Below are 56,552 nucleotides of genomic sequence, written 5' to 3'. Positions count from 1 at the left end.
AGATCACAAACCGGCACGACGGCAAGATGCCGATGCCGATCGTGATTCGCGTGCCCTACGGCGGCAACGTCGGCGCGATCGAACACCACCAGGAGAGCCCCGAGGCGTACTTCGCCCACACGCCGGGCCTCCGGGTCGTGGCGCCGTCGACGCCGAACGATGCCTACTGGATGATTCAGCAGGCGATCCAGTCGCAAGACCCGGTGCTGTTCTTCGAGCCGAAGGCGAAATACTGGGCCAAGGGCGAGGTCGACCCGACGGCGCCCGAGGCCGCGCTTCACGAGAGCCGCGTCGCTCGCACCGGCACCGACTGCACGATCGTCGCGTTCGGTGCGATGGTCACCACCGCGCTGCAGGCCGCCGAGGTCGCCCAGCAGGAGGGCACGAGCGTCGAGGTCGTCGACCTCAGGAGCGTCTCGCCCGTCGACTACGCGCCGCTGCTCGAATCCGTGCGCAAGACCGGCCGGCTGGTCGTCGCGCAGGAGGCATCTGGCAACGTTTCGCTTGGCAGCGAGCTCGCGGCGCACGTCGCCGAGCACGCCTTCTACTCGCTGCAGGCCCCCGTGCTTCGGGTGTCTGGCTACGACGTGCCGTTCCCGCCCGCGCGCCTCGAGGGCATGTTCCTGCCCGACGCAGACCGCATTCTCGAGGCCGTCGACCGCACGATGCACTACTAAGCTGCCCAGCGGCGCACCAAACTTACACTTGAACGAAGCAACCCTAAGGAGCCTTCGATGAGCGATATGACGTTCCCACTCCCCGATGTCGGCGAGGGGTTGACCGAGGCCGAGATCGTCACCTGGCAGGTCGCGCCGGGAGACACGGTCGAGCTCAACCAGGTCATTTGCGAGATCGAGACGGCGAAATCACTCGTCGAGCTGCCCTCGCCGTTCACGGGCGTCGTCACCGAGCTGCTCGCCGAGGTGGGCGACACGGTGCCGGTCGGCTCGCCGATCATGCGGGTGCGCGCGGCCGGCGATGCGGACTCCGAACCGCAGGAGCCCGCAAGCTCCGAGCCGGCTGCCGCCCCCACACAGCCAAGCAACGCAGCGCCGAGCGACGCCGCGCCAAACACCGTGGATCCGAGCACCTTGGCGCCGAGCGATGCCGCGCCGACCACCGCCGCTGCGGCCGGGACTCCAGGGGCGCCCGAGCCGACCGAATCAGCCGACGCCGGCGGCGCCGTGCTCGTCGGCTACGGCGCCGCCGGCACGGTGCGCTCGCGCCGGCGCTCGGGCGGGGAACCGCTGCTGTCGGCCCCCGTTATTCCTGTGGCGGCTGCGAGCCCGGTGATTGCGAAGCCGCCGATCCGCAAACTCGCGAAAGACCTGGGGGTGAATCTCGCCGAGGTCACCGGCACCGGAATTGGCGGCGAAGTGCTGCGCGACGACGTCGTGCGGCACGGCTCGCAGGCGAGCCTATTTCGCAACATCACGACGCCCGAGGCGCCCGCGGTGCGCGAGGAGCGGATCCCGCTGAAGGGGATGCGCAAGCAGATCGCGAAGGCGATGGTGACAAGCGCGTTTGAGGCGCCGCACGTTGGCGTTTTTGTCGACGTCGACGCGACGCGCACCATGGAGTTCGTGAAACGGCTGAAGACCTCGACCGACTTCGCCGGCATCAAGGTCTCGCCGCTGCTAATTTTCGCGAAGGCGATGCTGTGGGCGATTCGCCGCAACCCCGAGATCAACTCGACGTTCACCGAAACTGAGATCATTCGGCACCACTTCGTGAACCTCGGCATCGCGGCGGCGACCCCGCGCGGGCTCGTCGTGCCGAACATCAAGGAGGCGCAGGAGCTCAGCCTGCGCGAGCTCGCGCAGGCGATCGAGCAGCTCACTCTCACCGCGCGCGAGGGGCGCACGAAGCCCGAGGAGATGCAGCGGGGCACGATCACGCTGACAAACATCGGCGTGTTCGGCATGGATTTTGGCACCCCGATCTTGAACCCTGGCGAGGTCGCGATCATGGCGATGGGCACGATCAAGGAGAAGCCGTGGGTCGTCGACGGCCAGGTGCGCCCGCGCATGGTGACGACGGTCGGTGGATCGTTCGACCACCGCGTCGTCGACGGCGACGTGATCTCGCGCTTCGTGGCCGACGTCGCCTCGGTGCTCGAGGAGCCAGCGCTGCTGCTCGACTGAGCAACCTGGGCGCGCAACACCCCGGGAAACGTGGCAGCCGGGGTGGCGATGCCCATAGGCTGGCGGTGACGTGCATTCACACTGGCGCGCCTCCCAAGGACGGCGAGGCGCTGACCCCGACGGTCAACGGGCCGAGAGATGAGGATCAATCATGCAGCTTGAAGGAACAACAGCGGTCGTCACCGGCGCGGCATCGGGTCTTGGCGCGGCAACCGCGACGCTGCTTGCGAGCCGCGGCGTGAATGTGGTCGGCCTCGATCTTGCGATGTCGATCGAGAAGGCGGGGGAGCCCGGCGCTGGTATCCGATACGTCGCGGCCGATGTCACGAGCGAGGACGAGGTCGCAGCGGCCCTCAAGCTGAGCGCTGGGGAGCCGCCGATTCGCCTCGTCGTGAACTGCGCTGGCATCGCGCCTGCGAAGCGCGTGCTCTCGGGCAAGGGTGTGCACGATCTCGAGACCTTCCAGCGCACGCTGAACATCAACGTCACGGGAACCTTCAATGTGCTGCGCCTCGCGGCGGAGATCATGGCCGAGCAGGAGCCGGTCGACGAGTCGGGCCAGCGCGGCCTCGTCGTGAACACCGCCTCGGTCGCCGCCTACGAGGGTCAGATTGGGCAGATCGCCTACGCGGCATCGAAGGGCGCGGTCGTCGGCATGGGCATCACGGCCGCTCGCGATCTCGCGCGCAATGGTATTCGCGTGAACACGATCGCTCCGGGTATCGTCGCGACCCCGCTGCTCGAGGCACTCGGCGAAGAGGTCAACGCCTCGCTGTCGGCGTCCGTGCCGTTCCCGGCACGCCTTGCCAGGCCCGACGAGTTCGCGCAGCTCGTCACGATGATCGCCGAGCACGACTACCTCAACGGCGAGACCATTCGCATGGACGGCGCCCTGCGCATGGGGCCCAAGTAGCGTTCACCCAGATTCATCTCTGTTTGTCGGGGGCGGATGCTAGGTTGGGGCACAGTTCCAGCCGGGGTGCGTACGCGCCCGACAATCCAGTGGAGATGGTAACGAGTGATTCGATTCGACGCAGTCACGAAGACCTACGCTGGTGGCGCCCGCGCCGTCGCTGAGTTCTCACTGACGATTCCCTCGCATCACACGACCGTCTTCGTCGGGTCGTCTGGCAGCGGTAAAACCACGCTGCTGCGTATGGTCAACCGCATGGTCGACCCGACGAGCGGGCGGGTGTGGATCGACGACCAAGACGTCGCCCAGGTCGACCCGGTGGGGCTCCGTCGCTCGATCGGGTACGTGCTGCAGCAGGGCGGCCTGCTGCCGCACCGCACCGTGCTCGATAACGTTGCGACCGTCGCGGTCTTGAACGGCACCCCGAAGCCGCGTGCCCGCGCCCTGGCGCTTGAGATGCTCGAGCGCGTCGGCCTCGACCCCGCGCTTTCCGGGCGTTACCCCGCCCAGCTCTCTGGCGGGCAGCAGCAGCGCGTCGGTGTGGCCCGCGCGCTCGCACCAGACCCGAACATTCTGCTCATGGACGAGCCGTTTGGCGCGGTCGACCCGATCGTTCGCCGCGAGCTCCAAGAAGAGCTCCTCAGGCTGCAGCGCGAGCTCGGCAAGACGATCTTGTTCGTCACGCACGACATCGACGAGGCGTTTCGGCTTGGCGACGAGGTCGTTGTGCTGCGCACGGGCGGCGAGGTCGCGCAGTGCGGCACACCCGAGGAAATTCTCGCGCACCCCGCCGATGACTTCGTGCGGCACTTCATCGGCATCGATGCCGCGCACGCGGGAAGCGCCGGCGGCGAGGCGGAGGCGCGGCTGCTCACCACGCGCGACGTTGACGGGCAGCGGATCGTGTTCGACGGCTCAGGCAGGCCGCTCGGGGTGCTCGAGCAGTGAACTGGCTCACGCAGAACTGGCCCCAGGTGATCGACCTCGCCTGGGCGCACCTGCGGCTGAGCCTCCCCGCGATCGCGCTCTCCGTGCTCATCGCGATCCCGATCGGCAGGCTCTCGTTTCGCCACGGCCGGCTCGGGGGAGCGCTCACGAGCGTCTCGACGCTGCTCTACGCTATCCCGGCGCTGCCGATGCTCATCATCATTCCCGCGATTGCGGGAGTGCCGCTGCGCTCCGACGCGAACATGGTGATCGCGCTCACGCTGTACGGCGTCGCACTGCTCGTGCGCAGCGCCGCCGACGGGTTCGCCTCGGTCGATGCGGGTGTGCGCGACTCGTCGATCGCGATGGGTTTTTCGAAGCTCGCGCTGTTCTGGCGCGTCGATCTGCCGCTCGCGTTGCCGGTCATGCTCGCAGGAATTCGCGTTGTCGCCGTTTCGACAATCAGCCTCGTCACTGTCGGGGCGCTCATCGGGGTCTCGAGCCTCGGGACGCTGCTCACCGACGGCTTCCAGCGCGGCATCTTCGGCGAGGTCGCCACGGGCGTCATCGCGACGATCGTGCTCGCGCTGGCGCTCGACGGCCTCCTTTTGTTGCTTGGCCGGCTGCTGACGCCGTGGCGAAGGGCGGCCGCGTGAACCTGTTCGCCGACGCGCTCACCTGGCTCACCGACCCCGCGAATTGGGGCGGGGCGAGCGGCATCCCCGCGCGCATTGGCGAGCACCTTTGGGTGTCTGGCCTCGCCGTCGCAATCGCGGCGGTCATCGCGCTCCCTGCCGGCGTGCTCATCGGGCACACCAGGCGCGGGGTCGGGGCGATCGGCGCATTCACCGGTGCCGCCCGCGCACTGCCGACGCTCGGCGTGCTGACAATCTGCGCGCTGTGGTTCGGGATCGGCCTTGGCGCCCCGCTCGTCGCGCTTGTCGTGCTCGCGATCCCGTCGCTGCTCGCCGGCGCCTACTCGGGCGTGCAGGCGGTGCCGCGGGAGACGGCGGAGGCCGCGCGGGCGATCGGGATGCGCCAGGCTCAGGTGATCTGGCAGGTCGAGGTGCCGCTCGCGCTGCCCGTTATCGTCGGCGGGATCCGCGCGGCGGTGTTGCAGGTCGTCGCCACCGCAACCCTTGCCGCCTACACCGCGAACCTCGGCCTCGGCCGCTACCTCTTCGCCGGCCTGAAGACCCGCGACTATGGCCAGATGCTGGGGGCCGCGATCCTCGTGATCCTGCTCGCGCTGGCGCTCGAGATCGCGCTCGCCGCGATTCAGCGAGCCGTGACCACCAGGCTGACGCCCCGCGCGGCGGCACAACCAACCACAACCGCAACAACCTAACTGGGAGACGAAGATGCACACACCATCACGCACACCACGGAGGATCGGGGCGCTCGCCGCGCTGGCGCTCGCGGGGGTGACGCTGCTCACCGCCTGCGGTTCGGCGGACCCGCTCGACGACGGGGGCGGATCGACAGAGGGCGCGAGCGAAACTATCGTCGTCGGCTCGCAGGCGTACTATTCGAACGAGATCGTCGCGGAGCTCTACGCACAGGCGCTTGAGGCCGGCGGCTTCACCGTCGACCGGCAGCTGCAGATCGGACAACGCGAGGTCTACATGCCCGAGCTCGAGGCCGGCAAGATCGACGTGTTCCCCGAATACACGGGCAACCTGCTGCAGTACTTCGACGCCGACACCACCGCGACAACGAGCGACGACGTCTACGCGGCGCTCGCAGAAGCTCTCCCCGAGGGGCTCCGCGTGCTCGACCAGTCGGAGGCTTCCGACCAAGATTCCTACGTCGTCACGAGCGAGTTCGCGAAGCAGCATAACTTGACTGAAATCGGCGACCTCGCGGGCGTCGACGGGCTCCTGCTTGGCGGAAACTCCGAACTCGAGACGCGGCCGTACGGGCCCGTGGGGCTCAAGGAGGCCTACGGCGTTGACGTCTCGTTCACGCCGATCGAGGATTCGGGTGGGCCGCTCACGGTGAAGGCGCTGCGCGACGGCCAGGTGCAGCTTGTGGATCTGTACTCGGCAGACCCGGTGTTCGCCGAGGGTGATCTCGTGGTGCTGAAGGACCCGAAGGGCCTCTTTCTCGCCTCACACGTCGTGCCTGTTGTGTCCGACCGCGTGACCGACGAGGCCGCCGAGATCATCAACAGGGTCTCCGCCGCGCTCACCGCAGAAGATCTGCAGCAGCTCGGCGCGCAGTCAGTGAACGACGAAGCCCCTGCCGCGAAGATCGCAGGGCAGTGGCTGAAGGAGCAGGGCCTGGCGGGCTGATCTCCACGCCACCCGCGGTCATCGCTCACTCCGGTGCGATGACCGCCAATCCGTGTGCGCGGGCAGCTTCGCCGAGCCTGATGTCGTAGGTCAGGATCGCGGAGGCCTCGATGCCGAGCGCGCCGGCGAGATGCAGCGCGTCGAGACTGCGCAAGCCCGCCTGCGGGAACAGTCCCGCCTCGCGAAACTGTTCCCGCGTCAGCGGGATCATGGTCACGCCGTCGAGAACGGCGGTGATCAGCACCTGATCGATTCCGTGGCGCACGCCGATCCGGCGCAACTCGGTCTCCAGGAGATCGCTGGAGACCACGGCCCGACCTTCGTCCAGGTAGCTGCGCAGTCCGTCCGTCTCCTGCTCGTCGCTGATGAGTTTCACCGCCGCCGAGGTGTCGAGATAGACCACCGGCGCAGGCACCGCCGCAGCCGTCACCGGCGATCCTCGCGCTCGTCGTCGATGATCTCGCTCACGGACCGATCGAGCGTGACCTTCGGGAGCTCCGACCAGCCGCCGCGTCGCCGCGCAGCCCGCGATATCGGAAACGGCAGCGGCTGAGTTGCAACAGGGGAGAGGTGTGCGACGACGACGCCGCGGTTGGTTACCTCCATCGCCTCTCCGGCCGCGACACGGCGCAGGACGTCTGCGGAGTTATTGCGGAGCTCGCGGTGCGTGATGGTGGCCATGAACCGAGTGTAGCACGTGGCGTAGCACATGTTGAAGCCCTCGTTATCGCCGAGGTGTCCGCCCCAGCCCGGCGGCGAAGATCGCAGGGGAGTGGCTGAAGAAGCTGGGCCTGGGGGCTGAATGTATGCACAGAGCGCGCAAGAAAGCGAGAAACCTCGCTTTTTGCTCGCATAGTGTATACACTGGGCTTGGGCGGCGGTGAAGCGCCCGAGACCGGAGGTGGATCGTGAGAGCAAGCGACAGGGCATACGCCACGCTGCTTGACGAGATTCAGCGCGGCGATCTCGCCCCGGGAGCGGTGCTCGGCGAGGTCGAGCAGGCAGCGCGCCTCGGCGTGAGCCGCACGCCGGCGCGCGAGGCGATCGGCAGGCTCATCTCGAACGGGCTCGCGGCCCAGCTGTCGCCGCGCGTGACCGTCGTGTCAGACTTTGAGGCCGGCGACATTCGTGCACTGTTCGAGGTGCGTCGGGCGCTCGAGGAGAACGCGGCGCGGCTCGCAGCCCTCAAGGGCGACCCGGCGGTGTTCACGGAGCTCGCGAACGCGTTCGCTGCGGCCCACCCCGAGAGCGGGGAGGTGGCGGCCGACTCGTACTACGAGCTCATCGCCCGCTTCGATGAGGCGCTCGATGCGGCCGTGAACAACCAGTACTTCACGAACTCGCTGCGCACGATCCGCACCCACCTCGCGCGCGCCAGGCGCCTCGCCCGTGACAACCGCGGCAGGCTGCACGCGTCGGTCGCCGAGCACCGGCTCATCGCCGAGGCGATCGCGGCCGGCGACGGCGAGCTCGCAGCCCACGCCACGCACGTGCACCTGCACAACGCGCTCACCGCGATCCTCACCTCGCTCGCGCAGGCCCCGACGACCGGCGCCGTGCCGGTTGTCGCCCCCGCGCTCCCCACAGATTTACTCAGCAACGAACCGACGTCGGAAGGAACACCATGACCGTCATTCACAATGTTCGCGTGTACAAGAGCGAAGAGACGCTCCCGCGCGAAGAGCAGCTCGCCTGGAAGATCGCGGAGGTCGCGACCGACCCCGTCGAGGTCGACGCAGACGTGCTCGACATGATCATCAACCGCATCATCGACAACGCGTCGGTCGCCGCGGCATCGCTCACGCGCGGCCCGATCGTCGCATCGCGCGCGCAGGCGCTCACTCACCCCGTCTCGACCGGCGGCAAGGGTGCCTCGATCTTCGGCCTGAACGCAGAGCGCACGAGCCCCGAGTGGGCTGCGTGGACGAACGGCGTTGCCGTGCGCGAGCTCGACTACCACGACACCTTCCTCGCTGCCGAGTACTCGCACCCCGGCGATAACATCCCGCCGATCCTCGCGGTCGCGCAGCACGTCGGCAAGGATGGCCGCGCGCTCGTTCGCGCGATCGCCACCGGCTACGAGATTCAGATGGATCTCGTGCGCGCGATCTGCCTGCACAAGCACAAGATCGACCACGTCGCGCACATCGGCCCGTCGGCAGCCGCCGGCATCGGCACGCTGCTCGGGCTCGACACCGAGACCATCTACCAGGCCGTCGGCCAGGGGCTGCACACCACGACCGCGACGCGCCAGTCGCGCAAGGGCGAGATCTCGACCTGGAAGGCGCACGCGCCCGCGTTCGCCGGCAAGATGGCGGTCGAGGCTGTGGATCGCGCGATGCGCGGCCAGACCTCGCCGAGCCCGATCTACGAAGGCGAAGACGGCGTGATCGCGTGGATGCTCGACGGGCCCGACGCGAAGTACCAGGTGCCGCTGCCCGCGAAGGGGGAGGCAAAGCGCGCGATCCTCGACAGCTACACGAAGGAGCACTCCGCCGAGTACCAGGCGCAGGCGTGGATCGATCTCGCCCGCAAGCTTCACGGCGAGCACCCCGAGCTGCTCGATGTCGCGAACGTGAAGAGCGTCGTGCTGCACACGAGCCACCACACGCACTACGTGATCGGCTCGGGCGCGAACGACCCGCAGAAGTACGACCCGAATGCTTCACGTGAAACACTCGACCACTCGATCCCGTACATCTTCGCGGTCGCGCTGCAAGACGGCGGGTGGCACCACGTCGACTCCTACACCCCGGAGCGCGCCGGCCGGGCCGACACCGTCGAGCTGTGGAACAAGATCACCACGGCAGAGGACGCTGAGTGGACCCGCCGCTACCACTCGGAAGACCCCGACGAGAAGGCGTTCGGCGGCCGCGTCGAGATCGAGCTCACCGACGGCACGAAGATCGTCGACGAGATCGCCGTCGCCGACGCGCACCCGCTCGGGGCGCGGCCGTTCGCGCGCGACAACTACATCGCGAAGTTCCGCCTGCTCGCAGAGCCCGTGCTCGAGCCAGCCGAGATCGAGCGCTTCCTCGACCTCGTGCAGCGCCTGCCCGAGCTCTCGGCCGACGAGGTGCGTGAGCTGAACATCGTTGCGAAGGCCGGCGTCATCGACCTCGCCTCAGCCCCGAAGGGACTCTTCTAATGCTGTATTCGAAGACCACACCGGCCGACAAGCGTCGGCTGTTCCGCGAGCGGCTCGCCACGGGTGAGCTGCTGCGCTTCCCCGGCGCGTTCAACCCGCTGTCTGCCCGCATGATCGAGCAGAAGGGCTTCGAAGGCGTCTACATCTCGGGCGCCGTGCTCGCGGCAGACCTCGGACTGCCCGACATCGGCCTCACCACCCTCACCGAGGTCGCCGGCCGCGGCAAGCAGATCGCTCGCATGACCGACCTGCCCGCGATCATCGACGCCGACACCGGCTTCGGCGAACCGATGAACGTCGCCCGCACGATCCAGGAGCTCGAAGACGCTGGCCTGGCCGGCGCCCACATCGAGGATCAGATCAACCCGAAGCGCTGCGGCCACCTCGACGGCAAGGCCGTCGTTGACGAGGCGACCGCGACCAAGCGCATCCGCGCGGCCCGCGACGCGCGTCGCGATGAGAACTTCCTCATCATGGCCCGCACCGATATTCGCGCAACGGCAGACGGCCCCCACGGGCTCGACCTCGCGAAAGATCGCGCGAAGGCGCTCGTTGACGCCGGCGCCGACGCGATCTTCCCCGAAGCGATGCGTACGCTCGAAGAGTTCGAGGCGATCCGCAGCGCGGTCGACGTGCCGCTGCTCGCGAACATGACCGAGTTCGGTAAGAGCGAGCTGTTCACCGCCAAGCAGCTCGCCGACGTTGGCATGAACATCGTCATCTGGCCGGTCTCGATGCTGCGCATCTCGATGGGGGCGACGGGCCGCGCGCTCGACACCATCATCGAGCAGGGTACGCTCACCTCAAAGCTTGATGAGATGCAGCACCGTGCCGACCTGTACGAGCTCGTCGATTACGAGGGCTACAACCACTTCGACACGAGCGTGTTCAACTTCGAGGTTGCGCGGTAACCCCGCTCACCTCACACAAATAAGTAGCGAAGGAGCTATCGTGACTGAAATTCACAAGGGCCTCGCGGGCGTTGTCGCAGACAACACGGCGATCTCCAAGGTCAACCCCGACACCAACAGCCTGCTGTACCGGGGCTACCCGGTGCAGGAGCTTGCCGCGACGCAGCCCTTTGAAGCTGTCGCGTACCTCCTGTGGAACGGCGAGCTGCCGACTGCCGAGCAGCTCGCCGAGCTCCGCGCCGAGGAGCGCAAGCACCGTGCCCTCGCCGCGAACGTGAAGGCGGCAATCGACCTGCTGCCGCTCACCGCGCATCCGATGGACGAGGTGCGCACGGCGGTGAGCGTCATCGGCGCGTCAGACGTCAACGGTGGTGGATCGGTGCTCGACGCGGCCGGCACCCCCGAGGAGAACCTGGCGCGGAGCGTGCGCCTGTACGCTGCGCTGCCCGCGATCGTGGCCTACGGCCAGCGGCGTCGCCGCGGCGAGGATCTCATCGAGCCGCGCGACGACCTCGACTACTCGGCGAACTTCCTGTGGATGACCTTCGGCGAGGAGTCGGACCCGGTGGTTGTCGAGGCGTTCAACCGGTCGATGACATTGTACGCGGAGCACTCGTTCAACGCCTCGACGTTCACGGCGCGCGTGATCACCTCGACGCTGTCTGACCTGTACTCGGCTGTCGTCGGGGCGATTGGTGCTCTCAAGGGCCCGCTGCACGGCGGCGCCAACGAGGCAGTGCTGCACATCTTCAACGACATCGGCACGGCAGCAAACGTCGTGCCCTGGCTCGACACCGCGCTCGCCGAGAAGCGCAAGATCATGGGCTTCGGGCACCGCGTCTACAAGCGCGGCGACTCGCGCGTGCCGACAATGAAGGCGGCGCTCGATACGCTCGTCGAGCACTACGACCGACCCGACGTCGCGGAACTCTACGACGCGCTAGAGAGCGAGTTCGTGTCGCGTAAGGGGATCTACCCGAACCTCGACTACCCGTCTGGCCCCGCCTACAACCTCATCGGGTTCGACACGCTCACCTTCACGCCGCTGTTCATCGCATCGCGCGTTACGGGGTGGACGGCGCACATCATGGAGCAGACGGCCGCAAACGCGCTGATCCGCCCACTTTCCGCCTACAACGGCGTCGACGAGCGCCACATCGAGGGCTACGTTCCCGATGCGGGGGCGCTCGCCGCAGCGGAGCGCCCCGAGGAGCAGGCGTAGTCGAAATCGTCAGCCAGACCGGCTGACGGGGTGCCGATTCCGGTGGGTCGCGCAACAATTTCCACTTTGAGGCATTCACTAACGTATGATGCGTTTACGAGGAAAATATGCGCCCCATCGGGCGCGGGGCGGCGCTGCGGCCCGAAAGAGACTCGGGCCGCAGGGTCGAGGTAAGGAGAATCGATGAAGATTGTCGTGCTGGTCAAGGAGGTTCCCGATACGTACGGGGATCGCAAGCTGAACCTTGAGACGGGAATCGCAGACAGGGGAGCCTCAGACACGGTGCTCGACGAGATCGGCGAGCGCGCGCTCGAGGCCGCCCTCGCCCACGCCGACGCGCACGACGGCACCGAGGTCGTCGTGCTCACCGTCGCCCCCGAGGGGGCGAGCGGATCGATCCGCAAGGCGCTCGGCATGGGCGCGCACTCGGCGGTGCACGTCGTCGACGATGCGATGCTCGGCGCCGACCTCGGCCTCACCGCCGAGGTGCTCGCGAAGGCAATCACCCGTGCGGGCTTCGACCTCGTCATCGCAGGCAACTCGTCGACCGATGGCTCAGGCGGCGCCATCCCCGCGATGCTCGCGGAGCACCTGCGGGTGCCGGGTCTCACCGGCCTCAGCGAGGTGACGATCACCGACACGGGTGTGTCGGGCGTGCGCCCGGTCGACGGCGGCGTGCAGCAGGTCTCGGCAGACCTGCCCGCCGTCATCTCCATCACCGAGGCGCTGCCCGAGGCCCGCTTCGCAAACTTCAAGGGCATCATGGCGGCGAAGAAGAAGCCGCTCGAGGTGGTTTCGCTCGCCGACCTCGGCGTCGACGCGGCCGACCCCGCTGCCGCGCGCTCGATCATGGTGACGGTCGCAGAGAAGCCGGCCCGCGAGGCCGGCGTGAAGATCGTTGACGAGGGAGACGCGGGCACGCAGCTCGCGAATTACCTCATCGAAAACCGGCTGGTATAGGGCGAAGGGAACAGATCATGACTGAATTTGCACAGGATTCCATCCTCGTCGTTCTCGAACCCCAGGCCTCTGGCGCGCTCGAAGACGCCGCCGCTGGCCTGCTTGGGGCAGCCTCGCTTGCCGGCACACCCGTGGCCCTCGTGCTCGGGCCCGAGGCGCTCGCCGCTGATGCAGCCGCGCTGGGCGCCGCGCGCGTGCTCGTCGCGCCGCCCGCAGACGACACCGTGCTCGGTACTTTCGCCGTCGACGCGCTGCAGGCAGCGGCTGAGCTCGTGCAGCCCGACGCGATCCTCATCTCAAACTCGCCGAACGGCCGCGACACCGCCGCGCGTTACGCGGCTCGCACCCGCTCGGCGCTCGCCGTCGACGCGATCGGTGTCGCCCGCGACGACCTCGGCGTCGTCGCCCAGCACTCCGTCTACGGCGGCGCATACAACGTGACCTCTGCGCCGACGTTCGGCGCTCCGGTCGTGACGATTCGCCAGGGCGCGGTCGACGCTCGCGCCGCGGCGCAGTCGGCGACGGGTGAGCCGCTCGCCGTCGCTGATTCGGGCGCACCGGCCGGGCGCATCGACTCGTTCGAGGCCGTCACCGAGGTGTCGTCGCGACCCGAGCTGCGCGGCGCCGCCCGCGTCGTCTCGGGTGGCCGCGGGCTCGGCTCCAAGGAGCAGTTCGCGCTCGTCGAGCAGCTCGCCGACGCGCTCGGTGCCGCCATCGGAGCCTCGCGTGCGGCGGTCGACGCCGGCTACGTGCCCGCCTCGTACCAGGTCGGGCAGACGGGCGTCTCGGTGTCGCCGCAGCTCTACATCGCGCTCGGCATCTCGGGCGCGATTCAGCACCGCGCCGGCATGCAGACCGCGAAGAACATTGTCGCGATCAACAAAGACGGCGACGCGCCGATCTTCGACGTCGCCGATTTCGGTGTCGTCGGCGACGTGTTCACGGTCGTGCCGCAGCTGCTCGCGGCCCTCGAAGCAAGGAAGTAGCCGTCATGGCGAGCTACGCGCAAACGATTAGGAGCGGGCTGCCGCGCGTGCCTGGCGGCGAGCCGTGGCCGCCCGAGGGAACGCCGGCAGGCGCGCCCGCGACCGCTCACGTTCCCGTTGCCGCTCCCGCTGCGCCCGCTGAGGCCGCCGCGCCCGCCGCCGCGCCCGCCGCCGAGGCAGCGCCTGCGGCGTCGCAGGCCGCGCCGGTTATCGCGGTGGATCCCGGGGCGTCGACTCCTGGTGCAGCTGCCGGTGCCGCTGGTGCCGCAGCCGGTGCTGCCGGTGCCGCTGGTGCCGCCGCGGGCGCTGCGCCCGCGGGGCTCAGCACCGTTCCGCTGCGTCGCGGTCTGCCGCGCACGGCCGGCGGCGACCCCTGGCCGCCCGAGGGGTTCGCGCCCGCTGGCACGATCGCGCCGGCCGCTGCCGCTGCCGCCGCGGCCGGGGGCGCCGCTGCTGCCGGGAGCACCGCTGGTGCCGGCCCGGCTGCCGCTGAGGCCGCCAGCGCAGCTGCTGCAGGCGCCGCGGCCGCGGCTGCCGCACCCGCATCGGCGCAGGCCGCAGCACCGGCCGTCGACGCGCCACTCGTGTTCGGCACGACGCCGCTGCGACGGGGGCTCCCTCGCGTCGCCGGGGGCGACCCGTGGCCCGCAGAGGGCTTCGCGCCCGAGCGCGCGGCCGCGCCAAGCACCGCGCCCGCCGCTGCCGCTGCGCCCACTGTTGCCACGGACGCTACCGGGGCGGCCACCGCGGCGGCAGCGCCCGCCGCTGCACCCGCAGCAGCATCGGCCGCGGCACCCGCCGCCGCAAGACCCGCAGCAGCCGCGGCGACGACCGTACCCGCGCCGAAACCAGCACCGACAAAGCCCAAGCGCGAACCGAAGATGATCGGCTCGCGCTCGCTCTCGCAGTGGGTGAAGCTCGGCTCGCTCGGCGTCGCGGGCCTCATCGTGCTCGCCGGCGTCATCGTGCTCGCTGCCCGCGGGCTCACGACCCTGCCCGGCGTGCCCGAGTTTGTCGAGCGCTACCCGGGCGAGTACCACCCGGCCGTCGTCGCCGACGAGGGCTTCCCGGCGTGGGCGCGGTGGACGCACTACCTCAACCTGTTCTTCATGGTGCTCATCGTGCGCACGGGCCTGACGGTGCGCCACCAGCAGAAACCCGATGCGTTCTACACCCCGAAGAAGGGTGGCAAGAAGGTCTCCCTGCACCTCTGGCTGCACACGAGCATCGACCTGCTCTGGCTCGCAAACGGCATCATCTTCGTCGTGCTCCTGTTTGTGACCGGGCACTGGGCGAGAATCGTTCCGACGAGCTGGGAAGTGTTCCCGAACGCCGCATCGGCGATGCTGCAGTACCTCACGCTCGACTGGCCGGTTGAGAACGGCTGGGTGAACTACAACGCGCTGCAGCAGCTCATGTACTTCATCATCGTGTTCATCGCGGCCCCGGTCGCGGCGCTCACGGGCGTGCGCATGAGCGAGTGGTGGCCGAAGAACAACGAGAAGCTCGACAGGGTCTTTCCCGCCCAGCTCGCCCGTGCGCTGCACTTCCCGACGATGCTGTTCTTCGTGTTCTTCGTGATCATTCACGTGTTCCTCGTGATGACCACGGGCGCGCTGCGCAACCTGAACCACATGTACGCTGGCAACGACGGAGCCGGCTGGTTCGGCTTCTGGATGTTCGTGGCCGGGCTCGGGGCGATCGCGATCGTGTGGGTGCTCACGCGGCCCATGCTCATCGCCCCCATCGCGAGCCTGTTCGGTAAGGTCAGTAACCGCTAGCAACGCGTGCCGCCCGCCGCGACCCTGTATCGGTCGCGGCGGGCGGCACACCCAAGCATCACACGACACCGGGAGGTGCGGCAGTGGACCCCGTACGACCAACGAGCGACAGCCAGTGGGCAGCGCTGCGGGCAGGCGAATTACCGGCGGTCGAGGAGGTGCGCCCGGGCGTCTATGCGATCGCGCTGAATATGCCGGGCATGCAGCCGCCCTACGCCTTCAGCTACGCGTTCATCGCGGGGGGCGGATCGCGCGCCGTGCACCTCATCGACGCGGGTCTCGACACCGACGAAAACTGGGAGCTGCTCGCGAGCGCGCTCGCCGGGCTGGGCCGCCGGGTTGAGGACATCGCGACGGTGACGATCACGCACCTGCATTTCGACCACACCGGGCTCGCCAATCGCATTCGCGAGGCCGCCGGCGCCCGCGTGCGCATGCACGTCGACGAGGCGGCCGCGATCCGCGCCGGGCTGCAGTTCTCGGCCGGGCTCGACGTCGGCGATCAGCTCGCCGAGTGGGGCGTGCCAGAGGGCGTGCGCGCCGAGCTGTACGAGGTGGCAACCAGCCGGGCCGATTTCGGCTCGGCGGTGATCGTCGACGACGAGCTCGCAGATGGCGACCTGATCGACCTCGGGGAGCACCGGGCCCGGGTGATCCACACCCCCGGCCACACCACCGGGCACGTCTGCCTCGCGCTCGATGGCGAGGCAGCGGTGTTCACCGGAGACCACGTGCTGCCAGTGATTAACCCGGGCATCGCGCTCGGGGGCAGGCGCGCCGCCGATCCGCTTGGCGAGTACTACGCCTCGCTCGATCGCCTCGCGCCGCACGCCACCGACGAGGCGCTGCCGGGCCACGGCTTCAGATTCGCGAGCCTCGGCAGCCGCTGCGCCGAGATTCGCGCCCACCACGAGGCCCGCACCGAGCAGGCCGCCGCACTGCTCGCCGCGACCCCCGATCTCACCGTGTGGGAGCTCGCGAGCGGGCTGACCTGGACGGGCGGCTGGGGCGCTCTGCCGATCGTGTCGCGCGTCTCGGCGCTCGCGCAAACCGACATGCACCGGGCACGCGTGCTCGCGACGGCGCACGGGCTGCGGTAGGGCGCGGGGCGCAGCTTTGGCAGCCTCAGCAGTGCGCCGCGAACCGCGCTAGTCGTGCATCGGGAGCCCGGTGATGAGGTGGCTTTCTGGCTCGAGCTGCAGCGTGGAGTGTTCGAGGTGGAAGTGCTCCATCAGGCAGGCCTTCAGCTCGTCGAGCACGTCGTGATAGCCGCGCTCGCTCCACGAATCGTCGCTGATGGTGACGTGCGCGGAGAACGCGGGCACGCCAGAGGTGATCGTCCAGGCGTGCACATCGTGCACCTCGACGACGCCAGGCACGGCGAGCATGTGCTCGCGCGCGGCGTCGACGTCGAAGCCCTTGGGTGCGGCCTCGAGTAGCACGGTGACGACGTCGCGCAGCAGGCTGTAGGCGCGCGGGGCGATGAGCAGCGCGATCGCGATCGAGGCGATCTGGTCGACCATCATCCAGCCGGTCAGGGCGATGATGATGCCGGCGACGATCACGGCGAGTGAGCCGAGCAGGTCGCCGAGCACCTCGAGGTAGGCGCCGCGCACGTTCAGACTCTCTTGTTGGCCCGAGCGCAGAATGAGCAGCGACACGAGGTTCGCCGTCGCGCCGATGACCGCGGCGATGAGCATCGGGGTCGACTGCACCTCGACCTCAGAGCCAAAGCGCGAGATCGCCTGCACGAAGATAACGACGGCGATCACCCCGAGCACGATGCCGTTTGCCAGTGCCGCGAGCACCTCGACGCGCAGGTACCCGTAGGTGCGCTTCGAGTTTGCGGGCAGCGTCGCGATGATGCTCGCGAGCAGCGCGATCGCGACGCCGGTCGCGTCGGTGAGCATGTGGCCCGAGTCAGCGAGTAGCGACAGCGACTTCGAGATCAGCGCGCCAACGACCTGCACGAGAAACACGCTGAGCGTGATCACGAGCACGAGAATCAGGCGCTTGCGGTGCTTGCCCGTTGCGGTCGTCGCGCCCTCGAGCCCGTGCGAATGCCCGGCGCCGCCTTCGTGGGCGCTTGCCGGGGGCGCTGGGTGGCCTGCGCTGAACTCGGGCTCGCAGTTTGCATCGTCCATGCTTCGCCATGCTACCCGCCCGCGGGGTGGGGTGGGGGTGTATCTCCGGGGTGCCGCTGCAGAAGCGTCGCTGCAGGCGTGCCGCTGCAGGCGTGCTGCTGCAGAAAACGGGGCAATCTGCACAGCCAAGCCCCTCGCCGCACCGACCCGACCTATCGGGTGCAGATCTCCCTGGGAAGCGCAGGGGCCGGGCCTGGCGCAGCGTCGGGCCTTGGCGCAGCGGCCGGGCCTGGCCCAGCCAGCCTCGCAGCAGGGCGCAGCTAGCCGGCGGCCTCGAGCATCGCGCTCGCCGAGCGCAGGTAGCTCGAGAATTGCTCGTTGATCTCGAAGCTGGTGGCCCCGATGCGAGAGCTGCGCTCCGTCAACTCGAGCAGCGCTTTCGCCTCAGGGGTGCCGTCAGCTCCGGTTTCGGCTATGACGGCGGCGGCGGAGTCTGCCATGGCGTCACGCATTTCACCCGTGATGAGGTGGAACGGCAGCGAGACTGTGGCCCACGCCTCGTCGGCGATCGGGGCGGCTATGTCGCGCACAGCGAGAAACGAGGAGAATGCGGCAGCGCGGCGCTCCTTCGCCTCAGCAACGTCCTGTGCCGAGATCGCCCAGAACGAGGGCGTCTGAGGCAGCGGCAGCTCGTCTGGTGGGAGGAACTGGTCAATGCGCGCCGCCAAGAAGGACGAGTCTAATTCGAACTCATCGAGGCTGCCCCCGTTAGCGACGATCGCGGCCTCTACCTGGGTTGCGGCCTCCTCGCACACTGCGGGGTCGAACGTGGCAATGCCCGCGGCAGCCTCCGCCGCTTTGGTGCGGAGCGATTCGGCGAGCTTCTCGGGCAGCACGGGAGGCTGCGTGCGCTCGTAGAACGCAGTCTCGTCGATGCGGCGCTGTGCGGTCGGCAACGAGATGCACGCTGTAGCGAGCTTAATAGTCGCCTTGCGCTCGCGTTCTTGCAGGGTCGTCTCCTGGTGCATCGCTGCCTCGGCCGCGCGGCCGTACTCCGCGAGCAGGGCCTGCTTGGTCAGGAGAAAAAGCCCGGCGACGAGCGTCACCGTAGTGAGCGCACCAAATGTGACCCAGCGGGTTGCGCGCCGCCGCGCTGGCGCATCGCGAACCGTCGCGGCGAACGCAGTGGTCACGACAGCTATCAGCGCGATCCCGGAGGATACGGCAAGTACCGCGGGAATGTTGCTGAGCGCGGTGCCACCAAGACCACCGTGCTGGGCGCGCACGGCCCACAACAGGGCGAGCGCGAACAGCGCTACCCACACGGCGGCGACGCCCCAGCGCTTCGTGCGCGTCGCTTCGGGGCTGTGCACCGCCACGAGCGACACTAGGCCGCCGAGGCAAATCGTCAGCACACCGGCAGTTGGCCCGACGATGACCCACCCGATGTAGAACTCAAGCACGCCACTGAGTTCGCCCCCTCCGGTGGCAAAGAACGGGCCGACAAACGCGATCAGAGTGATTGCGCCCAGAATAAACGTGGCTATGCGGAGTGGTTTCATGGTGGCTGCCAATCGTTCGCTACCGGCAGTGTAGTCGCTGGTGTTTGGCGCGCGCGCGCGTAGCGGCGTCGTCGGAGGCAGCCCACCGGGTGGTCTAGGGCGGCAGCGACCGCACCCTGTCAGCGCAGCAGCAGATAGAGTGCGCCGAGCGCGGTGCCAGCGATCACGGCCCACTCGAAGGCCTGCTGGCGAATGCGCGCGGCGATCCAGCGCCCGATGAACGCGCCGACAACGACGCACGGAATGAGCAACAGGTCGAGTTGCAGCGTAGCGGGGGTGAACAACCCCAGACCGATCGAGATGGGAAGCTTCACGAGATTGATCACGGCGAAGAACCACGCGGCGGTGCCGAGGAATGTCTTCACCGGGAGCCGTGCCGACAGGAAGTACATTGACATCACCGGGCCGCCGGCGTTCGCCACCATGGTGGTGAAGCCGCCAAGCGCACCGAAGCCAGCGCGCCCGGCGACGGCCGCGCGGCTCGAGGCGGGGGCGCTCCCGCGCCCGCGAAATCGCTGCCACAGCGTCACGGCGATGAGGCAGAGCAGAATCGTGCCGATGAGCCGCCTGACCCAGTTGTCTTCGGCGAACGCGAGAAACGCCGCGCCGAGGGCGAGGCCGATCGCCGCGAACGGCACGAGCCGCACGAGCGCCCGCCAGTCGGCCTCGCGGCGATAGCTGATGAGCGCGAACACGTCGCCGACGATGAGGAGCAGCAGGAGCGCCCCGGTCGAGGCTTTCGCCGGGAGGAGCGCGGCGAAAATCGCAATCGAGATCGTGTTGATGCCGGGCAGGGCCGTCTTCGAAATGCCGACGAGCGCGGCCGCCAACCCGAGCAGCACCCACGCGAGCGGCGAAAAGTCGAGGGGCGCAAGGGTCATTGCCTCATCTTACGTATAGCGCTGGCATCGGCGCGCTGCCGGGGTGCCGCGCTTGGTGCCGGCGCATGTGCCGGGCGGCGCGATGAGCGGGTGGCGCGCTTGGCGGGCGCTGCGCGCTGAGCTGCCGGGCGCCGCGCTAGGCGGTGAGCTGCGCCGCGAGGGCAAGCAGCTGCGGTTCGCTCCCCGCCCGCCCGATGAGCTGCACCCCAACCGGCAGCCCGGCCGCGTCGCGCGAGATCGGCACGGCGATCGCCGGCAGCCCCGAGACGTTCACCATCGAGGTGAACGGGGTCCAGCGGCACTGCAGCGCATAGTCGTCGGCCGGGCTCAGTGCCGTGAACTCGCCGATGCGCGGCGGCGCCATCGCGAGCCCTGGGGTGAGCACGATGTCGGTGCGCCCCCACTGCTCACGCGCCGAGCGGGCGAAGGCGTGCATTCTGGCTGCGTTCGCCCGGTGCTGGTCGCGGCTCCGGGCGAGCGCTCTGGCGCGCATCTCGCGGGTGAGGGGCATGAGCTGCTCGGCCCGGCCTGCATCGAGTTCGAGGAGTGAGAGCCCGGCGATCCACCCCTCGGTAAAGAAGTCGAAGTAGCCGGGGTCGTAGCGAAAATCGGCCCCGCCGACGCGGTGCCCGTGCTCGGCGAGCCGATCGGCGGCGAGCTCGAGGGCGCTAAGAGCGGCTGGCGCGAGCGTTACATCGAGCGCCGCGTCGAACGGGGAGGCCGTGCTCACCGCCACCGTCAGGTCGCTGAGTGCGCCGGCCCTGTCTACGGCCGCGCGGTGGGAGCCGCTCGCGGCCGGGTCGGCGAGCGCGTCCATGAGCAGCGCGGCGTCGGCGGCGGATCGGGCGAGCGGCCCCGAGACCGTGAGCACCGGCGCCCCGAAACTGTCGTGCAGCCCGCGGGCGACGTCGCCGGGCACGGCGCCGAGGCCGGGCTTCAGGCCGACGAGCCCGCAGGCGAGCGCGGGGATGCGGATCGACCCGCCCCCGTCGCTGCCCGGCGCGACCGGGAGCAACCCCGCGGCGACGGCGGCAGCGGAGCCGCCGCTCGAGCCGCCGGGGGTGAGGTCGAGGTCGTAGGGGTTGCGCGCTGGCGGCGCGACCCGGTTCTCGGAATAGCTCGTGAGCCCGAACTCGGGCACCTGCGTCTTGCCGAGGGAGACCGTGCCAGCCGCGCGCAGCTGCGCCACCACCGGGTGGTCGGTCGTGGCTGGCCCAGCGGGCACAGCTGCGCTGCCCGACGTCGTGGGGGTGCCGGCGACGTCGACGATGTCTTTGTGCGCTATCGGCAGGCCGAGCAGCGGGGGCAGGGCCCGGTTTGCCTGCCACGCCGCGAGGGCGGCGTCGGCCTCGCTGGCCTCGGTGAGCGCCTGCTCGGCAGTGACAGTGACGAACGCCCCGAGCTGTGGGTTCTCGGCGATGCGCTGCAGGTAGTGCTGCGCCGCCTCGACGGCGCTGAGCTCGCCGGCGTGCAGCGCGCTCTGCAGTGCCGTTGCCGAAGCGAACGGGCCTGTGCTCGGGCTTGGTGCAGCGCAGCCCGGGCTGTGCGCCTCGTTGCCCGAGTGATGGGGTGGGCTCTGGCCCGCGCCCTGTGTTGGGCATTCACCCGGGGGCGGGCTCGTTGGCTGCGGCACCGGCTGTCGCTACTTCGCAGTGAAGGTGTGGTCGTAGCCCTTGTCGCTGCCGGTGCGTCGCACAGTGAGTTCGTAGGAGCGCGTGGATTCGGTGCCGGGCGAGGTCATGTTCAGCCAGGCGGTGCGCTCACCCGGGTCTGAAATCGACATGCCGCCGCCACCGCCGGAGGTGCGCACGCCGATGCCGAGCGCGTCGTTGGTGGTGAGAAACGCGTAGGCGACAACGCCCTCGCTCGTGCGGTCGATAACCTCGAGGGTCGAGGCGTCGACCCTGCCGGTCTCGAGGGGGAGCCCCGTGCTCCAGTACTCCTCCATTTCGGTAAGGATCTGCTCGCGGAGCTCTTCTGAGTCGCGCGGCGGCGCGTCTGCCGCGATCTGCATGATGAACGTGACCAGCAGCGCGAGCGCGCCGAGCAGGGCCAGCACCATCACGGCGCCCGGTGCTGATTTGCGGCGGGTGGAGGTGGGTACAGTCACGGGTGCTCCTTTGAAAACTGGTGGCTCCATCGTAGCCCGCGGGGCTTGGGCGGGGCTTGGGTGGGGCTTGGGCGGGGGCCGATCTGCAGAACTCGGGGTGATCGGCGCCTACAGGCACGGATGCCCCGGGCTGCTGCCTATTGAGTGCAGAACCCCGATCGAAGAGCTGCAGGCTGGAGTTGGGGCCCGCGGGCCGGTCTGCAGAACTCGGGGTGATCTGCGCTCACAGGCACGGATGCCCCGGGCTGCTGCCTATTGAGTGCGGATCACCTATGTAGCGCAGGGGCGGGGCGCCGGGCAGGGGCCGAATTGTTGCTCGGCTTGTTGCGAACGATTCTCAGGAGGCGCTAGAATGAGACTCGTTCTCATTTAGAAAGATGCTCATGTCTGATTCCTACGTGCCACGTCGCGCCGCCCTTATCGTCCCCGCTCTAGCTGCTGTGCTTGCGCTCAGCGCCTGCAGCCCAGCGGCTGAGGGGCCGAGCGGCGACAAGCTCAGCGTTGTGACGACAACGACCCAGCTCGCAGACTTCGCGCACCAGATCGGGGGCGACGATATCGAACTCACGAGCCTGCTCGCCCCTGGCGCCTCGGCCCACCACTTCGACCCCTCGCCGAAGGAGCTTGTTGCGCTGAGCCAGGCCGACGTGCTCATCGTCAACGGGGCAGATCTCGAGGGGTTCATCGACTCGACGATTGAGGCCTCCGGGTTCTCGGGCACCCTGGTTACGGCCGCAGACGGCATCGACCTCGCCGAGGCGAAAGAGATCACGGCCGAGGGCGAGCACGAGGCCGACACCGGCGAGGCCCCAGACCACGCTGGCCACACGCACGCCGACAATGATCACGCTGACGACGATCACGCCGGGCACGAACACGGCGATCATGATCACGATCACGCTGACCACGATCACGCCGGGCACGATCACGCCGATCACGATCACGCAGACCACGACCACGCAGACCACGACCACGCGGATGTGACAGAAACCCACGCCGACGAGCCCGAGGCGCACGGCGATCACGCAGACCACGACGGCCACAGCCACGGCGACACTAACCCGCACCTGTGGACGTCGCCGCGCTACGCGAGCGGCATGGCAGCCGAGGTGGGGCGCGCGCTCGCGCAGGCCGACCCGGGCAACGCGGCCGACTACGAGCGGCGCGCGACAGCCTACGAGGCGCAGCTCGCCGCGCTCGACACCTGGGTCGCCGAGCAGTTCGAGCTGGTGCCAGCAGCCGATCGCGTGCTCGTGAGCGGGCACGACTCGCTCCGCTACTACCTGCACGACTACGGCATCGCCTACGCTGGCGCGATCATGCCGAGCTTCGAAGATAACGCGGAGCCCAGCGCGGCCGAACTCGACGCCCTGAGCGCCAAGATCGCCGAGCGCGGAGTGAAGGCCATCTTCGTTGAGTCGTCGATGAGCCCGAAGCTTGCGCAGGCCATCGCGCGCGAGACCGGCATCACCGTCGTCGACGGCGATGCCCTCTACGCCGACTCGCTCGGCACGAAGGGCAGCGGCGCCGAGACGTTTGTCGCCGCGACCGTGCACAACACGCAGGTTATTCTCGAAGCCTGGGGCGTTACACCGGGCCCCGTGCCGGCAGAGCTCGAAGGGGGCGCATGAGCGACAGGGGTGCGAACGCAGGCGCAAAGGCGAGCGAGAGCGCCCGCGAACAGCACCCTGCCCTCGAGCTCGCGGGCGCGGCGTTCGGCTATGCCGGAGAGACCCGCGTCGAAGACCTCACCCTGCGGGTGCCAGCTGGCGCGGCCGTCGCCCTCATCGGGCCGAACGGCTCGGGCAAGTCGACGCTGCTGCGCGGCATCCTCGGGCTCGCAGACCTCACGGCCGGCTCGGTCGGGGTGCTCGGCACCTCACCGGAGCAGGCGCGGCGCAGCGTCGGCACGCTGCCCCAGTCAGACGCCCGCGACACGAGCCTGCCGATCACGGTGCGCACCGTTGTGAGCATGGGGCTGTACCGAGAGGCTGGCGCCTTCGGGCGCATTGGCAGGGCGGGGCGTGAGGCGATCCGCCGCGCGATTGAACTCGTCGGCCTCGCCCCGTTCGCCGGGCGCCGCTTCGGCGAGCTGTCTGGCGGGCAGCAGCAGCGCGCAATTCTGGCGCGCGCGCTCGTCTCGAACCCGCGGTTGCTGCTGCTTGACGAGCCGTTCAACGGCCTCGACCGCGAGAACCGCGAGATGCTGCTCGAGCTCGTCGCCCGCCAGCGCGACGAGGGGCGCACCGTGATCGTCTCGACCCACGACCTCGAGATCGCGAAGGCGGCGTGCACGCACGTGCTGCTGCTCGCGAGCGGGCACGAACCGGGTGAGCCCGGCCACCCGGCCGCGTTCGGCACGCTGACAGAGGCCCTCACGCTCGACGCGGTGCAGCACGCCTTCCACGACTCGACGGTCGAGCTCGACCAGCACACGGTGACGACGACCCGAGAGGTCGACGCGCCGTGAGCGGCTGGCTCGCCGAGGCGGCGCCGGGGCTCGCGAGCATCTTCGCGCTGCCGTTCATGCGCAACGCACTCGTCGCGATCGCGGTGCTCGCCGTCGCCGCGGCGATCGTTGGCGTCTTCATTAACTTCCGCGAGCTGGAGTTCGTCAGCGACGGCCTCGTGCACGCGGTCTTTCCCGGTCTGGTCATCGGCTCCGTCGTGGGCGGCACCGCCGGGCTACTGCCTGGTGCAGTCGGTGCGGCGGTGATCGCGGCGCTGCTGTTCACGCTGCTCGGGCGGGGTGGCGGCGGCGGTTCGCTCGGCGGCGGGCTGCACGCGGGGAGCGTCTCGGCGCGCGACGCGGGCATCGCGGTCGTGCTCACCGGGCTGTTTAGCCTCGGGATCGTGCTCGTGTCGCGCAGTGAGAGCTATGTGTCGCAGCTGCAGGAGCTGTTGTTCGGGCGCATTCTCACGGTCACGACCGCCCAGCTGTGGCAGATCGCCGCGGTCTCGGTGGTCGCGATCGCAATCGTGCTGGTCACGCGGCGCGCGCAGCTCTACCGAGCCTTCGACCCCGCGGGGTTTGAGGCCGCCGGCTTCAGCGCGTTTCGCACCGATCTCGCGCTGAACGTCGCTGTCGCGCTGCTCGTCGTCGCCGGCGTGCAGGCGCTCGGCGTGCTCATGGTCGTCGCGATTCTCGTCGTGCCTGTCGCGGTCGCGCGGCTCATCACCGGCCGGTTGCTGCTGCTCGCGCCGATCGCGGCCGTTGTCACGCTCGTCGCCGGGGTTGCGGGGCTCTGGGGCTCGTTCGAGTGGTCGCTACGGGGCGGCGTATCGGCCTCGCCCGGCGCGATGATCGTGCTCGCCCTCGTGGCGCTGTACGGCGTCGCCGTCGCGGTGTCGGTCGCGCTCAGTCGGCTGCGGAGTGCGCGCGGCGCGGGGCGCGAAGGCGGCGGGCGGATCGCCGGGGCACGCCCAACCGCGGCTGCTCAGGCGGCCGCGGCGCAGGCGGCAACCAACCCACCGGGCGCAACCCAGGCAACCGCGGCTGCGCAGACACGAGCGGGGGTGTGCCCGTGAGCTACTTCGCACTCGCGGCGCTCGAGCTCGTGCTGCTCGGCCTGCTCGCCGGCGTCGCGGGCACCCTCATCGTGTTTCGCGGCCGGTCGTTCTTCGCGGTCGCGCTCAGCCACGCGACGTTCCCGGGCGGCGTGATCTTCGCGCTCGCCGGGTGGAATCTGCTCGTCGGCCAGGCGCTGTTCGCGGCGCTGCTCGTGCTGCTCATGGGGGTGCTCTCGCGCGTTCCCAGGCAGGGTGGGCAGGTGTCGAGCGGCATTGTGCTCGCGCTCGGCTTCGCCCTCGGGGCGCTGCTGTCGAGCGCGAACCCGGGCCTCGGCGTGCCCGTCGACGCGCTGCTCGTTGGCTCACCGCTCGGGGTCACGACGACCGACGTGGCGGCGACCGGTGCGGTGCTCGCTGCGTCGCTCGTGGCGCTCGCGGTGTTCGGCAGGCGGATCCTATTTCACACCTTCGACCTAGCGGGTTTCACGGCCGCCGGCTTCCGCTCCGGGCCCGTCGAGCTCGTGGTCGTCGGCATTATCGCGGCGTCGGTTGTCGTTGCGATGCCGGCGGTTGGCGCGATCCTCGGCGTCGCGATTCTCATCGCGCCGGCCGCCGCGGCTCGGCTGCTTGCGCCAACGATCGGCTGGGTGCCGCCGCTCGCCGCGCTGCTCGGTGCGGCGAGCGGGCTCGCTGGGCTGTGGGCCTCGCGCGAGTGGAACATCGCGGCCGGCGGCGCGATCGGCCTCGCCGCGACGGCCGTCTACGTGCTCGCGCTGCTCGTGTCGGTGCTGCTGCGGCAGCGCTCGCGCCAAGTCTCCGATACCGTTGAGAGGAAGACTCCAGCTGCAGTGATCACGGGAGGTGAGTGATGCAGCCGAAGCGTAATACCTGGCAGCGCGAAGCGGTGCGCGTCGAACTCGTCGACGCGCCCGGTTTCGTGAGCGCCCAAGAGCTCCACAGGCGCCTGAAAGACGGCGGCTCGACGGTGGGGCTCGCGACCGTCTACCGCGCGCTCGCGCACCTCGCAGAGGTGGGCGACGCCGACTCGCTGCAGTCGCCCGAGGGCGAGACCCTGTTCCGCTCGTGCGAGACGACGGCGCACCACCACCACCTCGTGTGCCGCCGCTGCGGTGAGACGCGCGAGCTCGCCGCGACCGTTGTCGAGGAGTGGGCGGGCCGCGTCGGCGCCGAGCACGGCTTCACCGAGATCGGTCACGTGGTGGATCTGTTCGGGCTCTGCCCGAAGTGCTCGGCCGCGGCGTAGTCGGGGTTCGGGGCCGCGGCTCGGTCTCGGGGCTCAGGCGCGCGGCGCGACCGTGATGAACTCGGGGTATTTGGCGCTGCGACCGTCGCCGCTGGAGCGGCCGGTGAGGCGCCGCCCGATCCACGGGAGCACGTGCTCGCGCGTGTAGCGCAGTTGGTCGCGCGCCGTTGGCGCCGCGCGCTTGGGGGCTGTGGTCACCCAGTCGGCCGGCGCCTCGTGGCCGAGGGTGCGCAGCACGTTGGCGGCGACGCGGTGGTGGCCGACAGGGGGCGAGGTGGAGGCGGTCAAGCGACCAGTACTGGCTGCCGGCAAGCTCGGTGTCGCTCCAATTGTTTGAGAACCGGATGCCGAGGCGGCTCGCGACCTCGCCGGCCGCTCGGGTGAGCTCGGTGCCCTTCTTGCTCACGCTGCCGCCCGAGGGCAGCCCGCCGGTCGGGTTCGCACCAGCGAGCAGCAGCGGCTCGACTCCAGCCTCTTGCATGCGAAGCAGCGCCCCCTCTGTCGCGCGAATGATGGAGGCCATGTCGGTGCCGGGCCGCAGCATGTCGTTGCCGCCCCCGTTGAAGCTGATGAGGGTCGGCCCGAGCGCGATGGCCGGTTCGAGCTGCTCGGCGAGAATCGGGCCGAGGAGCCGCCCGCGGATCGCGAGGTTCGCGTATTCGATCGCCTCGCCTGTCGCGTCTGCGAGCCCCTGGGCGACGAGGTCGGCCCACCCGCGCACGCTGCCGTCGGGCTGCTCATCGCCGACGCCCTCGGTAAAGCTGTCTCCGATTGCGACGTAGCGAATAGTTGCCATGGAACAAGCCTACGCCGCGCGGCCGTGAGGCTGCGTTGTCGCTGCTGCCCGCGCCGCTGCCCGCCGTGCTGCCCACGCGCGAGCGCACCTCGCGCACCGCTTGACCTTGACGTAACGTCAAGTTATATCGTCAACGGCGAGGGAGGAAGGACGCGAGATGGAGTACTCGATCCAAGAGATCGCGAAGGCCGCCGGCACCACGTCGCGCACGCTCAGGCACTATGACAGCCTCGGGCTTGTGCCGCCGTCGCGCGTCGGCCACAACGGCTACCGCTACTACGACGACCGCGCGCTCGTGCGGCTGCAGCGCGTGCTGCTGCTGCGCGAGCTTGGGCTCGGCCTCGACCGCATCGGCGAGGTGCTCGCGGCGCAAGACGCGCAGCGGGAAACCGCCGGGGCGGCAGCTGCGGCAGCGTCGGCAGCGTCGGTTGTGTCGGCCGAGTCGGCGGGGATCGCGGAGTCGCGGATCCTCACCGCGCACCTCGACATGCTCACGCGCGAGCGCGAGCGGATCGAGCGGCAAATCGGCGCGGTCGAGCGCACGATCTCGGCCCTCACCACACCAAACGAAGGGAACGGGCTCATGGCAGCCAACATGTTTGACGGATTTGACCACACGCAGCACCGGGAGGAGGTGACCGAGCGCTGGGGCGCCGAGGCGTACGCCGCGGGAGACCGCTGGTGGAACGCGCTGAGCGCGCGCGACAAGCGCACCTGGCAGGGGCAGGTGCGCGAGCTGAACGCCGACTGGGTTGCCGCGGCGCAGGCCGGAGTAGGCCCCGCCTCCGAGGCCGCGCAGGCGCTCGCGGAGCGCCACATCGCGTGGCTGCAGGGCGTGCCCGGGGCGCCGAGCGGCGACGCGTTCGCGCCGTACGTGCGCGGGCTCGGAGAGATGTACGTCGCCGATGAGCGCTTCGCAGCGAACTATGGCGGCGTCGAAGGTGCCACGCTCGTGCGCGACGCGCTGCGCGTGTACCTGGGGGAGTGAGGCGTCGGACTGGCTCGCGGCGCCGCACACGGGCGTAGCGAGCTGGTGCCGCTTGGTGGCGCTGGTGCCGCCCCGCGAGTCGAGTTAGACGGCGGCGGGGCGACCCTCGCGCACGTCGTCGATGCGCTGCTGCTGCTCGGGGGTGCGCGCGAGCGGCGGCACAACCTCTTGCTGGTCGTTCACGATGACCACGTCGTGATCGACATGGTCGACCATCGCGTGCACCGCGTCGATGAAATCGCGGCGGCGGATCGCGTCGAGCACGCGCTGATGATCGCGCTCCATCTCAGCGCCGGTCGCAACATTTGCGAGGCGACCGCGGTGCTGCGGGGTGCGCAGCTGATCGTTGATGCCGGCGTACAGCGAAGACAGCAACCGGTTCTTCGCGGCGTCGAACACCAGGCGGTGAAAGCGGCTGTCGAAGGCGCCGTCGCCCGAATCGGTCAGGCTGAGCACGGGGCAGCGCGAGCAGCCGACCTCTTCGATGGCGGCCTGCTCGAGCGCGGCAATGTCTTCGTCAGAGCGGTGCAGCGCCGCCTGCTGGGCGGCCTCGACCTCGAGCGCGCGGCGGTAGCTGAGAATCTCTTCGAGCGAGAAATCGGCGAGAAACTCGTCGAGCAGCGAGCTTGTCGGCGTCGACGACCGCACGAAGGTGCCGCGGCCCGGCGCCGTCTCGAGCATGCCCATGCTGGCGAGCGAGCGCACCGCCTCGCGTACGGTCGACCGACCAACGCCCATCTGCTCGGAGAGCTCTGGCTCGATCGGAATGCGCTCGCCGACGGCCCACTCGCCCGTGGAAATCTTGCGCCGAAGGTATGAGAGCGCGCCACGTGCGCGCTCGGAGCCAGTTGTGATCGCCATGCCGCGCTCCAATCTGCATCACTGCTGCGTCGCTGGTAGTGGGCTCAGTCTATCGTGTGGCGGCTGTTCAAACCGGCGTGTTCCCGGGTAGCGTAGCGAGTATGACTAGTCACCCGAGTCGCGGCGCGCTGAACCCGTACGCCGGGATGCCGGAGAAACCAGGGTTCACCCTCACGAGCACCGACATTCAAGACGGCGAGCCGCTGCCCGCCGAGCTCTACGGCGAGGGCTCGGGCGGCGCGAACCGCTCGCCTCAGCTCAGCTGGTCGGGCTTCCCAGCCGAGACCAAGAGCTTCGTCGTCACCTGCTTCGACCCCGATGCGCCGACGGGCTCCGGCTTCTGGCACTGGGCAGTTGCGAACATTCCGGCGAGCGTCACCGAGCTGCCGGCCGGCGCCGGCGCGCTGGGCGGTGCCGACGGCGGGGCTGCTGGCGGGGCTGCCGGCGGGGCGCTGCTACCGGCGGGCGCCATCACGATGCCGAACGAGCAGCGCGAGCCCGCCTTCGTGGGCGCCGGCCCGCCCGAGGGTACGGGGGTGCACCACTACTGGTTCGTCGTGCACGCGCTCGACGTCGAGCACATCGACATCGACCCGCAGGCGACGCCCGCGGTGCTCGGGTTCATGATGCGCGACGCGGTGCTTGCGCGCGCCATCATCGTGGCGACGGGCGAGTTCGGCGGGGCGGCGTAGCGGCGCTCCGCGGCGGCCGCCCGCGGGCGCTGCGGCCGCGGCTTGCCCCCCCCCGTGTATATGACGGTTGTTGTCGCCTGAGGGCGGGTGAAGCGACAACAACCGCCATATAGCCGCGGGGGTACGCCCGGGGGTAGGGCCGGGGGTAGGGCAGCGGGCGCGTAGGATTGACGGAGCCTCTTGGAAAGGGAGTTCCGTCATGTCAGTGTCGATCCGTTCAGGGTTCGAGCGCATCCCCGCGTACCGTGCCGGCAAGCCGGCTCAGCTCGGCCACGATGGGCTGAGCGCGAAGCTGTCGTCGAACGAGAACCCGTACGATCCGCTGCCATCGGTGCTCGAAGCGCTCGCCGCAGCATTGCCGACCGCCGTGAACCGGTACCCGTCGATCGCCGCGCCTGAGCTTACTCAGGCGCTCGCGGAAAGGCTTGACGTCGCGCCAGAGAATCTGGCGTTCGGCGCTGGCTCGGTCGAAGTCGCAACGCAGCTCATCCACGCGCTCGCCGGCGCCGGCGACGAGGTGATGTACGCCTGGCGCTCGTTTGAGGCGTACCCGATTCTCGTGCAGCTCGCAGGCGCGACCCCGGTCGAGGTGCCGCTCGATGCCTCTGGCGGCCACGACCTGCGGGCCATGGCCGACGCGATCACCGAGCGCACGAAGCTCATCTTCGTCTGCAACCCGAACAACCCGACTGGCACCACCGTGAGCCACGCCGCGGTCGAGGAGTTCATGCAGCGGGTGCCCGAGCACGTGCTCGTCGTGCTCGATGAGGCCTACGTGCACTTCAACGTCGACGCTGATTCGGCTGTTGGGCTCGATTTCTTCAAGCGCTACGACAACGTCGCGGTGCTGCACACGTTCTCAAAGGCCTACGGGCTCGCGGGGCTGCGCGTCGGCTACGCGGTCGCGCCCCCCGAGGTCGCCGAGGCGCTACGCAAGGCCGCGATCCCGTTCGCGATGAGCGCCCTCGCGCAGGCCGGCGGGGTCGCCTCGCTCGCTGCTGAGGCGGAGTTGCAGGAGCGGGTCGACGTGCTCGTCGAGGAGCGCGGGCGGATCCTCGAGGGCCTGCGTTCCGCTGGGCTGCCCGTCATCGATTCGCAGGCCAACTTTGTGTGGGTTCCGGCGGGCGCGGCGAGCGACCAGATCGCCGAGGTCTTCGCGGCGCGCGGAATTTCGGTACGCTGCTTCTCAGGCGATGGGATTCGCATCTCCGTCGGTGCGCATCATGAGAATGATGCGGTGATCGAGGTCTCTGCGGCAGCGGCAGCGCTGCTGTAGGGGCTACTCTCGGCTTTCACGCCGGAGCAGACGAGCATTTACACTACACAGCAGGAGGCGCGAAGTGATTGGCGCAATTGAAGTCGGGCTGCTCTATGGCATTTTTGCCCTGGGCGTCTACCTCACGTTCAGGGTATTGAACTTCCCCGACCTCACGGTCGACGGCAGCCTGACGACGGGGGCCGCAACCGCAGCGGCGCTCATTCACGCGGGGCAGAGCCCGCTGCTCGCGACGCTCGCGGGCGGCGCAGCCGGCATGATCGCCGGCGCGATCACCGGCATTCTGCACACGAAGGGCAAAATCGACGGGTTGCTCGCCGGCATTCTCACGATGATTGCGCTGTGGTCGATCAACCTGCGCATCATGGGGAAGTCGAACCTGCCGTTCTTGCGCGAAGAGACGCTCATTAGCCCGCTGCGCGACGCGGGGTGGATGGGCAAGACAGGCATCGTGATTCTCATCTTCCTCGCCGTCGTGCTCGTCATCAAACTGCTCGTCGACTGGTTCCTGTCGACCGACATCGGCCTCGCGATCCAGGCGACCGGCAATAACGAGCAGATGATTCGCTCATTCGGAGTGAACACCGACGGCATGAAGATTCTCACCCTGTCGCTGTCGAACGGCCTCGTCGGCCTCGCTGGCGCGCTCATCGCGCAGTACAACGGCGTCGCCGACATCAGCATGGGCATCGGCGTGATTCTCGTCGGCCTCGCCTCGGTGATTCTCGGGCAGGCGCTGCTCGGCCAGCGGTGGATCTGGCTCGCAACCCTCGCCGTCGTCGTTGGCGCGGTGCTCTACCGCATCATCATCTTCGGTGCACTGCGCGTCGGTTTCAACCAAGACGACATGAAGCTCATGACGGCAGTGCTCGTCGTCGCCGCGCTGTTGCTGCCGCGCTGGGGCTTCCTCAAGCGCATCCCGTCGCTGAGAAACCGCGGCAACAAACGGCCTGGCGAGGCGGCCCTGCCGCCAGTGCCAACGCAGACCGCGGCGAAGGGAGCGTAACCATGCTGAGCATCACCGAAATCTCGAAGACGTTCTTCGCTGGCACCGTGAACGAGCGCCGCGCGCTCGTCGAGCTGAGCCTCGAGCTCGCCGAGGGCGACTTCGTCACCGTTATCGGCTCGAACGGCGCCGGCAAGTCGACGCTGCTGAACACGATCTCGGGGCGCTACCCGATCGACTCTGGCGATATCGCCATCGACGGTCGCTCGGTCGCGAAGCTCAAGGAGTTTCAGCGCGCCCGCTACGTCGGCCGCGTGTTCCAAGACCCGATGGCCGGCACAGCCCCCGACCTCACGATCGAGCAGAACCTCGCGCTCGCACTGCAGCGCGGTAAGCGCCGGGGGCTCGCGCGCGGCATCACGAAGGCGCGCAGGGAGCAGTTCACCCGCGAACTCACATCGCTCGAGCTCGGCCTTGAAGACCGACTGACCGCCAAGGTCGGGCTGCTCTCCGGCGGCCAGCGGCAGGCGCTGTCACTGCTCATGGCTGGGTTCACGCAGCCGCGGATCCTGCTGCTCGACGAGCACACCGCAGCTCTCGACCCGCAGCGCGCTGCACTTGTCACCGACCTCACCGAGCGCATCGTCACCGAGGGCAACCTCACGACGCTCATGGTGACGCACAACATGGAGCAGGCGTTGCGGCTTGGCAACCGGCTCATCATGATGCACGAGGGGCGCATCGTGTTCGAGGCGAACGCTGCGGAGAAGGCGACGCTCACGGTGCCGCTGCTGCTCGCAGAGTTCGCGAAGATCAAGGGCGCGACCTTCGACGACCGGGCGCTGCTCGCGTAGTGGCCCTGGGCTGCTCGCGCGGCTGGCCTGGCGTTGGCCTGGCGCTCACCATGCGCGGCCAGCCGATCTGGCGCGACCAGCCCACCCCGGCCCTGTCTCGTTTGCGTAACTGTTCGGCATCTGTATGCCGAATAGGTGGGGGCTGTGGCGATACGATGCTGGAAACGGCGAAGCCCTCGCCGTTTCCCCCTGCCGTTGCGGTGTTGCAGCGGCACACTCACGAAGGACCGTTTACCTATGCGACTGACCTCGTTGCGCCGCTCGGGCATCGCGCTCGCCGGCCTCGCCGCCGCAGCGCTCACCCTGAGCGCCTGCTCCAGCCCCGCCGCCACCGACTCGAGTGACGAGGCGAAGGCCTCGTACAAGATCGGCGTCAGCCAGTTCGTGCAGCACCCAGCGCTCGACGCGGCGACCGCCGGCTTTAAGCAGGCGTTCGAAGACGCTGGCGTCGCCGTCACCTGGGATGACAAGAACGCGAACGGCGACCAGTCGACCGCGGTCACCATCGCGCAGGGCTTCGCGTCTTCAGACGTCGACCTCGTGCTCGCGGTCGCAACCCCATCGGCGCAGACCGCGGCGCAGGCGATCACCGACAAGCCGATTCTCTTCACCGCAGTCACCGACGCGGTTGAGGGCCAGCTCGTCGAGTCGAACGAGGCCCCGGGCAGCAACGTCACCGGCACGAGCGACCTCGCGCCCTTCGACGAGCAGCTCGCGCTGCTGCAAGAGGTCGTGCCCGGCGCGAAGAAGGTCGGCATCGTCTACGCCTCGGGCGAGGTCAACTCGCAGGTGCAGGTCGACGCGGTCACCGAAGCGGCCGGCCCCCTCGGCCTCGAGGTCGTCACGAAGACCGTCACCACCGCCAACGACATCGCAGCTGCGACCGAGGCGCTCGGCGACGTCGACGCGATCTACGTGCCGACCGACAACATGGTCGTCGCCGGCATCGCATCGCTCGTGCAGGTTGCTGAAGACAAGCAGATCCCGGTCATCGGGGCCGAGGCCGGCACCGTCGAGGGCGGCGCGGTCATCACGCTCGGCATCGACTACACGAAGCTCGGCTACCAGACCGGCGAGATGGCGCTGAAGGTGCTCGAGGGCGCCGACCCCGCGACCATGGCCGTCGAGGTTTCGAAGGAGTTCGCCTACGTCGTGAACGAAGACGCTGCGAAGCGCATGGGTGTCACGATTCCCGAGGAGATTCTCGGGAAGGCCGAGAAGGTCGGCTAAGTAGCCGAGCGACACTGCCCGAGCGCCCCGCACACCGAAAGGTGCGCGGGGCGCTCGCGTGTTCACGGGGTTTCGCGAGGCAGCCGCTTTAGAGTGGGGTCATGGGAGACGAGCAGGCGAACGAGGCATCGGTGTGGGCGTCTGTCACGGCTGCCGCCGAGCAGCGCGTGCGCGACTGGGAGGCGGGGCTTGCTGGCGGCGAGGATCCGCACCCCGGCAAGGCACCTGCCGCCGCGAGCGGCGCAGCGACCGCCACCGACGGCAGCACCGGAGCGAGCTCGCCAGGCGGGCTGCTCGGCGACCTCGCCGCGAGCCCCGAGAGCCTCGACTTCACCCGCCAGCTCATCGACGCACTCTTCGGCCCCGCCGACGCCTTTACCGCGGCTATGGGCCTGCGCGGCGTGTCCAAGGGCGAGCTCCCAGACCGCATGCCGGCGCGCGACCGCCTGCTGCTGCGCGCGGGCGGCGTTGCCTCGCTCGGCCTGCCGTGGGTTGTGCGGCCCGCGGCCCGCAAGAACCTGCTCGCGCGGCTGCCAGGCGTGCTGTTCGAGGCGAAGTTGCCCGGTCGGCTCACGGCGCTCACCGAGGCGCTCCGCGGCTACCGCGAGCGCGGTCACACCGTGCTGCTCTCGCTCACCGGCGACCACGTGCACGGCGAGGCCGGGGCCGCCACTGAGGTCGAGCGGCTGCTCGCGCTCATCGCGCACCCAGCGGTGAAGGAGCTCGCCTTCGACCCAGCACGGCTCGTTCCGGGGGCAACGGAGTGGAGCATCGAGGCCGACCTCACCCTCGCCGTTGCCCGCGCGCGGCCAGTGCTCGAGGCGGCGCTCGAACACGGCGTGCGGCTCACGGTAGAGCCGCACGACACGGTGTGGGGCAAGCAGCTCGCCGAGTTTCTCGTGCGGGCCGTTGGGTGCTCCGAGCTCGACAGGCTCGAGATCGGGGCGAGCCTGCTCGCAGAGCTGCCTGAATCGTGGGAGGTCTACGCGACGATCCACCGCTTCGCGCGGCGCCGCGTTGCCGACGGCGGTGCGCCCGTAGAGGTGATTCTCGGGTACGGCGATGTCGCCGCTCACGAGCGTGTTGCAGCGATTCACGCGGGGCTGCCCGTCGCGGTTATCGAAGACCCAACCGCGCGAGCCGCGCAGTTGCTGCGGCTCATCGAGGTGGCGCTGCACCCGAGCCGAGCGGCGGTGCTGCGCCCCGTGATTGCGAGCGAAGACCCGCTCGTGGTGGCGGCGACCACGCTCGCCGCGCGCCGGCTGGGCTCCGAGAAGCTCTTCGCGTTGCAGCTGCGCGGCGGCCTCGCAACCGAGCTCGCCGGGGTGCTCGTTGGGGAGCTGTCGGGCGCCGGCGACGGGGCTGGCTCGGGCGCCGGCTCGGGCGCCGGCTCGGGCTCCGGCGACGGGGCCGGCGACGGGGCTGGCGGCGCTGTGCCGAGTAGCGCGGCGGCGGGCGGATCGGCACCGGGAGGATCAGCGCCGGGCGGATCGGCGCCGGGCGGATCGGCGCCGGGCGGCCAGGCAGCCGGGGGGTTTGCGGCGGGCATCACCCACCCGCCCGTGCGGCTGCGCCTGCCGATTGTGCCGAAGGGCGAGTACGACGAGAGCGCCCGGTACCTCGTCGGGCTGTTGGCAGAGGCCGCCGGGGTCGAGCCGACGCGGCTCAGCCCGGCCGCGTTCCGGGCTGCTGCCGAGCTCGCAGCGCAGCCGGCTGCCCCGAGCCACCGCCAGCAGCAGCGCGCTAGGGAGTGGGATCCGAGCGAGCGAGACAGCGCCCTGTTCTACCGCCCGCCGGCCGAGCCGCAGACCCAAGACACCGGCGGCCTGACCGCCGCAGTGCTGGGCCTCGCCCGCGGCGCGACGGGCGAAGTGAAGCTCGAGGAGGTCGCGCCGGCCCGCACGATCCCGGTGGTCTCGCGCTCCGGGTTCGCGAACGAACCGCCGACAGATGCGAGCCTCCCCGCGAACCGCGAGTGGGCGCGCGGGCTGCTGCGCCGCGCGACCGACATCGCGATGCGCGGCGATCGCCTCGACGAGACGGTCGCGCTCACGGAGGCGGATCTGCACCCGGCCGCGGCCGCCCTCGCCGCGCGCGAGGCCGCTGCCCGCTGGGCCGAGCTGCGGCACGAGGGTCGGGCCGTGCGGCTGCGCAGGGTCGCCCTCGCCACCGCTGCCGCCCGAGACCGGCTCATCAGCGAGCTGGCCGCCGGCACCGGGGCGCCGTTTCGCGAGCTCGACGCCGCCGTGAACCACGTCATCGACTCTGCGCGCTACGCGGCGCAGCTCGCCGACGGCCTGCGCGTCGTGCGCGGTGCGACGTTCGTGCCAGACAGGCTCGTGCTCGTCGTTGCCGACGCGAGCGCCCCGCTCGCCGCCCAGGCTTCGGCGGTGCTCGCAGTGCTCGGAAGCGGCGCCGGCGCGCTCTGGGCGGTCTCGCCGGGCGCGCTCAGGGCCGCCGAGGCGTGCGTCGAGGAGTGGGAGGCCGGCGGCCTCACCCCCGGGGCCGTGCGCACCGTCAGCGTGGTCGGCGAGGAGGCGTTCGCCGCCCTCGGCGCGACCGAGCACGTCGACCGGGCTATCGTGCTCGGCGACCGCGCGCTCGGCCGCGACCTCGCCAGGCGCCGACCAGACCTGCGGGTCGAGGGTCACTTCACGGCCCGCGGCTCGATCGTCGTCACCCCAGCCGCTGAGCGAGGCCGGGCGATCCACGACATCATCGACTCAGCGTTTCGGGGCACCCTTACCGCGCTCGGCAGCACGAACACCGTCATCATGCTCGCGAGCGTCGCCAGGTCGCGTGGCTTTCGCGCGGCGCTCGCCGACGCGGTGAGGAGGCTGCGGGTCGGCGACACCGCGCGCCCGACGGGTGAGGATCCGCTGGCTTTCGACATCGGCCCGCTCCCCGCGCCACCCAGCCAGGCCGGCCTCGCCGCGCTCACCGAGCTCGGGCCGGGCGAGGAGTGGCTCGTGCAGCCCGAACAGCTCGACGACGAGGGGCGGCTGTGGAGCCCAGGCGTGCGGCTTGGCGTCTCGGCAGGCTCCCCGTTCTGGGACGACGCCCGCGGGCTGCCCGTCATCGGCCTCGCATCGACGCAGCTGCTCGGCGACGCCGTCTCGCTGCAGAATGCCGCAGGCAGCGGCGCCTTCGCCGCCATTCAATCGTGGGACGACGACGAGGTGCTCGCTTGGCTCGGCCGCGTCGAGGCCGCCTCGCTCGCCGTCAACCGCCCCATCGGCGCGGCCCGGTTCGGCGCCTCGAGCATCGAGCGGCAGCCCTTCGGTGGCTGGAACGACGCGGTGATGGGGCTCCCGGCGCTCGGCGGTGGGCCGCACTGGCTCGTCGCGCAGGGCTCGTGGGAGCGCCGGCCAGGCCAGCGCAGCGAGACGCTTCACCTGCGGGGCCTCACCCCAGAGGTCGTGCTGCTCATCGAGGCGGCACAGCCGACGCTCTCGTACGAAGAGTTCGACGAGCTGCGCAGGGCCGCGCTCTCAGACCAGCTCACCTGGCAGACCGACCTCGGCGCCGTCGAAGACACGATCGGCCTCGGAGTCGAGCGCAACGCACTGCGCGCCGTCGGAGTCGTGGTGCAGCTGAGGCTCGCCGAGCAGGGGTCGGTTGCCGGGCTGCTGCGCGTGCTCGCCGCGGCGCTGCTCGTGCGGGCCCCGGTTGCCGTGTCGACCGGCGTGGTGCTGCCGCCCGAGGTGCTGTCGTTGCTCGCGTCGCAGGGCATCGAGGTGTCGCTCGAACGCGATGAGGCCTGGCTTGAGCGGCTCGCCGCCGAGGGGCCGACAGGCCCGCGCGGGCTGGTCGCGGAGCGCGTGCGGCTCATCGGTGGTGACCGCGTGCGCGTTGCCGAGTGGATGGGCGGGCTCGACCGGGCGGCGCTGTGGGCCGAGCCGGTGACCATGGCTGGCCCCGTCGAGCTGCTGACCCTCGTTCGCGAGCAGTCGGTGTCGGTGCGGGCCGAGCGGCACGGGCTCGCCGAGGCTGCGCCGGGGCTCGACGCGCTGCTCGACTGAGCGGGGGTGCGCTGGGGGCGTGCGGGGCGCGGGCAGCGCCCCTCGGTAGACTCGGGCTGTGCAGACGTCGCGACCGGAACCCGGCACCCCCATGATCTTTCAGTGGCGCAAGTGGAACGGCTCGCCGCACTGGCGGCACGAGTGCGTGTACCTCGGGTCAGACTCCTGGGGCGACTGGGTCGGCCAGCCGACGGGCTGGGCGAGCGCTCGGCCAGGCCGCGCCTACACCGTCGGCGCACCGAGCGTCACCCTGGTGCCCTCGAGGGGCGATGGCAGCGGGTTCGCGCTGGCCGGCATTGCGCAGCCAGACTTCTCGCTGACGGTAAACCGCGGGCACCGCAAGGGCATGCGCATCTACATCGACCTCGGGTGGGATATTCGCTGGCAGGGTGAAGCCGGCTTTGAGCCCGACGGTGATGGCGAGGGTGCTGGCGGAGGGGCTGGCGGAGGTGCCGGTGCTGGCGTGGCTGGCGGCGCGGCTGGAGCGCCGATCACGCTCGCTCCCGGCCGCGACGACGGGACGGCGCTCGCCGCCGGCTCCGGCGAGGTGCTCGCGACCGGCATCGATATGGATCTCGACGTCGTGCGCGTCGAGGGGCCGCGCGGCACCTGGGTCGACGATCGCGACGAGTGGGCGGAGCACTCGGTGAGATACGGCTACCCTCGCCCGGTGATGGATCAGCTCGAGGCGCTCGCCCTCGACCTCGAGGCTCGGGTGCGCGCTCAGACCGCCCCGTTCGATGACGCGACCGCCGACGCGTGGCTCGACCGGCTCGAGGCACTGGGCCTGGAGCGCTAGCTCCGCGCTGGCTCCGCGCTGGCTCCGCGCTGGCTGGGCGGCTAGCTCCGCTCGCTCGGTGCGGCCCGGGCGCTAGCTCTACGCTCTCTGGGCGGCTAGCTCCGCGCGGCTAGCGGCCGGCGCATCGGGGTGTGAGGAATGCCGTCTTCCACGAACTCGTCGCCATCGACGACGAACCCGAACCTTTCGTACCAGCCGGTGAGGTGTGACTGTGCCTCGAGCACGAGGGGGCCGGAGCCGTACCGTGCGACAGCGGCCTCCATCAGGGCAGCCGCGAGCGCCTTGCCCCGGTGATTCGCGCTGGTGACCACGCGTCCGATCGCGTGGAGGCCCGGCTCCCGTGCGCTCTCGTCGAGCACGCGGAGCGTCGCGGCAACCACCGGCTGTGACGAGCTGGGCGCCGCCCCGCCCGACTCGCCCGCTTGCGGGGGTGCGGCCTGCGCAGGTAGGGGAGCCGCGACCCAAAACTGCTCCGTTGTCGACTCGGTGTCGCGACCATCGAGGTCGAGGTACACGCAGTCTTGCTCAAGCACGAACACTTCCTGGCGCAGTTTGGCAATTTCGTGGAAGGTGCGGGCATTGAGGCTGTCGAGGCCAAGGGCCGAGTGCAGCGTGTAGTTCTCGGGGAGATTGGGCATACAGAGATTCTGACACGCGGCAGGTGGCGTATTCGATTTCCGTTCGGGGCGGTGACCCGGTAATGTTATTCCCTGGTCGTGTTCACACGATCACGGCGGGTTGCCCGAGCGGCCAAAGGGATCTGACTGTAAATCAGACGCGTAAGCTTCGTGGGTTCAAATCCCTCACCCGCCACCCTGAGAAATGCCCGGTCAGACACAGTTCTGGCCGGGCATTTCGGCTTCCCGGCCGCCGCCGCTGCTGCCGCTGCGGGCGCAGCCGTAGCCCCGCTGCCCCAGCCGCCGCCCCCCGCTGCCGCCCCCGCTGCCGCCCCCGCTGCCAGCCGATCCCTGTACTTGCCTCCGAGGGCACCCCGTTGGTTTGCAAAACGTCACCCCCTTCTCGGAGGCAAGGCGAGGGTTGAGGGGCGGCCGCGGCGGTCGGCGTGGCCGCGGCGGTTGGCGTGGCCGCGGCGACGGTGGCGGCCCCGGCGACCTCGGAGGCAAGGCGAGGGTTGAGGGGTGGCCGCGGCGACCTTGCTCCAAACTTGTCCACACGTTATCCCCAACAATGTGGATAACTCATAGCTTAAATTCGAGAGTTGCCAACAAGTTATCCACAGTGGCCTGTGGAATGTGGACTCCTGACCGGGAGAAATCTAAGAATGTAGAACGTAGCTCCGAAAACTACACAAATGTAATTCGAATCAGGTGTTCGGGAGCGTGTGTCACCCAGAAGTGCCCCGCCGCTAGCTGAAAGCCCCCGGCTCATGAGCGCGAGGCCCCGCGGGGCGCCCCCAGGCGGTAAAATCCGAGCATGGCAAAACTGCATTTCCGGTACGCGGCGATGAACGCTGGCAAGAGCGTCGCGCTGCTCCAGGTCGGGCACAACTATGAGTCGCTCGGCAAGCAGATGCTGATCGTGAAGCCGGCCGTCGACTCGAAGGGAGGCGACCGGGTTATCTCGCGCCTCGGTGTCGAGCGCCCCGTCGATTTTCTGTGGGCAGACGGCGACGCGCTCCCCGTGGGCGACGGTGACCTCGACGTGATTCTTGTCGACGAGGCGCAGTTTCTCTCTGAGCGCCAGGCAAATGCGTTGCTCGATGTCGCGGTGCGGGTCGGCGTCACCGTGATCGCCTACGGTCTGCGCACAGATTTTCGGGGCGACAGCTTCCCCGGGGCCGCGAGGCTCCTCAGCATCGCGCATGAGATTGAGGAGATTCGTACACTGTGCCAGTGTGGCTCAAAGGCGACGATGAACCTGCGTAAGGTGAACGGATCGCCGGTGTTTGACGGCGACCAGGTCGCGATCGACGATGGCTCGGTCGAATACGAGTCGGTCTGCGCGGCCTGCCATCAGCGCGAGCGCACCGCTGCCGGCGCAACGTGGGCGTAGCCTTCGGCCAAACCAGGGCCGCTTCGCCCGCGCCGCCGCGCCGCCGCGCAGCACCCGCCGCACGCCACAGCACCCGCCGCACGCCACAGCGCCCGCCGCACGCCACAGCGCCTCACGCTACGCCTCGCCCTACGCCGGCTTGACCGCCCGCAGCGTGTAGCTCAGCGGCGCGACGCCCGAGCGCTCCGTGAGGCGCCACTCGCCGTCGGTGCCGAGGGTCATCTGGCCGGGGAGCGCCTCCCACGGCACGCTCTCGTGTTCGATGAGCAGCTCGATGCGCAGCCCGCTCTCAATGAGCGCGGTGACGATCTCGCCGAGCGAGTGGTTCCACTCGTAGGTCTTTGTGGCGGTGAGCGGTGTCGCCGTCGGCACGTACGTCTCGGTGTCATCCCACTCGAGCGGCTCTGCGTGCTCGAAGTAGGGGTGGCGCAAAAAGAGGTCGTCAGTGAGTGACTCGTCCATTGCCCAGAGAATCGGGTGCGCCTCGCGCAGGTGAAGCGCGCCCCCGGGCGCGAGCAGGTCCGAGACGACCGCAGCCCAGGCGCGTGCGCTGGGGAGCCAGCAGAGCGCGCCGATGCCCGTGTAGACGAGGTCGAAGCTGCCTGCCGGGAGGGCGTCGAGCGCCCGGTGCACGTCAGATTGCACGAACTGCACCGAGTCGCCGGTGTCGCGCGCGAGCTGCGTGGCCTCTGCGATCGAAGCCGCCGAGAAATCGAGCCCGGTGACGTTCGCGCCGAGCCGTGCGAGGGAGATCGTGTCGGTGCCAATGTGGCACTGCAGGTGCACTGCGCTCAGCCCGGCAATGTCGCCAAGCAACTGGCGGTCGAACTCCACGACGTCAGAGAGCGCGGTGCGGTCGTCGATATACCGGCCAACGCCGTAGCCCGAGCCGTCGCGAGCCGCGTGGAGGCCGGCCCGGTCGTTCCAGTTTGCCTCGTTTGCTGCGAGGTAGTTGTCGATGTTCATCGGGCGTTGCTGCTTTCGGTGGGGCCTGCTGGGTGCTCGGGGTCGAGGTTCGCGAGCACCGCGGAGCTCAGTGCGGTGAGCTGCGCGATGCCGCCGCCCGGCAGCTGCTCGAGGCCTGCGAAGACGAGTTCGCGAACGGCGTTAGCGTACAGCACCCGCGAGCGTGCGTGCGTGTCGGTGCCGAGCGAGGTGAGCGCCGCGTTGGTTGCGCGGCCGTCTTCGGGGCAGGTCGAGCGTGTGATGAGGCCCCGCTTTTCGAGACCGGTCGCGACGCGCGAGGTGCGGGGGAGCGTCGCGTTCGTCTGGCGCGCGAGCTCGCTCAGCCGCATCGGCTCCTGCCCGCGGTGGGAGAGCGCATCGAGCAGCGTGTGCTCGAAAGCCGTGACGCCGCCCACCCCGAGCCGCTTGTCGAGCGCGGCTGGCAGGAGCTCGAGCAGCGCGTGCAGGCGAGCAACCGCGACGCTCTCGGCCGGGCTGAGGGGGAGGCTCATGGCACCATCGTAGCAATTTAGTTGCACCTACAAGTTAATGGGGTACGATATTACTTGTAGCAACAACCAAAATCGGTACCCGCGGATCCGCAAGCGAGCCCGCGCCGCACCTCGGAAGGCAACCATGGATCAGTACCCAACTCCGGTCTCCGATCAGACGCTCTCGGCTGGCCTCGCGATGGGGGCCGTGACGCTGCGCGTCGGCGACCTCGAGCTCATGAGCGACTACTACGAGCGGGCGCTCGCGCTCGTGCCGCTCGCGGAGCGCGCCCACGCCGGGCAGGTGCAGCGCGTGCTGGGGCGCGGGGCTGTGCCGATGGTGCGGCTGATCCACACCCCCGATCTTCCCGTGGCGGGCCCCCGCGACGCGGGCCTTTTTCACACCGCCTTTCTCTTCGCCGACGCCGCGAGCCTCGCCGCGACCGTGTACCGCGCCGCGCAAGACCCGCGCAGCCGCTTCGCGGGCTCGAGCGATCACCTCGTGAGCGAGGCCTTCTATTTCACCGACCCCGAGGGCAACGGCATCGAGCTCTACGTCGACCGCCCGCGCGCCGAGTGGCGCTACGACCGCGGCGAGATCCAAATGGATACGCTGCGGCTCGACCCGAACGCGTACCTGCAGGCGCACCTCGACGAGGCGGTGCTCGCCGGCGCAGCCGAGCGGGCCGGGAGCGTCGGTCACGTGCACCTGCAGGTCGGTAACGTCGCCAGGGCGCGCGAGTTCTACGTCGGCGCGCTCGGGTTCGAAGCAACCGCGACCGCGATTCCCTCGGCGCTGTTCGCCTCCGCGGGCGGCTACCACCACCACGTCGCGATGAACGTCTGGAACAGTCAGGGTGCGGGCCCCCGGGCGGCGAGCCTCGGGCTCGCAGACGTCGCGATCACGCTGCCTGGCCGCGAAGATCTCGACGCGCTCGCCGCCAGGCTCAAGGAGCGCGGGCTGGCGTTCGCAGACACGGGGCGGGCGGTTGTCGTGGCGGATCCGTGGGGCACGCAGGTCACGGTCGCACTGCCGGCGCCGACCGCCGACGACCTGCTGTCGGCCTAGCCCGCGGGCGGGCTGGTACCCGAGTGCTTCGACGGGCGTCGCGCACCGCCGTTTTTGCACAGTGAAGTGCTTGCGAGGCGTGCGAATTCGCCCGTGCGGGTGAGCTCATCGAGTTCTACGCTGCTCAACAGGGCTCGCGAGAGCCCAGATCAACGAAGATCAGAAAGGCAAGGCATCGCTATGTCTGCAACCCCACCGGAGTCGCTGCTCGCCGACGACGAGCACCTCCAAGTTCTCGGCTACGAGGGCAAATTCGACCGCTCCATGAGCCTCTGGGCGAACTTCGCGCTCGGCTTCACCTACCTGTCGCCGCTCGTCGGCGTCTACTCGCTGCTCGCGGTCGCGCTCTCGACGGGCGGCCCACCCTCGATCTGGTGGATCGTCATCGTTGCCTGCGGGCAGTTGCTCGTGTCGCTCGTGTTCGGCGAGGTCGTGTCGCAGTACCCGATTCACGGCGGCGTGTACCCGTGGGCCCGCAGGCTCTGGGGCAGGCGCTACGCGTGGATGGCGGCCTGGGTCTACATCTGGGCAATGATCGTCACGATCACCTCGGTCGCCGAGTTTGGCGCGGGCTTCATTACGAGCCTCTTCGGCATCGAGCTCAACGCCGAGACGACGCTGTTCACCGCGCTCGGGCTGCTGCTGTTCGCGCTGCTCATCAACTTTTCGGGAACGAAGGGGCTCGCACGCATCGCGCGCATCGGCCTCGCCGCCGAGCTCATCGGCGTGATCGGGCTCGGCCTGTACCTGCTCATCTTCCAGCGCAAGCAGGAGTTCTCGGTGTTTTTCGACACGATGGGGGTCGAGGGTGAGGGGTCGTATGTTCCCGTGTTCCTCGCATCGGCGCTCGCCGGCCTGTTCCTGTTTTACGGCTTTGAGGCCTGCGGCGACGTCGCAGAAGAGGTGGCCGACCCGGCTCGCCGCATTCCCCGCGCGATGATGATGACGATTCTCGTCGGCGCGGTCTCGGCGCTGTTCTCGTTCGCGGGCTACGTGCTCGCGGCCCCAGACCTCGAGGGCATCGTGTCGGGCGAGATCGCAGACCCGATCCCCGCAATTCTCGAGTCGACGCTCGGCACTGTCGGTGCGAAGGTCTTTCTCGTCGTCACCGTGCTCGCGTTCGTGTCGTGCGTGCTGAGCCTGCAGGCCGCGGCCTCCCGGCTGCTCTACTCGTTCGCCCGCGACGGCATGCTCCCCGGCCACACCTGGCTCTCGAAGGTGTCGCCGCGCAGCAAGGTGCCGACGAACGCGCTCATCGTTGCCTGCACCGTGCCCGCGCTGATCTGCGTGCTCATCTACTTCAATGACGGTATTCTCGTGCCGGTCACCTCATTCGCCATCCTCGGCATCTACGTCGCCTTCCAGATGGTGGTGCTTGCCGCCCTCAGGCAGCGCTTCAAGGGGTGGCGGCCCGCTGGCCCGTTCTCGCTCGGCGGCCTCGGGCTCGTGGTGAACATCGCGGCGCTCGCGTACGGGGTGTTCGCCATCGTGCTGCTCGCGAAGCCCGACTCTGGCGGCACGTTCTTCCAGAACTACGTCGTGCTCATCGGCCTGGCGGTCGTGCTCGTATCGGGCCTGCTGTACCTGTTCACCGCACGCCCCGACAAGAAGTCGACGGCGCCAGAGGGCGATGCGCGCGAGGTTGCCGCCGAGATTCGGCGCCGCACCGGGCGGGTGGAGGTGCAGTAGGGGGCCTGCGCGGGGGTGGGTGCCGGGTGCGGGGTGCCGGGTGCGGGGTGCGGCCCGCTGCACTCGGCCCCTGCCCTCTGCTCTCTGCCCCTGGCCCTGCCCCTGCCCCTGCCCCTGCCCCTGGCCCTGCCCCTGCCCCTGGCCCTGCCCCTGCCCCGCTGCACTGCCTAGGTGATCTGCGCAGGGTCGGTAGCGTGGCGGGGTTTGGGGCCTTGGTTGTGCAGAATACCTAGGGAGCGCAGCGCGGGGTGGCCCCGGCCCCAAGCCCCAGGCCCCGGCCCCAAGCCCCAGGCCCCGGCCCCAGGCCGCCCCCAACCCCTACTGCCGGGCGAGCTCGAGCTCGTAGATCCCCATCACAATAGGCGTCACAATCGTGAGATACAGAATGCCGATGAACAGCGCATAGGTGAGGGTGAACCCGAAGCAGGCCAGCGCATTGCCACGCTCGCGAAAGTGCGTCACCACCTTCGTGACGAGGGCGGCCGGGTGCCGCACGTCCCAGCTATTCAGCCTGAGATAGCGGCCGAGGTACATGCCGAGGCCCACGAGCAGCAGCACGACCGCGAGCATAATCATCGAGCGGGGCCTGAAGAACGACACCGCGCGGTCGTCGAAGAGAATCACGCTGTACAGCAGTTGCGCCACGAACACGTTGACGATCGTGTTGATCACCCCGCTCATGGCGAGCGAGATCACCAAAATGATGTCGTACCACAGCGGCACTGGGTCGTCCTCGGCTCGGTGCGACTGGTTGAGCTCAGTGATCAGGTAGCTCGCGTTGGGCAGCATGAGCAGCCAGGCGACGCCGAGCACCGTCACGAGCGCGTAGGCGAGCACGCGGTTGACGGGAAGCAGCCCGACGAGCGCGATGAAGGCGAGCGCGAGCAGCAGAATCGGCAAAGCCGAGAGCATAATGTTCCAGAGCATCGGCCGATAGAGGCGGGTGCGGTAGACCGCGGAGCGCAGCACCACGAGGGTCGCGGCGTACACGTTGAGAATTGCGGCGCCGATGAAAAGAAACAGCATGCGACCAGCTTAGGTGCGGGTAGTCAGGTGGGCCCGCGTAGGCTAGAGGGGTGCCCCGTTTCATTCGCGTGATCGCCCCTGCCGTGCTGCTCGCAGCGACCCTCGCTGCTGTCTTCTGGGGGCTTGCGATCGGCGGGGCAGCGAACGAGCGCGCGCTCGCCGACCCTGGCACGGTCGTGCGCATTGGCATTCCGCTGCTGCGCACCGTCGTGAACATCGCGGTCGCGGGCCTCGTCGGCTCGTTGGTGATGGCGGTGTGGGCGTTTTCGGCCGAGCGCCGCGAGTACCGCATCGCGCTTGACGTCGCCGCCGGCTCAGCCGCGGTGCTCACCGTCGCCTCGGGTGCGACGCTGATCTTTACCTACAGCGACCTCGCCTCGATGCCGTTCTCGGCTTCGCCAGCCTTCGGCGCCGGTCTCGCCCAGTTCGTCACCGAGGTCGAGCTCGGCCAACTCTGGCTGTGGGAGCTACTCATCGCCGCAGTCACGACGGTGTTCGCGTTCGCGGTTCGTGGCCGCAAGCTCACGCTGCTCGTGCTGGTGCTCGCGCTGTTCACGACGCTGCCGCTTGCCCAGCAGGGGCACGCGGCTGGAGCCTCGGGGCACAGCCAGGCCGTGAACTCGCTGCTCGTGCACCTCGTCGGTGCGGCCGTGTGGCTCGGCGGCTTGATGGTGCTGATCTTCATCTCGAACTCGGTGAAGCGCGACCGGCTCGCGCTGTTGGTGTCGCGCTACTCGGGCATTGCGCTCATCGCATTCATCGCGGTGAGTGCGTCGGGCATCGTGAGCGCCTGGCTGCGCATCGGCACGTTCGACGCACTGTTCGGCACCGGCTATGGCAAGCTCGTGGTGCTCAAGGCGATCGCGCTCGTTGGCCTCGGCGCGTTCGGTGCCGCGCACCGTCAGCGCCTCATTCCGCGCATCGCGACGAGCGATCGGGGGGCGCGCGTGTTCGCGTGGTTCGTGGTCGCGGAGCTCGCGCTCATGGGCCTGGCGAGCGGCATCGCTGGTGCGCTCGGCCGCACGGCGACGCCGGTGCCGCTTGAGCCCGCCGATGAGGCTATTGGGGCGTCGCCCGCCGAGATTCTCACCGGCGACCCGCTGCCGCCCGAGCTCACGCCGATGAGTTACGTCACCGAGTGGAAGTTCGATCTCGCCTGGGGCCTCGTCGCGTTCTTCGGCATTGCGTTCTACCTCGCCGGTGTGATCAGGCTGAAGCGCCGCGGCGACAGCTGGCCGGTGGGCCGCACGATCGCGTGGGTGCTCGGCATGCTGTTCCTTTTCTACTCGACGAACGGTGCGCTCAACGCCTACGAGCAGTACCTGTTCAGCGTGCACATGCTCGGCCACATGATGTTCACGATGCTCATTCCGCTCGTGCTCGTGCTCGGCGCTCCCGTGACGCTGCTGCTGCGCGCGGTCGACAAGCGCAACGACGGCTCCTGGGGCACCCGTGAATGGGTGATGTGGGGGCTGCAGACGCCGTGGTCGAAGTTCGTGACGAACCCGGTGGTGGCCGCGGCGATCTTTGTGGGGTCGCTGTGGGTGTTCTACTTCTCGCCGATTCTGCGCTGGGCAACCTCGGAGCACCTCGGCCACCAGTGGATGATCATTCACTTCTTGATCTCGGGCTACCTCTTCAGCCTCACGATGATCGGGGTGGATCCGGTGCCGAACCGCGCCCCGTACCCACTGCGCCTGGTCATTCTCTTCGCGACGATGGCCTCGCACGCGTTCTTCGGCGTCACGATAATGACGGGAGATTCGCTCTTCCTGTCGGATTGGTTCGGCGCGATGGGCCGCACGTGGGGGGCGGATCCGCTGGCGGATCAAGCCACCGGCGGCGGAATCGCCTGGGGCATTGGCGAGCTCCCGACGCTCGCGCTCGCGCTCGTTGTTGCGGTGCAGTGGTCGCGCAGCGACACGAAGGAGCAGAAGCGAAAAGACCGCGCCGAGGATCGCTCGGGCGACTCGCAGCTCGAGGCCTACAACGCGATGCTCGCGGCGCAGGCCGAGCGCGACGCGAAGCTCGATGCGAAGCGCGACGCGACTCCCTAGCGCTGCGGTTCAGCGCGGGGCTTTCGTGTCGCAGGCGCGCACAGTAGTCTCTGACTACCAGGGGTGTCGCAAAGCGGAGGGGCCTGTGTGCAGGCACCGAAGCCAACGTCGCGGCAGCCGCGAACGTTGAGAGGGGCCAGCATGACCGGAGTCACGCAAACGGGCATCGAGATCGATCGTACGACGGAGGCGTCGCCCGAGGCGGTGTTCGCGGCGCTCACCGAGGCCGAGTCGTTCGCCGAGTGGTTTGGCGGCGCAGACGTCGTCGTGCCCGCCGATCGCCTGGATTTCGCCCCGGCCGAGGGCGGCAGGTGGCGCGCGCAGATGCTGCTCCCCGACAACAACACGATCGACTGGCAGGGCGGCTTCGTGCGCGTCGAGGCGCCCTCACGCTTCGACTTCACCCTGACGGATGTGCCCGGCGAGGGGGCGAAAGAGGTGCTCGTGACTGTCGCAATCTACCCGGCAGACGGCGGCGCCTCGCTGCATATGACGCAAGAGACGCCCGACTTTCCGCACGAGCAGAAGGCCGCGACGCTCCAGGGGTGGCAGCTCTTCTTCGATGAGGTGCTGCGCATCGCCGAGGCGGCCCGGTAGCGGGCCGCAGCGACGCTAGTTGCCGGGCGCGCCCTCGGTGGTGCCGGTGACGTCGACGCGGTGAAAGTTGAGGTGCGACCTCGATGCCGTCGGCCCGCGCTGGCCGAGATAGCGCGAGAAGGTCGCCCCGGCGCCGTAGGGGCGCTCGGCGGGCGAGGAGAGCCTGAAGAAGCAGAGCTGACCGATCTTCATGCCGGGCCACAGCCGAATCGGCAGCGTCGACACATTCGATAGCTCAAGGGTGATGTGCCCCTCGAAGCCTGGGTCGATGAAGCCCGCGGTCGAGTGCGTGAGCAGGCCGAGCCTGCCGAGCGAGCTCTTGCCCTCGAGCCGGGCGGCGATGTCGTCTGGCAGGCCGACGAGCTCGTAGGTCGACCCGAGCACGAACTCGCCGGGGTGCAGAATGAACCCCTCGTCGGGGTCGACCTCGACGAGCCGGGTGAGCTCTGGCTGGTCTTCGGCGGGGTCGATGAGCGCGTACTTGTGGTTATCGAAGAGGCGCACGTAGCGGTCGAAGCGCACGTCGACGCTCGACGGCTGCACCATCGAGGGCTCGCTCGGGGTGAGCTTGATGCGGCCTGCGCCGAGCTCGGCATTGATATCGCGGTCTGAAAGCAGCACCCCTCGATTGTAGCGGCACGGTCTGCGACGGCGCAGTGACCCGGTGGCGCAGTGCCGCTGTGGTTGGGGGCCGCCGCTAGACCGGCTCGGTGATTGTGAACAGCAGCTCTGCGAAGCGAGAGCCGAGCTCGTTCACGCCCTCGGGGGCATCGAAGCCGCTGAGCGCGCTCACCCGCACGGCCCGCTCGTACACGCCGGCGAGAATCGTGAGGGAGCGGTCGACGGGAACGATGAAGCGACGGCCTGCGGCGAGCACGATCGACTCGACGACGTTGCTGAGCTCGTGCCGAAACTGCAGGTTGAAGTCGACGTGCTGCACCTCGCCCTCGGGGTCGCGCAGCGCGAGCAGCAGAAACTCGGTCTCGAGCGTGAACCACGACGACTCGTTGCCGCTCGGCGAGAGGAACGCCGTCACGTAGCCGGCCGCGTCTTCGCGGGTCGGCGGGTGTTCGTTCGCGGTGAGGCACTCGGTGAGCTCGGCGGCCCGCACGCGAATCTGGTTCGCGCGCTGCTCGTACTCGCGCTCGAGCAGGGCGAGGAAGAGCTGCTCCTTCGACGAGAAGTTCGAGTAGAACGCCCCGCGGCTGAAGTCTGCCCGTGCGCAGATGCGCTCGACCGACGCCCCCTGAATGCCGACCTCGGCGAACACCTCGGCAGCTGCGTCGAGCAGCCGGGTTCGGGTCTCGCGGCGCCTGGCGCTCACGTGGTCGGCTTCGTGCGCCGAAGCTGGCTCGGTCATATCGCCTCCTCACAGTTTTTCAACAGGCTCAACGGATACAGTACTGTATCGAAAAGGATACACTCCTGTATCGAATGCCGCACCGAGGGGAACACATGTCTTCCGCACTCTACGCCCTCGGGCGCTGGGCCGCCCGCGCGAAGTGGTTCGTGCTCACCATCTGGCTCGTGCTGCTCGCGCTGCTCGCGACGGGCGCGCTGACGCTCGGCAAGGGCGCCGACGCCCCGATCACGATCCCGGGCACAGAGGCGCAAGACGCGATCACTTCGCTGTCGCACACCTTCCCAGAGGTGAGCGGCACGAGCGCGACGATCGTCGTGGTTGCGCCGGAGGGCGCGGATCCGGAGGCCGACCCGTACCGCTCCGCCGTGCTCGCGGCGGCAGACGACCTCGATCCGCTCCCCGGCGTCACGGGCGTGCTCACCCCGTTCGGCACAGGTGCAGAGGCCGCGGCGAACACCGAAATCTCGCCAGACGGCCGCGCGCTGCTCATGCGCGTGCAGATCGAGGGCGAGATGACGAGCGTCGACGCGCAGACATCGGAGGGCATCGCCGCCGCGACCGACGCGCTGCGCGACCGGCTGCCGGAAGACGCCGAGGTCGCCTACGGCGGCGAGATGTTCTCGGCCGCGGTGCCGGGGCTCAGCCCGACCGAGGCGATCGGCGTGGTTGTCGCGTTCGTCGTGCTCATCCTCACGCTCGGCTCGCTCATCGCGGCCGGCATGCCGCTCATCATCGCGCTCATCGGCGTCGGTGTGTCGATCGCGGGGCTTTTCTTCGTCACCGCGTTTGTTGACCTCACGTCGACGACGCCGATGCTCGCCCTCATGCTCGGGCTCGCGGTCGGCATCGACTACACGCTGTTCATCGTGAGCAGGCATCAGGAGCAGTTGCGGGCCGGGCTCGGCGTGCGCGAGTCGATCGCGCGGGCGACTGCGACCTCGGGCTCCGCCGTCGTGTTCGCCGGGCTCACGGTCATCATCGCGCTCGTCGGCCTCGCCGTCGCGCGCATCCCGTTCCTCACCGCGCTCGGTGTCGCTGCGGCCGCAGCGGTCGCCGTCGCGGTGCTTATCGCGGTCACGCTGACACCAGCGGTGCTGTCGATGGCTGGGATGCGGATCCTGCCGAAACGACACCGCCCGAAGCAGGCACCGGCCGCGGATCCTGCGCCAGCGAACGGGGCCCCGGTCGCGCCGCAGCAGACCCGCGCAGACAGGTTCTTCGCGAGCTGGGTGCGCGGCGCGACGAAGCGCCCGATCGTCACGATCCTCGCGGTGCTCATCGCGCTCGGCGTCGGCGCAATCCCGGCGCTGCAGCTCAGGCTCGCGCTGCCCGACGCGACCTCGCTCGCGGTCGACGACCCGGCGCGCGTCACCCACGAGCTCACGGGCGAGCACTTCGGCGAGGGCTTCAACGCCCCGCTGCTACTCACCGGGTCGATCATCTCGAGCACCGACCCGCTCGGGCTGATGGATGACCTCAAGCGCGAGGTCGAGCAGATTCCCGGCGTCGCCGAGGTGCCGCTCGCGACCCCAAACCAGGGGGCCGACACCGGCATCATTCAGGTGATCCCCGAGGAGGGCGCGCACGCTGCGAGCACGACCGAACTCGTCAACGAGCTCAGATCGCACCACGATGAGTGGGAAGACAGGTACGGCGTGAGCCTCGCCGTCACCGGCTTCACCGCCGTGGGCATCGACGTCTCGGCGCAGCTCATGACGGCGCTGTTGCCGTTCGGCATCTTCGTTGTCGGGCTGTCGCTCGTGCTGCTCGCGATGGTGTTCCGCTCCGTGTGGGTGCCGATCAAGGCGACCCTCGGCTACCTGCTCTCCGTCGGCGTCGCGTTCGGTGCCGTCGTCGCCGTGTTCCAGTGGGGCTGGCTGTCAGAGGTGCTGCAGGTGAGCTCGACCGGGCCCGTGCTCAGCTTCATGCCGATCATTCTGATGGGCGTCTTGTTCGGGCTGGCGATGGACTACGAGGTGTTTCTCGTCGCCCGCATGCGCGAGGAGTACGTGCACGGCGGCGACGCGCAGCGCGCGATCCACCGCGGCTTCATCGGCTCGGCGAAGGTGGTCACCGCGGCCGCGCTCATCATGATCGCCGTGTTTGCCGCGTTCGTGCCGGCCGGCGACCCGAGCATCAAGGTGATCGCGCTCGGCCTCGCGGTCGGCGTGTTCGTCGACGCGTTCATCGTGCGCATGACGCTCGTGCCGGCGGTGCTCGCGCTGCTCGGCGACAGGGCGTGGCAGATGCCGCGCTGGCTCGCGAAGCTGCTGCCGTCGTTCGACGTCGAGGGCGAGGGGCTCGCGCGCGAGCTCGCGCACGCCGAGTGGCCGGCAGACATGCCGGGCGCGCGCATCGCATCCGAGCGACTGACGCTGCGCGGGGCGGATCGCAGCCTCGTCGTCGCAGACCTTCGGCTGCGTGCGGGCGAGGCGCTCGTGCTCGACCCGCGCGACCAGGCGAGCCTGCCGCTCGCCAGGGTGCTGTCGGGGCGCGGCAGGGTTGTCGCGGGCACCCTCAAGGTCGACGGGCTGCTGCTGCCCGAGCGCGCGAGCTCGCTCAGGGCCCGCTCGGCCTGGGCTGACCCCGGGGCGCTCAGGCAGGCACTGCGCGACCGACCAGCGCTCCTCGTGCTCGACCTGCGCGATGCCGAGCTCACGCCGCTGCAGCCCGCGACCGTGAGCGACGCGCGCTCGGCCCTCGCCGCCTGGCAGGTCGAACGCGGCGCCGCGGGCGGCGCTGGCGCCACGTCCGCTGCGCCGCCGGTGCTCGTGGTGCTCGGCGCGCGGGCCGCCGCCGAGGCGTTGTTGCCCGAGGGCTGTGTCGCCGCGACCGCGCCGGGCAGCCGCCCGGCCTCGGCCGCTACGCACGAAGCCGCGACCGACCCGACCGACCGCCACGAACTGGAGGGCGCACGATGACCCCCGCACTCACGCCGCTGCGCGGCAAGCGCATCAGCTGGACGACACTGCTCGGGCTGCTGCTCGTGCCGCTCACCGTCGCAGGGCTGTTTCTCTGGGGGCTGTGGAACCCGAGCGACAGGCTCGACACCGTCACCGCCGCCGTCGTGAACCAAGACGAGCCCGTCGAGGTCGACGGCCAGCTCGTGCCGCTCGGGCGCGTGCTCGCCGCCGAGCTGATTGCGGGCGGGTCGGGCGACGCCGCGGGCGCGGGGCAGAACTTCACCTGGGTGCTCACCGACGCGGAAGACGCGGCGGCGGGCCTGAAAGACGGGCGCTTCGCCACCTCCATCACCATTCCGAAGGGCTTCTCTGCGGCCGCGACCTCGCTCGCCGGCGGGCCTGAGGAGGCGCGCCAGGCAACGATCCACATCGCCGAGAGCGACCGCGGCAGGCTGCTCGACACCGCCCTCTCTGGCATCGTCACCCAGACCGCGACCCGCGTGCTCAACCAGCAGCTCGGCGAGCAGTTCATCGGCAGCGTGTTCGTCGGCATGTCGACCCTCGGCGACGGCGTGCAGAGCGCCGCCGACGGCGCCGGCCAGCTCGCCGACGGCAGCAAGCAGCTCGCGAGCGGCGCGGGCGAGCTCGCGACAGGCACCACCGGCCTCGCCGACGGCGTGCAGCAGCTCTCGGGCGGCGCGCAGCAGCTTGCGGGCGGCGCCTCCGAGCTCGTGCAGGGCACTCAGCAGCTCGCCACAGGCGGGCAGGCGCTGAGCGGCGGCGCGGCCGGCCTCGCCGCCGGCGCGACAGATCTCGCAACCGGCACCCGCGCCTCGGCCAACGGCAGCGCGCAGCTCGCCGGTGGCGTGGAGCAGTACACCGGGCTCGTCAACGGCGTGCTCGACACCGTGATCGCGGGCGCCGGGCAGGCGCTCGAGCCGCTGCAGCAGCTCAGGGCGAGCATCGACGCGCTGCCCGAAGAGCTCTTTCCGCCCGAGTACCCGAAGGCCGACGTGCTCGCGACGCTCGACAAGGCGATCGCCGAGGTCAGCGGCGCGGCCGGCGGCAGCAACGAATCGCAGCTCGTGCAGCTGCGACAGGCCGGCGCCGACCTCGCGACCGGGGCGCGCGCGGCTGCGAACGGCCAGGCCGAGCTCGCCACGGGCGCCGAAGACTTCGCGGCGGGCGCCCACAGCTTCGCCGGGGGCGTGTCGACCTTCGCAGGAGGCGTCTCCCAGCTCGCGGGCCAGACCCCGGCGCTCGCCGCGGGCGCGCAGGAGCTCGCAGGCGGAGTCTCACAGGTCGCCGACGGCGCGGGGGAGCTCGCGGGCGGTGCCGGCAAGCTCGCCGAGGGCGCCGGCGCCGCTGCAACCGGCACGCAGGAGCTCGCCGACGGGCTCGTCGAGGCGGCAACGCAGATTCCGAAGTACACGGAGCGCGAGCGCGAAACCATGGCCGGCACCGCAATCGAGTCGGTGACGAGCGAGGGCGGCAGCGACGAGCTGTTTAACGCCTCTGGGGTGCCGCTGTTCGCCGGCATCGCGCTCTGGGCGGGCGCGCTCGCCGCGTTCCTCGTGCTGTCGCCGCTGTGGTCGCGCACCCGCGACGCCGCGAAGGGCGTGCTCGCCATCACGGCCCGCAGCGCCGGCCCAGCCGTGCTGCTCGGCGCCGCGCAGGGCGCGATCGCCGGCATCGTGCTGCCGCTCGCGCTCGGCTACGGTTTCGCGCAGGCAGCTGGCTTCTTCGGCCTCGCCGTGCTCGCCGGTGTGGCGTTCGCGCTCGTCGTGCAGGGGCTGTCGGCGAGGTTCGGCGGCTTCGGGCGGTTTGCGGCGTTCGCGCTGCTCGTCGTCGCGTTCGTCGTCGGCATCGTCTCGACGGTGCCCGGCCTGCTCGCAACCGTTGGCGACGCGAGCCCCATCGGCGCGGCCTTCACCGGGTTCCAGGCGATCGCCGCGGGGGCCGGAGGGGCCGGCGGCGCGGCGGCGCTGCTCGTGCTCTGGGGTGCGGCGGGCGTCGCGCTTACGGGGTGGTCGGTGGCGCGGGCTCGGCGGGGGTAGCCGGCCGCACCGGGTGCATGAGCGGGTGCTCCACCATGCGGAGCTCGGCGGCGGCCTCGGCCGCGTCGAGCAGCTCGTCTTCTTCAGGGCGCGGTTCGCGGCCGTTCGCGATCGCGAAGCCGAGGGCAACGAACGCGAGCGAGAACGCGAGAATGCCGAGCGGGTTACACAGCGCGATCGACATCTCGGCCGAGAACTGCGAGCCCGAGGCGTGGCTGATGATCGAATCGAGCTCGCCGCCGACGTTATCTGGCACGGTGAAGCCGAACCCGACCGCGCACACCCACGACAGAATCAGCGCGACCCACACGGCCCTGCCGGTGCGGCGCCCGCGCTGCTCGGTGACCGCCATGCGGTGCCCCACCCAGAGCAGCAGCACGGCGTAGGTGAGCCCAATGGCCGGCACGTACCACCAGGTGAGGCTGCCGCCGATGCCGAAGAACCAACGTCCGGCCGACATCCACACCGCGAGCACCAGGCCCATAACGGTGACGAACACACTCTTCACGCTGATCTCCCATCGCAACACGCGCTCCGTGCGGGCCCGCGAATGCGACCGCAGCTCGCCGCAACCTTACCAAGCCGGGCGCTGGCGAACCGGAGAGGTCGGGGTGCTCGTTTGCCTGTGGGCTTGGCGGTGTGCGCGGTCGTGTGCTTGGCGGCGTGCGCGGCAGCGTTCGCGGCACGCCCGGGAGCACCTCACCGAATTCGCATTCGAACCAACAAGGTGGTACGCTCTAACGGTTGTCACGCTCGCGTGGCTACGCCCTGATAGCTCAGCGGTAGAGCACTTCCATGGTAAGGAAGGGGTCCCGGGTTCAAGTCCCGGTCGGGGCTCTGGCTTGTTTCTCTCACGGGAGATCATGGCTGAGTAGCTCAGCTGGTTAGAGCGCACGACTCATAATCGTGAGGTCGCGGGATCGAGCCCCGCCTCAGCTACGACAAGCCGCAGCTAAAACCCCTGGTCAAGCCGGGGGTTTTGTTGTTTCTGCCGGGCTATCGGCCAAAACGTGTGGATGGCGTTGGGCGTGTCTCACCCTCTCCCTGCCCAACCGCTGCGGATCCAGAGCCCTTCACCCGCGTCAAGACCCACGTCATACGAGGGCTATCGGCGGGCTATCGGCCAAAACGTGTGGATGGCGTTGGGCGTGTCTCACCCTCTCCCTGCCCAACCGCTGCGG

Annotated in this window: 50 protein-coding genes, 3 tRNA genes and 1 pseudogene (1 of these 54 running past the window's edge); 38 read left to right on the top strand and 16 right to left on the bottom strand. The window is 69.6% G+C overall.

Annotated elements, in window-relative coordinates:
- The 7 genes from ABD115_RS08905 to ABD115_RS08875 all read left to right on the top strand — a co-directional run.
- On the top strand, positions 1-677 hold the 3' portion of the coding sequence (locus tag ABD115_RS08905; RefSeq protein ID WP_343960355.1) for an alpha-ketoacid dehydrogenase subunit beta. It extends 322 nt beyond the left edge of the window; 677 of the gene's 999 nt are visible here — the last part of the coding sequence; its start codon lies beyond the left edge, outside the window; it ends in the stop codon at positions 675-677.
- Between the two features lie 57 nt (positions 678-734).
- Positions 735-2,144, top strand: coding sequence for a dihydrolipoamide acetyltransferase family protein (locus ABD115_RS08900; RefSeq protein WP_343960354.1), 1,410 nt, complete (start codon positions 735-737; stop codon positions 2,142-2,144).
- 151 nt (positions 2,145-2,295) lie between these two features.
- Complete coding sequence (locus ABD115_RS08895) at positions 2,296-3,057, top strand: SDR family NAD(P)-dependent oxidoreductase (RefSeq protein WP_343960353.1); 762 nt, start codon at positions 2,296-2,298, stop codon at positions 3,055-3,057.
- A gap of 105 nt (positions 3,058-3,162) precedes the next feature.
- Positions 3,163-4,005: an ABC transporter ATP-binding protein gene (locus tag ABD115_RS08890; protein WP_343960352.1), complete on the top strand. Its 843-nt coding sequence runs from the start codon at positions 3,163-3,165 to the stop codon at positions 4,003-4,005.
- Entirely contained in the window at positions 4,002-4,640 is a 639-nt protein-coding gene (locus ABD115_RS08885; protein ID WP_343960351.1) for an ABC transporter permease, read from the top strand. Before ABD115_RS08890 ends, ABD115_RS08885 begins: the two co-directional genes overlap by 4 nt.
- Positions 4,637-5,332 (top strand): ABC transporter permease, encoded by a 696-nt coding sequence (locus ABD115_RS08880; protein WP_343960350.1) that lies wholly within the window; start codon positions 4,637-4,639, stop codon positions 5,330-5,332. The genes ABD115_RS08885 and ABD115_RS08880 overlap by 4 nt, the downstream gene beginning before the upstream one ends.
- 13 nt (positions 5,333-5,345) lie before the next feature.
- Complete coding sequence (locus tag ABD115_RS08875; protein WP_343960349.1) at positions 5,346-6,278, top strand: ABC transporter substrate-binding protein; 933 nt, start codon at positions 5,346-5,348, stop codon at positions 6,276-6,278.
- Between the two features lie 25 nt (positions 6,279-6,303).
- Here the strand turns inward: ABD115_RS08875 and ABD115_RS08870 are convergent, their stop codons facing one another.
- Both ABD115_RS08870 and ABD115_RS08865 read right to left on the bottom strand, forming a co-directional pair.
- Positions 6,304-6,708 (bottom strand): type II toxin-antitoxin system VapC family toxin, encoded by a 405-nt coding sequence (locus ABD115_RS08870; RefSeq protein WP_343960348.1) that lies wholly within the window; start codon positions 6,706-6,708, stop codon positions 6,304-6,306.
- Positions 6,705-6,959: a type II toxin-antitoxin system Phd/YefM family antitoxin gene (locus tag ABD115_RS08865; RefSeq protein ID WP_343960346.1), complete on the bottom strand. Its 255-nt coding sequence runs from the start codon at positions 6,957-6,959 to the stop codon at positions 6,705-6,707. The genes ABD115_RS08870 and ABD115_RS08865 overlap by 4 nt, the downstream gene beginning before the upstream one ends.
- 227 nt (positions 6,960-7,186) lie before the next feature.
- Here ABD115_RS08865 and ABD115_RS08860 point away from each other — a divergent pair, with 227 nt between their 5' ends.
- From ABD115_RS08860 to ABD115_RS08825, 8 genes are all read left to right on the top strand, one after another.
- Positions 7,187-7,906: a GntR family transcriptional regulator gene (locus ABD115_RS08860; RefSeq protein WP_343960345.1), complete on the top strand. Its 720-nt coding sequence runs from the start codon at positions 7,187-7,189 to the stop codon at positions 7,904-7,906.
- On the top strand, positions 7,903-9,426 hold the full coding sequence (locus tag ABD115_RS08855) for an MmgE/PrpD family protein (RefSeq protein WP_343960344.1): 1,524 nt from the start codon (positions 7,903-7,905) through the stop codon (positions 9,424-9,426). Before ABD115_RS08860 ends, ABD115_RS08855 begins: the two co-directional genes overlap by 4 nt.
- Positions 9,426-10,337, top strand: coding sequence for a methylisocitrate lyase (gene prpB, locus ABD115_RS08850; protein ID WP_343960343.1), 912 nt, complete (start codon positions 9,426-9,428; stop codon positions 10,335-10,337). Before ABD115_RS08855 ends, prpB begins: the two co-directional genes overlap by 1 nt.
- Positions 10,338-10,377: 40 nt before the next feature.
- A complete protein-coding gene (locus ABD115_RS08845) occupies positions 10,378-11,559 on the top strand; it encodes a bifunctional 2-methylcitrate synthase/citrate synthase (protein WP_343960342.1) in 1,182 nt (393 codons plus the stop codon).
- Positions 11,560-11,742: 183 nt separating this feature from the next.
- A complete protein-coding gene (locus tag ABD115_RS08840) occupies positions 11,743-12,519 on the top strand; it encodes an electron transfer flavoprotein subunit beta/FixA family protein (RefSeq protein WP_343960341.1) in 777 nt (258 codons plus the stop codon).
- Between the two features lie 17 nt (positions 12,520-12,536).
- On the top strand, positions 12,537-13,505 hold the full coding sequence (locus ABD115_RS08835; protein ID WP_343960340.1) for an electron transfer flavoprotein subunit alpha/FixB family protein: 969 nt from the start codon (positions 12,537-12,539) through the stop codon (positions 13,503-13,505).
- A 5-nt stretch (positions 13,506-13,510) separates the two neighbouring features.
- Entirely contained in the window at positions 13,511-15,286 is a 1,776-nt protein-coding gene (locus tag ABD115_RS08830) for a cytochrome b/b6 domain-containing protein (RefSeq protein ID WP_343960339.1), read from the top strand.
- 83 nt (positions 15,287-15,369) lie between these two features.
- Complete coding sequence (locus ABD115_RS08825; RefSeq protein ID WP_343960338.1) at positions 15,370-16,386, top strand: MBL fold metallo-hydrolase; 1,017 nt, start codon at positions 15,370-15,372, stop codon at positions 16,384-16,386.
- Between the two features lie 48 nt (positions 16,387-16,434).
- On the opposite strand, the gene ABD115_RS08820 is transcribed toward ABD115_RS08825, so the two are convergent.
- The 5 genes from ABD115_RS08820 to ABD115_RS08800 all read right to left on the bottom strand — a co-directional run bounded on the left by ABD115_RS08820 (position 16,435) and on the right by ABD115_RS08800 (position 21,923).
- Positions 16,435-17,430 (bottom strand): cation diffusion facilitator family transporter, encoded by a 996-nt coding sequence (locus tag ABD115_RS08820; RefSeq protein WP_343960337.1) that lies wholly within the window; start codon positions 17,428-17,430, stop codon positions 16,435-16,437.
- Positions 17,431-17,690: 260 nt separating this feature from the next.
- Positions 17,691-18,932 (bottom strand): hypothetical protein, encoded by a 1,242-nt coding sequence (locus tag ABD115_RS08815; RefSeq protein WP_343960336.1) that lies wholly within the window; start codon positions 18,930-18,932, stop codon positions 17,691-17,693.
- 119 nt (positions 18,933-19,051) lie between these two features.
- A complete protein-coding gene (locus ABD115_RS08810; RefSeq protein ID WP_343960335.1) occupies positions 19,052-19,813 on the bottom strand; it encodes a sulfite exporter TauE/SafE family protein in 762 nt (253 codons plus the stop codon).
- A 136-nt stretch (positions 19,814-19,949) separates the two neighbouring features.
- Positions 19,950-21,446 carry an amidase gene (locus tag ABD115_RS08805; RefSeq protein ID WP_343960334.1) on the bottom strand — a complete coding sequence of 499 codons (1,497 nt, stop codon included), beginning with the start codon at positions 21,444-21,446 and terminating at the stop codon, positions 19,950-19,952.
- A 9-nt stretch (positions 21,447-21,455) separates the two neighbouring features.
- Entirely contained in the window at positions 21,456-21,923 is a 468-nt protein-coding gene (locus tag ABD115_RS08800; protein ID WP_343960333.1) for a hypothetical protein, read from the bottom strand.
- A 383-nt stretch (positions 21,924-22,306) separates the two neighbouring features.
- On the opposite strand from ABD115_RS08800, the gene ABD115_RS08795 reads away from it, so the two are divergent.
- From ABD115_RS08795 to ABD115_RS08775, 5 genes are read left to right on the top strand one after another with little or no spacing between them, the layout of a single operon-like run.
- On the top strand, positions 22,307-23,554 hold the full coding sequence (locus tag ABD115_RS08795; protein ID WP_343960332.1) for a metal ABC transporter substrate-binding protein: 1,248 nt from the start codon (positions 22,307-22,309) through the stop codon (positions 23,552-23,554).
- The gene (locus ABD115_RS08790) at positions 23,551-24,393 is read left to right on the top strand and encodes a metal ABC transporter ATP-binding protein (RefSeq protein ID WP_343960331.1); all 843 of its coding nucleotides are present in this window, start codon (positions 23,551-23,553) and stop codon (positions 24,391-24,393) included. The genes ABD115_RS08795 and ABD115_RS08790 overlap by 4 nt, the downstream gene beginning before the upstream one ends.
- On the top strand, positions 24,390-25,451 hold the full coding sequence (locus tag ABD115_RS08785; protein ID WP_343960330.1) for a metal ABC transporter permease: 1,062 nt from the start codon (positions 24,390-24,392) through the stop codon (positions 25,449-25,451). Before ABD115_RS08790 ends, ABD115_RS08785 begins: the two co-directional genes overlap by 4 nt.
- Positions 25,448-26,302 (top strand): metal ABC transporter permease, encoded by an 855-nt coding sequence (locus ABD115_RS08780; protein ID WP_343960329.1) that lies wholly within the window; start codon positions 25,448-25,450, stop codon positions 26,300-26,302. Before ABD115_RS08785 ends, ABD115_RS08780 begins: the two co-directional genes overlap by 4 nt.
- Positions 26,302-26,697, top strand: a complete 396-nt coding sequence (locus ABD115_RS08775; RefSeq protein WP_343960328.1) for a Fur family transcriptional regulator — start codon at positions 26,302-26,304, stop codon at positions 26,695-26,697. The genes ABD115_RS08780 and ABD115_RS08775 overlap by 1 nt, the downstream gene beginning before the upstream one ends.
- A gap of 33 nt (positions 26,698-26,730) precedes the next feature.
- Here ABD115_RS08775 and ABD115_RS08770 read toward each other — a convergent pair.
- Positions 26,731-27,493, bottom strand: a pseudogene (locus tag ABD115_RS08770) (SGNH/GDSL hydrolase family protein).
- Positions 27,494-27,650: 157 nt separating this feature from the next.
- On the opposite strand from ABD115_RS08770, the gene ABD115_RS08765 reads away from it, so the two are divergent.
- On the top strand, positions 27,651-28,481 hold the full coding sequence (locus tag ABD115_RS08765) for a MerR family transcriptional regulator (protein ID WP_343960327.1): 831 nt from the start codon (positions 27,651-27,653) through the stop codon (positions 28,479-28,481).
- An 84-nt stretch (positions 28,482-28,565) separates the two neighbouring features.
- Here the strand turns inward: ABD115_RS08765 and ABD115_RS08760 are convergent, their stop codons facing one another.
- Positions 28,566-29,342 (bottom strand): FadR/GntR family transcriptional regulator, encoded by a 777-nt coding sequence (locus ABD115_RS08760; protein ID WP_343960326.1) that lies wholly within the window; start codon positions 29,340-29,342, stop codon positions 28,566-28,568.
- Positions 29,343-29,443: 101 nt separating this feature from the next.
- On the opposite strand from ABD115_RS08760, the gene ABD115_RS08755 reads away from it, so the two are divergent.
- The 7 genes from ABD115_RS08755 (at position 29,444) to ABD115_RS08725 (ending at position 39,161) form a co-directional block, all read left to right on the top strand.
- On the top strand, positions 29,444-30,034 hold the full coding sequence (locus ABD115_RS08755; RefSeq protein WP_343960325.1) for a YbhB/YbcL family Raf kinase inhibitor-like protein: 591 nt from the start codon (positions 29,444-29,446) through the stop codon (positions 30,032-30,034).
- Positions 30,035-30,233: 199 nt separating this feature from the next.
- On the top strand, positions 30,234-31,310 hold the full coding sequence (gene hisC / locus ABD115_RS08750; RefSeq protein WP_343960324.1) for a histidinol-phosphate transaminase: 1,077 nt from the start codon (positions 30,234-30,236) through the stop codon (positions 31,308-31,310).
- Positions 31,311-31,374: 64 nt separating this feature from the next.
- Positions 31,375-32,316 carry an ABC transporter permease gene (locus ABD115_RS08745; RefSeq protein WP_343960322.1) on the top strand — a complete coding sequence of 314 codons (942 nt, stop codon included), beginning with the start codon at positions 31,375-31,377 and terminating at the stop codon, positions 32,314-32,316.
- 2 nt (positions 32,317-32,318) lie between these two features.
- Entirely contained in the window at positions 32,319-33,110 is a 792-nt protein-coding gene (locus tag ABD115_RS08740; protein ID WP_343960320.1) for an ABC transporter ATP-binding protein, read from the top strand.
- A 237-nt stretch (positions 33,111-33,347) separates the two neighbouring features.
- Positions 33,348-34,340, top strand: coding sequence for an ABC transporter substrate-binding protein (locus ABD115_RS08735; RefSeq protein ID WP_343960319.1), 993 nt, complete (start codon positions 33,348-33,350; stop codon positions 34,338-34,340).
- Between the two features lie 101 nt (positions 34,341-34,441).
- Positions 34,442-38,362: an aldehyde dehydrogenase family protein gene (locus ABD115_RS08730; protein WP_343960318.1), complete on the top strand. Its 3,921-nt coding sequence runs from the start codon at positions 34,442-34,444 to the stop codon at positions 38,360-38,362.
- 58 nt (positions 38,363-38,420) lie between these two features.
- Complete coding sequence (locus ABD115_RS08725) at positions 38,421-39,161, top strand: hypothetical protein (protein WP_343960317.1); 741 nt, start codon at positions 38,421-38,423, stop codon at positions 39,159-39,161.
- 95 nt (positions 39,162-39,256) lie between these two features.
- Here the strand turns inward: ABD115_RS08725 and ABD115_RS08720 are convergent, their stop codons facing one another.
- The gene (locus tag ABD115_RS08720; RefSeq protein WP_343960316.1) at positions 39,257-39,799 is read right to left on the bottom strand and encodes a GNAT family N-acetyltransferase; all 543 of its coding nucleotides are present in this window, start codon (positions 39,797-39,799) and stop codon (positions 39,257-39,259) included.
- Between the two features lie 94 nt (positions 39,800-39,893).
- Between ABD115_RS08720 and ABD115_RS08715 the strand changes: the two genes are divergently transcribed.
- Together ABD115_RS08715 and ABD115_RS08710 are read left to right on the top strand one after the other, a co-directional pair.
- A tRNA-Tyr gene (locus ABD115_RS08715) sits at positions 39,894-39,974 on the top strand.
- Between the two features lie 621 nt (positions 39,975-40,595).
- Entirely contained in the window at positions 40,596-41,174 is a 579-nt protein-coding gene (locus ABD115_RS08710) for a thymidine kinase (RefSeq protein WP_343960315.1), read from the top strand.
- Between the two features lie 129 nt (positions 41,175-41,303).
- Here ABD115_RS08710 and ABD115_RS08705 read toward each other — a convergent pair whose 3' ends face one another.
- Positions 41,304-42,140, bottom strand: coding sequence for a class I SAM-dependent methyltransferase (locus ABD115_RS08705; RefSeq protein WP_343960314.1), 837 nt, complete (start codon positions 42,138-42,140; stop codon positions 41,304-41,306).
- Entirely contained in the window at positions 42,137-42,631 is a 495-nt protein-coding gene (locus ABD115_RS08700) for a MarR family winged helix-turn-helix transcriptional regulator (protein WP_343960313.1), read from the bottom strand. Before ABD115_RS08700 ends, ABD115_RS08705 begins: the two co-directional genes overlap by 4 nt.
- 124 nt (positions 42,632-42,755) lie before the next feature.
- On the opposite strand from ABD115_RS08700, the gene ABD115_RS08695 reads away from it, so the two are divergent.
- A complete protein-coding gene (locus ABD115_RS08695; protein WP_343960311.1) occupies positions 42,756-43,679 on the top strand; it encodes a VOC family protein in 924 nt (307 codons plus the stop codon).
- Positions 43,680-43,859: 180 nt separating this feature from the next.
- Entirely contained in the window at positions 43,860-45,368 is a 1,509-nt protein-coding gene (locus ABD115_RS08690) for an APC family permease (protein WP_343960310.1), read from the top strand.
- A gap of 318 nt (positions 45,369-45,686) precedes the next feature.
- Here ABD115_RS08690 and ABD115_RS08685 read toward each other — a convergent pair whose 3' ends face one another.
- Positions 45,687-46,394 (bottom strand): DUF1361 domain-containing protein, encoded by a 708-nt coding sequence (locus tag ABD115_RS08685; RefSeq protein ID WP_343960308.1) that lies wholly within the window; start codon positions 46,392-46,394, stop codon positions 45,687-45,689.
- A 50-nt stretch (positions 46,395-46,444) separates the two neighbouring features.
- On the opposite strand from ABD115_RS08685, the gene ABD115_RS08680 reads away from it, so the two are divergent.
- Positions 46,445-48,451: a bifunctional copper resistance protein CopD/cytochrome c oxidase assembly protein gene (locus ABD115_RS08680; protein ID WP_343960306.1), complete on the top strand. Its 2,007-nt coding sequence runs from the start codon at positions 46,445-46,447 to the stop codon at positions 48,449-48,451.
- A gap of 141 nt (positions 48,452-48,592) precedes the next feature.
- A complete protein-coding gene (locus ABD115_RS08675; protein ID WP_343960305.1) occupies positions 48,593-49,048 on the top strand; it encodes an SRPBCC family protein in 456 nt (151 codons plus the stop codon).
- 15 nt (positions 49,049-49,063) lie between these two features.
- Here ABD115_RS08675 and dcd read toward each other — a convergent pair whose 3' ends face one another.
- Both dcd and ABD115_RS08665 read right to left on the bottom strand, forming a co-directional pair.
- Positions 49,064-49,669: a dCTP deaminase gene (dcd, locus tag ABD115_RS08670; RefSeq protein ID WP_343960304.1), complete on the bottom strand. Its 606-nt coding sequence runs from the start codon at positions 49,667-49,669 to the stop codon at positions 49,064-49,066.
- Positions 49,670-49,745: 76 nt separating this feature from the next.
- On the bottom strand, positions 49,746-50,408 hold the full coding sequence (locus ABD115_RS08665) for a TetR/AcrR family transcriptional regulator (protein WP_343960303.1): 663 nt from the start codon (positions 50,406-50,408) through the stop codon (positions 49,746-49,748).
- A gap of 95 nt (positions 50,409-50,503) precedes the next feature.
- Here ABD115_RS08665 and ABD115_RS08660 point away from each other — a divergent pair, with 95 nt between their 5' ends.
- Together ABD115_RS08660 and ABD115_RS08655 are read left to right on the top strand one after the other, a co-directional pair.
- Entirely contained in the window at positions 50,504-53,332 is a 2,829-nt protein-coding gene (locus ABD115_RS08660; RefSeq protein ID WP_343960301.1) for an MMPL family transporter, read from the top strand.
- A complete protein-coding gene (locus ABD115_RS08655; protein WP_343960300.1) occupies positions 53,329-55,371 on the top strand; it encodes a YhgE/Pip family protein in 2,043 nt (680 codons plus the stop codon). The genes ABD115_RS08660 and ABD115_RS08655 overlap by 4 nt, the downstream gene beginning before the upstream one ends.
- On the opposite strand, the gene ABD115_RS08650 is transcribed toward ABD115_RS08655, so the two are convergent.
- Complete coding sequence (locus ABD115_RS08650; protein ID WP_343960299.1) at positions 55,334-55,879, bottom strand: hypothetical protein; 546 nt, start codon at positions 55,877-55,879, stop codon at positions 55,334-55,336. The two genes, ABD115_RS08655 and ABD115_RS08650, sit on opposite strands and share 38 nt — an antisense overlap.
- Positions 55,880-56,136: 257 nt before the next feature.
- On the opposite strand from ABD115_RS08650, the gene ABD115_RS08645 reads away from it, so the two are divergent.
- Both ABD115_RS08645 and ABD115_RS08640 read left to right on the top strand, forming a co-directional pair.
- Positions 56,137-56,208: transfer RNA gene (locus tag ABD115_RS08645), tRNA-Thr, on the top strand.
- 28 nt (positions 56,209-56,236) lie between these two features.
- Positions 56,237-56,310 (top strand) — tRNA-Met (locus tag ABD115_RS08640).
- Positions 56,311-56,552: the final 242 nt, after the last annotated feature.

This window comes from Leucobacter albus (assembly GCF_039528015.1).
Lineage (GTDB): Bacteria > Actinomycetota > Actinomycetes > Actinomycetales > Microbacteriaceae > Leucobacter > Leucobacter albus.
The sequence above is the reverse complement of the archived record's forward strand: the minus strand, read 5'-3'. Positions and strand labels throughout refer to the sequence as shown.

What these genes read in the sequence shown, in the direction of transcription:
- ABD115_RS08900 (WP_343960354.1), top strand. Translation starts at nt 735, where the DNA reads ATGAGCGATATGACGTTCCCACTCCCCGATGTCGGCGAGGGGTTGACC.
- ABD115_RS08895 (WP_343960353.1), top strand. Translation starts at nt 2,296, where the DNA reads ATGCAGCTTGAAGGAACAACAGCGGTCGTCACCGGCGCGGCATCGGGT.
- ABD115_RS08875 (WP_343960349.1), top strand. Translation starts at nt 5,346, where the DNA reads ATGCACACACCATCACGCACACCACGGAGGATCGGGGCGCTCGCCGCG.
- ABD115_RS08865 (WP_343960346.1), bottom strand. Translation starts at nt 6,959, where the DNA reads ATGGCCACCATCACGCACCGCGAGCTCCGCAATAACTCCGCAGACGTC.
- ABD115_RS08855 (WP_343960344.1), top strand. Translation starts at nt 7,903, where the DNA reads ATGACCGTCATTCACAATGTTCGCGTGTACAAGAGCGAAGAGACGCTC.
- prpB (WP_343960343.1), top strand. Translation starts at nt 9,426, where the DNA reads ATGCTGTATTCGAAGACCACACCGGCCGACAAGCGTCGGCTGTTCCGC.
- ABD115_RS08840 (WP_343960341.1), top strand. Translation starts at nt 11,743, where the DNA reads ATGAAGATTGTCGTGCTGGTCAAGGAGGTTCCCGATACGTACGGGGAT.
- ABD115_RS08835 (WP_343960340.1), top strand. Translation starts at nt 12,537, where the DNA reads ATGACTGAATTTGCACAGGATTCCATCCTCGTCGTTCTCGAACCCCAG.
- ABD115_RS08830 (WP_343960339.1), top strand. Translation starts at nt 13,511, where the DNA reads ATGGCGAGCTACGCGCAAACGATTAGGAGCGGGCTGCCGCGCGTGCCT.
- ABD115_RS08820 (WP_343960337.1), bottom strand. Translation starts at nt 17,430, where the DNA reads ATGGACGATGCAAACTGCGAGCCCGAGTTCAGCGCAGGCCACCCAGCG.
- ABD115_RS08815 (WP_343960336.1), bottom strand. Translation starts at nt 18,932, where the DNA reads ATGAAACCACTCCGCATAGCCACGTTTATTCTGGGCGCAATCACTCTG.
- ABD115_RS08810 (WP_343960335.1), bottom strand. Translation starts at nt 19,813, where the DNA reads ATGACCCTTGCGCCCCTCGACTTTTCGCCGCTCGCGTGGGTGCTGCTC.
- ABD115_RS08795 (WP_343960332.1), top strand. Translation starts at nt 22,307, where the DNA reads ATGTCTGATTCCTACGTGCCACGTCGCGCCGCCCTTATCGTCCCCGCT.
- ABD115_RS08790 (WP_343960331.1), top strand. Translation starts at nt 23,551, where the DNA reads ATGAGCGACAGGGGTGCGAACGCAGGCGCAAAGGCGAGCGAGAGCGCC.
- ABD115_RS08775 (WP_343960328.1), top strand. Translation starts at nt 26,302, where the DNA reads ATGCAGCCGAAGCGTAATACCTGGCAGCGCGAAGCGGTGCGCGTCGAA.
- ABD115_RS08765 (WP_343960327.1), top strand. Translation starts at nt 27,651, where the DNA reads ATGGAGTACTCGATCCAAGAGATCGCGAAGGCCGCCGGCACCACGTCG.
- ABD115_RS08760 (WP_343960326.1), bottom strand. Translation starts at nt 29,342, where the DNA reads ATGGCGATCACAACTGGCTCCGAGCGCGCACGTGGCGCGCTCTCATAC.
- ABD115_RS08755 (WP_343960325.1), top strand. Translation starts at nt 29,444, where the DNA reads ATGACTAGTCACCCGAGTCGCGGCGCGCTGAACCCGTACGCCGGGATG.
- hisC (WP_343960324.1), top strand. Translation starts at nt 30,234, where the DNA reads ATGTCAGTGTCGATCCGTTCAGGGTTCGAGCGCATCCCCGCGTACCGT.
- ABD115_RS08740 (WP_343960320.1), top strand. Translation starts at nt 32,319, where the DNA reads ATGCTGAGCATCACCGAAATCTCGAAGACGTTCTTCGCTGGCACCGTG.
- ABD115_RS08735 (WP_343960319.1), top strand. Translation starts at nt 33,348, where the DNA reads ATGCGACTGACCTCGTTGCGCCGCTCGGGCATCGCGCTCGCCGGCCTC.
- ABD115_RS08730 (WP_343960318.1), top strand. Translation starts at nt 34,442, where the DNA reads ATGGGAGACGAGCAGGCGAACGAGGCATCGGTGTGGGCGTCTGTCACG.
- ABD115_RS08720 (WP_343960316.1), bottom strand. Translation starts at nt 39,799, where the DNA reads ATGCCCAATCTCCCCGAGAACTACACGCTGCACTCGGCCCTTGGCCTC.
- ABD115_RS08710 (WP_343960315.1), top strand. Translation starts at nt 40,596, where the DNA reads ATGGCAAAACTGCATTTCCGGTACGCGGCGATGAACGCTGGCAAGAGC.
- ABD115_RS08705 (WP_343960314.1), bottom strand. Translation starts at nt 42,140, where the DNA reads ATGAACATCGACAACTACCTCGCAGCAAACGAGGCAAACTGGAACGAC.
- ABD115_RS08700 (WP_343960313.1), bottom strand. Translation starts at nt 42,631, where the DNA reads ATGAGCCTCCCCCTCAGCCCGGCCGAGAGCGTCGCGGTTGCTCGCCTG.
- ABD115_RS08695 (WP_343960311.1), top strand. Translation starts at nt 42,756, where the DNA reads ATGGATCAGTACCCAACTCCGGTCTCCGATCAGACGCTCTCGGCTGGC.
- ABD115_RS08690 (WP_343960310.1), top strand. Translation starts at nt 43,860, where the DNA reads ATGTCTGCAACCCCACCGGAGTCGCTGCTCGCCGACGACGAGCACCTC.
- ABD115_RS08685 (WP_343960308.1), bottom strand. Translation starts at nt 46,394, where the DNA reads ATGCTGTTTCTTTTCATCGGCGCCGCAATTCTCAACGTGTACGCCGCG.
- ABD115_RS08675 (WP_343960305.1), top strand. Translation starts at nt 48,593, where the DNA reads ATGACCGGAGTCACGCAAACGGGCATCGAGATCGATCGTACGACGGAG.
- ABD115_RS08665 (WP_343960303.1), bottom strand. Translation starts at nt 50,408, where the DNA reads ATGACCGAGCCAGCTTCGGCGCACGAAGCCGACCACGTGAGCGCCAGG.
- ABD115_RS08660 (WP_343960301.1), top strand. Translation starts at nt 50,504, where the DNA reads ATGTCTTCCGCACTCTACGCCCTCGGGCGCTGGGCCGCCCGCGCGAAG.
- ABD115_RS08655 (WP_343960300.1), top strand. Translation starts at nt 53,329, where the DNA reads ATGACCCCCGCACTCACGCCGCTGCGCGGCAAGCGCATCAGCTGGACG.